The organism is Bradyrhizobium sp. Ken51 (genome assembly GCF_055807435.1).
Genome location: NZ_JBVVPB010000001.1, coordinates 1 through 57,469 on the forward strand (window position 1 = coordinate 1; position 57,469 = coordinate 57,469).

Consider the following 57,469-nt stretch of genomic DNA (forward strand, 5'->3'; position numbering starts at 1 on the left):
ACCGGTCGAATTCTCTCCCCAATCCGCCAGCTCCATCGATCTTGAACATTCTGGAGCTGCCATCGCGATAGAAACATGCGTTGGGTTGGAGGCACCCACGACAAGCGCGACAATAGCCAAACTGGACAACCGCATCACGCGGGCTCCTCGATATGCGATTTGTTGACTATGGCTGTGCCGTCGTGCATTTGGCAACTCGCCGCAACGCCTCGGGCTGCCTCCTGTACTAGTGGAGACGGTGATGACGCGGCGCACGAGCCATTGCCATTGACGACCCGAAAGTTCCCAACGGACGCATGACATCCTCGGTCGGTTGGAAGAATACTGGCATGGCTGCCGCAGCGACGGGACGTTGACGGTCTCGGCTCGCAACCAAGGTCCCACCGGATCCCATTTGCACAATGGTCGCCGTCACGTTGCGATGAGTGCAGCGACAGCCGAGCGCACTCGCGGCCGCAGGTGACAGATCAAGGAACGCCCCGGTGAATGGACCCCGATCGGTCACCGTGACCTGTACCGACCGGCCGCCGCTCTGAACCGTCAGGACGGTGCCGAAGGGCAGCGTCCGGTGGGCGGCGGTCATCGCAGCGCAGTTGAGTACGCCCCCGGAGGCAGTGCGGCGACCGCACAGGCGGTCACTCCCGCCGTAATAAGTGGCGCTCCCAGAGAGACGATGCGCCTCGGCCACAGAAGAGAGCGAGAGAAGGACGATGCCGGTCGCGACCATGCGTATCATGCTGGATCCCTCGTGTATGAAAGAGGCGCTGCGACAGTGTCGCCTCACCGCTAAGTCCAATCGGAGGTCCTACGGAGCAGGAGGTCAAACACCAAGCCCATAGGCAGCTTCTAACTCTGTTGATCGGCAAAGGTGCCGGAAATGGGGCAAAATGGTTTGCGAGGCGGACCAGCGGCTCGGAGAGAAGAGCCCGAGGCGGACGATCAACTGATGGCACCTGCGCCGCACGATCTGTTCAAATTCGAGCAATCGATTTTGGCGGAGGCTCTATTCACACAAGCATGCTTTCCGCAAACTTTTTCCCTCCCCCACCCCTTTGGTCAAAAACTTGGCCGGGCCCGATCTTGCAGCACCCACGCGCTTGCAAAAGCCATCGCGCTCGGCGGTGACCGTGACTCATTGCACGACGAATTGCATTTCCGAAGAAAGTGGATTCCGAATTGCGCATCGATCAGATAGATTCAGTGGCGTTTACACATGAACGTGCGATCACACGTAATTCTTTGGAGGATAAATCTTCTATGCGGCCGGCAGTTTCCTACATTCGCGTGTCCAAACCTAAGCAGGGCCGCAGCGGTCTCGGTCTCGAAGCGCAGCAAGCTGCAATCCGCTTGTTCTGCGCACAGCACGGCTACAGCATCGAAGCTGAGTACCGCGAGGTCGAGACCGGTAAAGGTGCTGATGCACTGGAGCGCAGGCCTGAGCTCGCAGCCGCCATGAAGCTCGCCCGTAAGCTCGGTCGAGGCGGCAAGTCAGGCGCGGCTCCGATCATCATTGCCAAGCTGGATCGATTGAGCCGTGACGTTCACTTCATCAGCGGCCTTATGGTGCAGCGAATCCCCTTCATCGTCACTGAGCTCGGGCCCGACGTGGACTCGTTCATGTTGCATGTTCATGCGGCGGTGGCTGAGAAGGAGCGCGAGCGCATCGCTCAACGCACGAGGGAAGCGCTCGCAGCCGCGAAGGCTCGCGGACAGGTGCTCGGCAATGCTGCAATCGGAGAAGCCCGCAAGGCTGAAGCGGACCTGCTCGCCGAGCATTTTCGCCCGGTATTCGCGCCGCTATGCAACCTTCCCGCCAAGCGCATCTCGGCCATCCTGAATGAGCGAGGTTTGACGACGGCCCGAGGCGGCAAATGGCAGGCTACCCAAGTCATCAGAATGCTCAGCCGCCTGCGGTTTGCAGATAAGGTCTCTCTCAACCCGGGTCGTCCGACCTGACTTTCGCGGGCGGGATCAGCAGCATAGTGTCGGCGCTCAGTCCCCCGCCCGCCGCGATGCGATACAGTTCAGCATCGCTGAGCTCATTGATCGGAACATCTTGCCGATCAAAAACCTGCACGGCCTTGCCATCCAGGCGGTCGATGAGCTCACGGATGTAAGCGAGATTACCCTGTTCCGCCTTGTCGAGCAGTTGATCGGCGACCCTGCGTAGCGCCAGCGGGCGGTTGCGCAGCGCAATCCTGAGCGCGTCGTTAAAAGGCTTTTCCTTATTTGGGCTTCCGATTGGCCGTCCCATGAGAACCTCCGCAGCTAGATATTCCTGCTGCTATGCTCTGAATCATATTTCAACATTTGCCACGGAACTAGTCGCTTCGCGCCAGACAGCGCACTCTGATAGCACTCTTAAGATTTTCACTGGCTGGTTACGTAACCATCCACGCGGCATGAAAACCCTCAAGTCTTCATTTTCGATCTTCGAGATTTTCATGAGCATGCTCTGCCTTGAACCTTGGGGGTCTTCATAGACGGCTAAGTCCGCCTGCAGGCCCGTCCATTGGCGCTTCTTCTTCGACCACTCGAGCCGCCAAAGAAATCTATCCCGCGCTGCTCGGTCCACGCCGATAGATGCTTCCGGTTGCGTCAACATTTGCGTCGACCTACAGGCACTAGCTCACCGCAATCGCCAATTCCGGCGATGTTCGGCGCTGATCCGCCGCAGCGCGAAGAGTGTTATGCGCAGGGCGTCGGCTTCCTCAAGGGTCAGAACGGCTAATTGGGTCTCAGGCTGCAGCAGGTCAATGCCGTCTCCCATATCACCGACAGAAGATGAAACCTCCAAGGCGGCAGTCAAGACAGCCTCGGGATCAACCCGCTCCGGCATGGCGAACTGGTAGCAATCGTCTTCGAGCACGAAGAAGCCCAACCGCACAAGAAGTGCGAACTCGCGACAAAGAAGACCACTCTCATCGGCGTAAAGATCAAGCACAAGCACATGAAGGTGGTGCTCAAGCTCCCCTAGGAGCTCGAGCGCAGCGGCGCCAAGATCGGGAATGCCGTCCGCAGTAAGCAGTTGCACATGACCCGCATTGTTCTGTCTGTCCAGTACTTGAGACCAAAAGGTTTGGGCCTCAGCTGCTTTGACCAGCCACGCCGCAACAAGGCGACAGTCGGGCTCATCTGGCATTTTGAGTAGGACATGCTGGCTACCGGCAGACATTTGGTGAGTCTTTGACATGCCACTCGTCTCCTTGCTGGGAGCCTATTGCCTATGCGCGCCAGAGCAGCCGGCCTCGGGTTACGCTGGTTACGCTTGGTCGTGAGGGTGGACCACCAAACCATCACACTAGGAGGCGGGCGTAGGCCCCGAGATACTGCTTGTATCCGCATTCGGGGTCCTCAGCGATTTGCAGAGGATCGGTGATCGGCAGCCACCGCATCATCACGGTTCTGGCATCCTGCCCAATGGCCTTCCCTGCGGTGTGGACCGAAATGTCGTTGATAAACCGCTCGAAAAAGAGACCAGCCGTGGCGACATCCTCGCGAGGAATGTCACGGGATGCTGCGGAGCCGAGCAAGTCGCGCAGCCGCTCGCGGACGAGCTTGAGCTCGTAGTGGGCGGCAATCCAACCCAGCTTTTCCAAGGTGGCCGGCTGGATCGCATCTACCGTCGGGAGCAGCAAGCCGAGGTACTCCAGGTGGCAGCGGCGCCAGATCCGCCACATGTTATCCGAGTAGTGCTCGTGAAGCGCCCGCTCCGGCAAGGCGTCGACCCGGATCTGATCCAGCTCGATGGCAGCCACGAAAACCGCCAACAGATCGCGGATGTTGTCCCTCGAGATGATTGTGTGCATCGGATGTCGCTCCGTCGAGCTACATAGTGCAGCTATCCTATCCTATTCGTTGGTTGGCCGCAGCCACAGCGGCAAATATTTACTAGCGGCAAAGGATCTCGCACGTCATTCGAGTGCGTAACTAGCGGCCCAACTCCTTAGTGTGATGCAACGGGCGACGCGAAGGGCCAGTGGCGCGCAGCGCGCTCTAACGCTAAGATCGCCTGCGCGCGGATAGGGTAGGCCACCCGAAAAGCCGGCTCCGCACCGGCCTGCCGCGTTTTACTCTGCGGCATGCTCTGGCGGACGAGCGATGAAAGATGCGGACGATCCGATTCCGATCGGGATGATTTCTATTAGCGAGGCATTTGAGCGGGTGTTTCGCGCGATTACCGATGACTGGGAGCTTCTCGTAGAGCACCTGAACCCTTCCTCTACATTTTATGCGCAGGTGCCGGAGCAGGACGTCAAGCGCGAGCACAATGCAGCGTGGCGTCACTACGACGATGCTCAGCGTCGGGCCAATCAATGGTTGCGGGACAGGATCAACGATGGGGCGTTGGCTGCGTTAGTCCGAGATCCGAAGACGGGCGAAGTTCTCCAGCTGGACCGCAGCAAGTGGACCCCTCTTGGTGAGTTCGAAACCGGAATTGCCGACGACCATGTGGGGCCTGACGACGTTCTTGCGTCTGGGCCAAACACAGTGATCGCAGGCGCAAGGCGACCCGTGTTTTTCTCTCTCGGGAACTTCGATGCTGTCATGAAAGGCTTGGCAGAGCCTGGGACGGAGGATCTCGAAGATAGCGAAGTCGCTCGGGGCCGAGCGAGCTCGCCGCCTCCATCTGATGCAAGGCGCACGCAGAAGCAGCACATATTGGACATTTATCAGCGGCTTTGGCCAGACGGTTGCGATGAGCGGCCGACACAGCGCAACAAGAAAATTGTGAGCGAATTTCGGCGGCTGCATAGACCACCGCCAACTGACCGATCCATCCAGCGTGCGCTGAAATCCGACTAGACCATTTTGCGACAATTGCGACAGATGCGACAAGTCGCGACTGTCGCCACTTGTCGCTATGAATCGCGCGCCCTTCTCCACATCTTCGCGGCTACGCAAAGCAACACCGGCCAGTTCGCGTCGATGTTGACCGAAGCGTTTACCGGTCGCTGCGCTCTGAGCGCGGTACGGCGATCAGTTCATCGCAATGGCGCTTTATGGAGGCCGTCATGGCCAAGAATGACGATGATGACGAGGATTTCACGGCGGAGGACTTGGAAAAGTCACTCGCAAGCAAGCATCTGACTTCCACTGCAGTCGGCAACCGCAAGCTCCGGTTGACGATTTCCTTGGTCAAGAAGCGGAAGTTCCAGAATGAGGATGGAAGCATCGAGATCAAGCCGGTGCTGCACTTCTTCGATAGCGCCAGCTCGCTGCCGCTGAACAAGACCAACCAGCGCACGATGGTTGCGGAACTGGGCGACAACCCGCAGGCGTGGGTGGGTGCGGTCATCGGCATCTTCACCGATCCGACCCTCATCTACAACGGGAAGCCCGCCCTCCGCGTGAAGGTGCTCAAGCCGCCGGAGTCGGGACCGAGCGGTCCCGACTGCGACGATATCCCGCTCTATTCGTAATCACCAGGGAAGTCTCGAGGGCAGTCGAGGCTTCCCCCTTTTTTGCGTTGCAAAGATGAAGCCGACCGAAATCCGCCTCAAGCTTCTCGCGCAAGGTTACCAGCCGATCCCGACGGCTGGCAAGGTGCCGCTGCTGGCCCATTGGACAAAGCGCGAGCAGACCTCGACTGGCGACGTCGAGATGTGGTCCGAGCTCTATCCGAACACCAACACCGGTATCCTGTGCGCCTCCGTCCCCTGCCTCGACATCGACATCGAAGACCCGAATGCCGCCGATGCCATTGAGGCGATCGTGCGCGAGCGTTTTGAGGAACGCGGCGCGATCTGCGTTCGGTTCGGTCGTTCGCCCCGCCGGGCGATCTTCTTCAAGGCGGAAACGCCCTTCAAGCATGCTGAGCGCAAGTTTGTTGCTCCGAACGGCGACACGAAGCAGAAGGTCGAGATGCTGGCCGACGGCAGGCAGGTCATCGTCCACGGCATCCATGAAGGCACCGGCAATCCCTACTCCTGGTTCGGCCCCGCACTGTACGACTGCCCGCGCCATGCCCTGCCTGAAATCGATCAGGCAGAGACGGAAGCCCTGTTGGATGAAATCGCGCGCGTGCTCGTCGAGGCGCACGGCTACGAGCTGGCAAGGTCTCGCAAGCCCCGCGACGGCCACGACCTCGAGCCGGCAAGCACCGATTGGGAAGTGCTGCAGCGCGACATTCTCGCCGGGCATTCGCTCCACGACAATTTGCGCGATCTCTCCTGCAAGATGATCTATGCCGGCATGAAGCCTGGTGCCGTCGTGAATTTTCTGCGCGGGCTGATGGAGCAGTCCAACACTCCGCGTGATGACCGCCGGCAGGAGCGCCTCGCCGACATCCCGCGTCTCGTCGACGGCGCCGTGAAGCTCAAAGCCGAGGCTGGCAGGCTTGTGAGCCGCGATGCGCGGGCCCCTGGTGAAGCCGGTGCCGCGCTCCTCGAGGACGTGCGTGGCTTCCTGTGCCGGTTCGTCAGTTACCCCTCCATGCACGCGGCCATCGCGCATACCCTCTGGGTCGTACACACGCACCTGATGAGCGCGTGGGAGAGCACCGCGCGGCTTGCATTCCTTTCGCCGGAACCGGGGTCGGGCAAGACCCGCGCCCTGGAGGTGACTGAGATGCTGGTGCCGAGGCCCGTGCATGCCACGAACGTTTCACCCGCCTACCTCTATCGGAAGTGCGGGGGCGAAGGTGGACCGCCGACCATCCTGTTCGACGAGATCGACGCAATCTTCGGACCGAAAGCGCGCGAGCATGAGGACGTTCGGTCGTTCCTCAACAGCGGTCACCGCCGCGGCGCCACCTTCGGTCGTTGCGTCATCTACGGTAAGCGCGTCGAGACCGAGGACGTGCAGAGCTTCGCCGCCGTCGCGCTGGCAGGGCTGGGCTGGCTGCCGGATTCGATCATGACCCGCAGCGTGGTTATCCGCATGCGGCGGCGCACGCCCAACGAGCACGTCGAGGCTTTCCGGCACCGCACCCATGCCCCCTTTGGCAGGAATCTGTTCCTCCGGCTCGAAGACTGGGCGGCAACCAGCGCAGACCACGCCGAGGCAGCGCGGCCGGAAATGCCCTCAGGCATCGAGGACCGGACCGCAGACGTGTGGGAGCCGCTGCTGGCAGTTGCAGACCTTGCGGGTGGCGAGTGGCCTGAACTGGCGCGCAAAGCAGCCGTCGCGCTGGTTGCCGCCGCGACTACCGATACACCACCGAGCCTGAACATCCGCCTGCTGTCTGATTTGCGGACGATTTTCGCCGCAGCCGACGCGGCGATCCAGATGACCGTCCCGAAAGGGCTTCCAACCAAGGCAATTCTGGAGGCGCTGCACGCGCTTGAGGCAGCCCCGTGGAGCCACCTCAAGGAGCCCTTCAACGACCATTCCCTGGCGAGCCGGCTGCATGGCTACGGGATCAAGTCCGACAAGCTCCGGCCGCATGGGGCGAACCAGTGCAAGGGCTACCTCCTCGCCGATCTGGAAGATGCGTGGCGGCGCTATTTGCCCCCTCCCGTCTCTCTCAGCCCCCGAGAAGGCGTCACAACCGTCACAAGCGTCACAAGCGAGGCTGTTCAGGGGGGAGCCGGTGACGCTTGTGACGGTTGCAGCGTCACCGGCAAGGATCATCCGTCACATCACAATGCTCAGGCTCCAGACGCTGTGACGGATGTGACGGATGTGACGCCTTTTCCCGGCGGCACAGAGAGGCCGACGAGGCTTGCGGCGGAAGGTTCCGAGAAGGGCCTGAGCGTCCATTTCATCCGCGAGCTCGCGGAGTGGTATCTGGGCAAAGTCGAGGAAGAGCGGCTGGCGACCGGCACGGTTGGGCAGGCGGCGCTGGATGCCGAACTGCGCGCGATTCTCTCGGACCACGGTGTTTTCCCCGAGTTCATCGAGATCGAGTCCGAGCGCGTGATGCAGGTCGTTTGCGCCCCCCTGGAGTACACGGCCAAGTAATGAAGACGCGGACCAGTTCTACCGGCCCGTCGAGATGATGGAAGTACATGATGACAGCAAAAAAGGCAGCACTCGCCGAAGCCGAGACCGAAGTGGTGCACATCACCGCTGCGCGCCGCATGCTCACCGAGACACAGGTGCTCGAGATCATCCCCGTGAGCCGCACCACGCTGTATCGCATGGAGAAGGCAGGTCGCTTTCCGAAATGCACCTACATCAGCCCGAACCGGCGCGTCTGGTATGAAGACGAGATCGTGGCCTGGCAGAATGCGGTTGATGAGTTTGATCCGCATCGGGCGCGGGGCAAGGGCCGGCGCGGGCGTGGAATTGTTGCCGGTGGGAGGTGATTCGAATACGCGCTGAGGATGGGGTTGACCGACCTATGGCTGCCTTTTGGCGATGACGTCTGCACATCTCACCGGAAATGCCTCAAGGATTTGGTGATCGCCGCGCTCGACCGCAAGATTTCCAGCGAGGCTGATGAGGAGGCGGCACTGTCGCATGAAGCCCGCCAGAAGGCCGAAGCTGAGCTGATGGGCGACCTGGTGGTGGTCGAAAGCGACGAAAGTGCGCTGGTGTGGCAGGCGCAGGCGCAAGGTCTGCCGTGCGATCATCGCGCCGACATCTCGCCGGTCGCGCTGCTTGGTCTGAGGCTGGTCACAGCCCGGCGATCAGACGCATTGCCGGGCACCAGCCGCGAACATGGTTTCGAGGTTCGCGGTGCTGGGCGACAGCGATGAGCGAGACGCGCATCCGCTTCTCCGACCTGCGTGCCAACTCAGCAGGGGATGGATGCGCAGCGGGGACAGTCGGTGGCTGCTCCCGCGCGACCTTTAGCACGAACCGCGCGCCTAGGTCTCGCTACTGGCTTAGTGGCGTCGGGTTCGGTCGATCAAGAAATCATCCAACTGTCTGCCAGCTTGAATTTCCGGCCCAAGCCATCGGGGTTGCTTCCCACGGCCGGACCAAATCTGCATTGGGTTATCTGGATTTCGATACTTCGGTCGAACGGGAGGGTAGCTGCGTCGCGACCGACGAACGTCCGATATGTTGTCGGCCCCTTGAAGACGACGTAGCTGTTGCTCGAGCAAGGTTTTTTTTCCCTCTAGTTTTTGTGTGAGCTGAAAAGCCACCTTTTCATGGAGCTTCCACAGTTTATCTGTGGTCATCGATTTTAAGTCTTTACCTCTCACGATACGCCTCCGATGTTGTTTTTGGCGGGCGTCGGCGTTGGGCGGCACCCAGGCGTTGGACAATCATCAGTTCAATCGGCTGGTTTCTCCGAGTGTTGAGCACCAAATTTTACAGCCAAAGCGTGTGTGGTGGTCATTGTCCTCTGGGACAATGACCGGTGTGATCGCGGGGCCCATGGAGCCGCCCGCCGGCAACTGTTTGGCTCGCATCACCCCGTAGCTCGATCCTCTTTGTTGCATGACGATTTGAGCGCATCGTCGGGAACGGCGCTGCAACGCCTTGCCTCATCCCACGGCGCGCATCCACAGGTGCTCGCTCCGGCCCCCTTGGGATCAGCGACCGATAACGCGGCTTGATAAGATCAACGCTGCCGACCGCCACCAACGATGGCGCACGGAACTTGATCCGAAACAGGCGTCCATCGTTGCGGCCATCGCGAACGGCATTTGCGTAGGTCTGGCCGCCTACCTCGCCTTCGTCGTGCTTTCCTACTTGGCGAATATGACGGCTACCGCCACTCCGTCTCGCGCTCGCGCCGCACCGCATCGCTCTCCGGGTTCTTCGACTTGACCCACGTCTCGACGGTTGGATCGGTCGCTCGAAGACTTGCGATAGATCAATGTCACAGAACGACTGAGCCGGAAGGTCGCCAGTCTCACGGAATCGTGAGGATTAGAATTTCGGCGTCCACCCGAATTCGTGCGGATTGACAGCCGACTGGCGCGGACGGCGGCGGCATCCGCGTCACGGTGCAATAGCCGTCGCGTTTTGGAGGCTAGCGATGTCTATGTATCGCCTGCTAAGAAATGCCCCGTTAGGAGAGACCGGCCACCTGATCGCGGCCTACGAATTGACCCTGCGCACCCTTGATGTGGTTGATCGCAACGATCCACGGACCTTGATTATCGCAAAGAAGGTCTTAGAGATAGAAGAAACCGGCCTCAAAGATCCAGCCGAAATATCGAAGCGCGCAGTGGAGGCGCTCAGGTTCAATTAGGTTTCGCGCGCCATCCCGGCGCACCATCAGCCGGTAGCCGTCATGCTTGATTTCGTGGACCCACACCGGGCCGGACGGTGGCCGGACCACCTTCGACGGCTGGCAAGGTTCGATGAAGCCGGAGGGACGCCGCCGCTGCAAGGGCATCAGGCTGTCATTCGAGCCCGTTGAGGAAGGGGTTGGTGAGTTGGGCTCGCGCCGCGTGATCTTCTTTGTCGGCCCCGCGCATGACGATCTTGAGCATGTCGTCGGGCAGCGGCCTTTGCATTGCCTTAGCTTCATCCCACGGCGCGCGCATCCAAACATCCCGCTCTTCATTGGTTGTCAGGATCACCGGCATGGCCTTGGGATGGATCGGCTCGACCACCGCGTTGGGCGATGTCGTTAGGAAGCCGTACACTTGATGTGGCCCCGGCACCGGCTTCGACTTCGTGCCGCGATCCCCGTTGAACGTGGTCCAGATGCCCGCGAACGCGGTAAGCGGTCGATCATCGTTGAGTGAGAACCAGACGACATCCTTCTTCTTGGTCTCTGGGTTCGGCTCCGGCGCGTATTCGGCGAAGCTGTTGAACGGCACCAGACATCGGTTCTCCGGCTTCAGCCGACCGCGCCAATGCGGTGACGACGTGTTCCGGATGTTCGTGACCGGAGGTCCGCCTGTGCGGAGCGGCGGCGGCATGCCCCATCGCATCATCGCCAGCTCGCGCCCAGTGTCGGTGTTGCGCACCACCGGAGCCGGATAATCCGGAAACACGCCCGGCATCGGAGCGAGGTTGCCGACGTAGCGGTAGACGACACGGAACAGCGCCGCGATGGCCGCTTGGTTCGTGGTGATGCTGTAGAGGTTGCACATAGTCAAAGCGTCGATAGGGTCGTTGTTTTCGACGGGTCGAACTTCAAACTCACGAGCGGTGCGCATATGCGCTCGATGTCGCTCTGAAATTCCAGCACCAGCTTCTTGTTCCTCTCGGGCTCATCGGCCCCCGGGCCCTTCGTATTCCAAATGTCGGATCGCAGCTGCGCAACTGTGCCTTTCTCATCGGGCCGGATCGGATGATCCATAAACATCAAGACCTCGATTGCCGCCTGTATACCGCGCTGCGCCCGGAAGAGCTTCATGAAGCTGCTCTTGGTTTCGCTGCCAAACACTGCCATGAACTTCGGCTGAAGAGAAAGCACGCGCTCAAAATAGCTGACGTGGCGGTCCAACCTGTTGATCACCGCATAAAGCGATTTCCGCCGATCCTTCTCCTCCTGGTTCAATTCCTCATCTGGCATGTTTTGCCATTCGTGCTGCCCGATGAATGGACGCTGAATGTCCTCAAACACCATTTGCGCTTCATATGCGATTGACAGTGCCTCCAGTGCTATGTCGAGCTTCCGTTCTTCGATCTGCTCACGTTTCCAACGGCCAAATGTCCGAAAGCTACCAAATGCGATGCATAGAGTGATCGAGAAACCAATAATGGTCAGCAACTGGGTCCAGCCAAAGGCCCAAGGGTCATTCACGTCGTGTCCTCCGATCCGAACAGAACTTTCACTCTACCGCTCGCCCGGCCACCACGTCGATGGCGGATCGCTGGCTGAAATCTTGTTCGGACGCAGCGCGACCAGATGGCTGCGCTTGTAAGGATAGCCCCGGACTTGCGAGCAGTCCTTACACCGCATGTACCGTTCCAGTTCGTGGATCGGCGTTGCCTTCGGTCGCCGCACGATGTCGAGGGCGACGGCCTGGTTGGTGTCGCAGCCAAGACAGCGGACTTCCAGGTAGCGGTACCCGGCATTGAGTGCGTTACCGAGCGTCGGCGATGGCTGGGCAGGTCCCTTAAAGCCCAGCATGCGCGCATTCCATGCCTGACAGGCGAGCCGGTCGGCTGCCTTCCGGGCCTCTGCTGCCTGCTCCGCCGCCGCTCGAACGACGCGCCATAGATCGTCTCTCGCGATTTCGTACCCATGTGCGACAGGATCGCCGGGCCGCGCGGGACAGGCAAGCCGCTACCTGTTGAGGTGGACAACGCGCCGGGCACAACGGGGCGGTCAACCTGCGTTATTGGCGGCGGCGACAGTCAGGCCCGAAAACAATGTTTGACAATGATTTTTCCGTGAAAATCAGTGTTTTACTGCGGGCGAATTCGGTGGCTGAAACTGGAGGCTCGGGCTTCGTCCGGGCGTTAACCGGAGCAAGCCATGCGAAACCCGCACCCGAAGCCCTACATCGTCACCCAGAACGGCAAGCCGCTTTTCACCGTCCACGCCTACAGCGTCGAGCAGGCGCGCGCGCTCGCTGCCGCGAAGGTTGCAGGCGAAACCATCGTTGTCGGTCCCATCGGAAACTGCCCAAATAAACTTGGAGGCTTTGCGATGATCCCCGACACCAAGAACGGCCTTCCAGCGATGGCCTGCGTCTCAGCGATGCAGAAGGCCATCAGGCGCGGGCTTGAACGCGAGGCGATGGAGTTCGCCGTCGAACTCATGCACACGTCGAAAGCCTTTCACACCATGGTCTGCAATCGCCTCGAAACCATTTGCCATGAAGACCTCGACACACTGGCGGCACCGTGGGTTGTGCCGTTCGTCGCCGCCGCTGTCGCGCAGTCCAAAGAGCGCTACAGCAAGAGCGTGGGCGAAGCCCGGCTGATGATTGGCAGCGCGATCCGCATGATGGCGCGCGCGCCGAAGTCCCGCGCGGCCTGTCACTTCGGCGCGGCCATCGGCCTGCGGTCGATGCTGGAGAGCTTCGCGCCGACGATCCCCGACTGGGCAAACGATCAGCACACGCTGGCCGGTCGCAAGCTGGGCCGGGGCCTCGACCACTTTCGCAGCGAGGGTGCGAAACTGGTACCGCCGCCGGCAGAGCCGGACCTTTCGAGGACGAGGCTTATCGGTTGTGGGCGATCAAGCAGCGGGGGAATTGACGGCGCGGGCTGGTCTCGCAACCGGCGCTTCTATCAAGCCCGCTTTATACCGGGTGGCCGCCATGTCCCTTCGCCCGCCGGTAGGATCGAAGGTGGAGTAGGCTTCGGCCAGTAAAGCCGCATCACGAGATAGATCTTGTCATCTGGCGCGGGAAGCCAATTTGCTTGCTTGTCCGCACCGGGGCTGTCTTTTTGGAGGTAGAGCGTCACCGAGCCGTCCGCGTCTTTCTTCATGCCTGATAGCATCGGAGAGTTGATCAAGTAGCGGTTGATCGGGTTCTTGATCAAGAACTGGCTCTTCCCGTCGTACATAGTCACCGACCAGAAAGCGTTGACTGGCGGTAGCTCGCCGGGTGCGAAGGTGAGCGTGTACTTGTACTTGCTGCCGTCAAGTTCCTCACCTGAAGCGTCTGTTCGAGTGTAGGGGTACATGGCTTCCACAGCATCGTTGCCGTAGAGACCGCCCTTTGCAGCTCCAGCTCGCATCACCCAGTCGCCTTTGAAGAACGCTTCGTCACCAAAGAACGAGCCGACCTTCCAGCCGTTTATGGTCTTGTTTCCGCTGGACAGCCACTTGTCCACCTTGTCATCAGCCTGCTTCATTCCGATGAGCATCTCGGCTTTGTGTTCGAGTGGTAGCTCCTTGAAGTCGAACGTCTTGCCGGGGCCAATGCCGATTTTGGCCAGCCTTGCACGGACGGCCTTGTCTCTGGCCGTCTCAGGAACGAACGCGAGAGCGGCATCGAGGTATTCAAAGAAATGATCCTTGATCCCGGCAGTGGTGGCGGGAAGGAAGGTGATGGTCGGCGCGGCGGGCGGAGCGGGCTGTTTGAGGAAAGCGGAGAGCGGTTGCGCCTTGTACCCCGCCTGAACTTTCTCGACATTCGGCATGTCGGCTGGATCGAAAAGCTGAGTGCGCATAGCTGTGAACACGAAGGGCGTGGTTGATCGAAAGACGCGCTTGATCCCGGTCGGAGTTTGACCTTTCCAGTCGGGACCGACGACCAGATAATCGCCGGGTTCAGTACCAGTCGCCCGCGTTCCGATGTAGCCGAAGTTGTAGGTGTTGCCGTCGATAAGCTGGACCGAATAGTACCGGCTCCGCTCCACCATCGGCACGGAGACAACCATCGGCTCAACACGCAAATCGAGCCAAATGAACGAGTAAGGCGTATCGCTATTCGGGGTGATGATGGCCGTATCCGCTGGAGTGGCGACATGGTGCATACTGTAGAGTTCGTTGAACGGAGCCTTGAATTGCCCCGAGTTCCTATCAACTGCGAACTCTTGCATGACCGCATAGTTCATAACGAGCGGCAAGCCGAAGATGAAACCTTCTTCGGCAATGTCCTTGGCCTCAAAAAGGCTGGGCCATTCCGGCTTGCCTTGGGCATTTACGTCGCTGGACACAAACGCGGTGGATGCGAGGGCGGCGATTGCAGCAGAGCGGAGCAACTCCCGTTTGGTAAGCATCAACAACTTCCTTCCATCTCTCGCCTTGTGAACGACGTTCGAACAGGCGCACAAGTACACGCGCAGGGTGCATCGCCAAAAATCCTATCTCTGCCGGAGCAGCAGCACTATGCAAAAACGGCAAAAAAAGTTCTGTGTGCGCCGAAGTCGCATAGGCCATGTGACGCATGTGTGACAGCTTCTCAACGCGCGCACAAAAAAAGCATCCGGAGCGACCCGGCCTGAATTGGTCAACTCAATTCGCTCGGAGGGGACCCGATGTGCGAAGAACCATTGACCGCCGCTCAGTGCGACGAGGTTGAGAAGGCGATGCGCGAAGACGCTGCCGCTTTGCCGCCAAGTTCGCCTATGAGGGAGAAACTGTTGCAGATGGCGAATGACTACCGCCTTTTGGCAGACCTCAAAAAATCAGTACTGCGACAAGTGAACTGATCAGCGCTCGCCAGCAAGGCGAACATCCATCGCAAGCCGGAGCCAAGACTAAGGCCGCTCAGTTTTCGCTTGTGCTTCCCTCTGCCCCTTGAAGCGCCGCATTTGTGTACCGGATGGCACATAATTTAAGGCGATATGATGATTTGTAAATATATTCATACGGCGCGGTCGCGCGGTCCCGGCAGCGTTCGATCTTTCTTACAGTACCTTGGCGACCGATTGCGGAGGGATCGCCCATCCGCCAGCGCTCCCGTCGCGTCGCTCGACTTCTTCCGTGGCACAGAAGAAGTTGCCGGGCACGCACTGCCAGCGCTACCGCGCCACCACCGACAGCGCTCGCGCGCATGCTACCACACCCCGCCATTTCGGCGGCCGTTTCACCATTGCCCGCCAGCATCAAGGCGCGGACAGGCCCGGCATCATCCGCACCGTCACATCGAGCGCGTCCCTATCACCGCGACGGGATCGGGGTAGCAGCCCGCTACCCCGGTCAGCGGGGTCCCGGCGCACCGCCTCCCTATCGGGGAGCAGTTGCGGCAGACACCGGTCGCGGCATGCCCGGCTCCTTTGCAGGCTGTGGGCATGCTAACGTTAGTTGCTGTGAGGATTAACGTACCCGGCAAGGGATGGGGCGCATGAGATTATTGATCCGATGGATCGGGGACGGTTTCATCGTTGTTGGCGTTGCACTGTTCATCGCAAGTCACCTCCTAACTCATAACAGAGGAGGCATCTCCGCGATTGCTGAACGCTTCTACCACCCACTCGCGGACGCTTTACAATTGGCAATGTGTATCGGACCCGGATTATTGCTTATTGGCGTTGCCGATTGGCTCGAAAAAAGAAGGAGACGCACAGACCGCTCCGGACAATCGCCGAGCAACGAGGAGCAAGAAGCGCCGAGCATCACATTCATGAGTGCTTTGCCAAATCCAAAAACAAATACGCCCTTGAAGATGGTCGAGCTTAGGGCACTGCTGTTCATGTATTATGAAAACGCACAAACGATAGCTGAGGTAAGTGCGAACGTCCTGCCTTTTATAAATTTCCGCAGTCCGTCGTAGTAAGCAGAGAGCGCCAGCCGCTACTCATAGTTCGCATTGAAGAGAGTTCAGTTGGCTCCACGCTTTGTGCGATTGTGCCATCTGGCGAAATATACAACTTCGGTCGTTTTTCCCGCACTGACCAAAATACGTTTCTCACAAAGGCTGCGCAGATAGTCTCAGAAGTTATTTGATGATCGTCTGCAAGTCGGTTAGCTCCAGGATATCGCGGCGGCTGACAGGACTTGGGAAGACATCACGCCACCGTGTCATGGTCACCACGACAGGCGACGGACGGCAGGCACCGCACCGATAGAGGGCGGCAGGCGCGCGACCCTCGCGACACCGGCAGGCATCAGCACGACCCGGATGGATGATCCCCGTCGAGGCTGGCGTCCCGCTTGGCACAAACTGCACATCGCCGCGCGTTGATCTGCGTCAAGCCATGCCGAAATCGCATAGTCCCGGCCTCACTTCCGCTGATAACATCCGTGCATGGATGGGGGCAGGATTTACCGCGTGAACTATGAGGAATGTCGAGCTGAGGCCGCCAAGGCTATCAATCCGTCCAGCAAGGCGCAGTGGCTGTTGTTCGCCGAAGAATGGTTGAAGCAGGCGGAAGCAGCCGAAGCCCAACAGCGCCGCGATGCAGTAACCGCTAGAGCCGTTTCAGCAAATTAAGGCCCTTGATGTCGGGTCGAGCGCGCGACCGTCGCGACAGCGTCAAGGCCACAGGAAGGCCCCACAGCGTGCCGCCAGCGCCGAGCCCGGCCATCGCATCCAACAGGCCCGCGCCGCGTCCGTTGCGGCTCCCGCCATCGCTGCCTGCCCCAGAGGATCATCCTGCCGACCATCTTACAGAGGCACCATCGCCAAGCAGCAGATGCTGCTTTGCGGCTAAATGAGAGGCCGTCCGTTGAGGCGGCCTTTGATTTGCAAGGGGGGGGAATTGGCTCAACATGATTTCAAGCAGGAGCCTTTGCTGCGTTGCTGAGGCAATCTGATCCCGGGTGTTCTCGCGCAGGGAGATCGCGTCTTCTATGGCGCGCTGGGCGCGGTCCAAGAGTTCCTGAGTTTCGGGGCTAAACCGTTCTGACACAAGAAGCGCTCCTGCTTTGAGGCGGGAGCGCTGTGGCGTCTCTCAGTCGACCGACGCCCTGACATCGTGGCCGGTGATGGAGGGTAACTTACCACGCGCGAGGCAGGTCCTAAATTGGAGATCGCGATCCGCCGGGCCATCGAGGACCTTCGACTGGCCCTGCTGTGGGCGGCCCCAACTCCCGCCCAACGAACCAGCCATGTGAAACTAGGGCCTAATAGGGCCCGGCGCGTTTCCGCCGTCGCGGGTCGCCGTCGCGACCATCCACTAAGTCCTTAATTCGACTTGGTTTTTAGTGTTTTCGTCGACCGCCAGAAAGGACTGGACGACAGGACCACACGGTTTTGCCGTACGCACGGTTCGCCATTTCGCCACCGGTTTCGACGGCGTTGTGCACGTTGCCGCCGACCTGATGACGAGACGAACCTAGCAGCGCCGCTCGTCGGAACGAAGCCTCGGGCTCACGGAGAGCAATCCGCCCTGCCCTTAGCCTTTCGCACCCGAACGCTGCCGCGTCCACCGCAAGCCCGGCTCGCGAACGTGACGACCACAAGATCGCCCCTCAAGGATGAGCCGGGATGAGCGACACATACGCTAAAACCGAATTTCGGTAAAGTGGAATATATTTGAAAAGAGGGGTTGACGCGGTCGTGGCTGTTTCGGCCGACGCGTCTTAGCCTGAGACCTGTAACCGCAGACGCGGCTGCGCGCTCCCGGGTTCCCCGGAGTCCACCTCCGTCTGACCTTCCTTAAGCGCGGCCTATAATTTCTCTCATAGGTCGACCTCCATGCCGCGAGGCCGCTCGATCAGGAAATTAACGGTTTGGTAACCATACGAGCCTTGCTCGAAGGATTAATGCAAATCACACGCCGCCGGTGTCTCCCCCGCAACGACCCTGCTATAGAGCGTAGATCCGGCTCCATCGACCACCCCGAGCCATCTGTTTTCTTGGTTGCACATGAACAGACCTAGCAACAAATTCAACATCGCCATCGAGCAGGGATTCGACTTCCTGTCGCCCGACTACGCGGAGCTGTTTGACAACTCGGCCGCCACCGCGTTCCAGCATCCGCTCTGGCTGGACACCCTCTACACCAGGCTCGCGTCTCATGCGGGGGCAACTCCTCTGGTTGTTGTGGTCCGCCACCGCGCGACGGGCGCCCTTGCGATGGTGCTGCCCTTGCTACGGATCCGGCGCGGCCCGATACGGACCGTCGAATTCGCCGACCTCCGCGTCTCCGACTATCTGGCGCCGGTGTGCAGCCCGCAGCTATTTTCTGAGCTGCTCAAGGACGAGAGTGCGTGCGCAGAAATTCGGTGCCTCGTCCGCCCGTTCGATCTGCTCCGGATGACCAAGCTGCCGGATGGACGGCTTCCGATCGAGAACCTTCTGGCTGCGCCTCGCCGCATAGCGATGGACACCAATGCCTACGCCACCGTTCTCGTCACGCCATTCGAGCAATGGCGCGCCAGTGCGTTGGACCGTTCCTACCAGAAGGAGCTCGCAAAGAAAGCCCGGCAGCTCCAGAAGAAGGGGGACGTAATTTTTTCATGCTGCAGCGACAGCGCCTCCGTCCTGGAGGTGCTGGACGTGATGAAGAAATTTCGCGGGCCGCGCTTTCAGGCACATGGCGACGGAGATTTGCTCCAGCGCCCCGAATATTACGGCTTCTATTCCGAGATAGCGCACCGCGGTCTCGGCTCCTTTGTCCGGCTCTATGCCATGAAGATGAACGGCGAGGTGATTGCGGCCGTGCTCGGTCTCTGCCATCGCGGTAGATTCCTCGTGATCATGGGCGCCTTCGACATTGCCGGATACAAGAGCCAGTCCCTGGGCGCACTGATGTTCGAGCAGGTGGCGAAGGATTGCATCGAGCGTGGGGATCAGATGCTCGATTTCACCATCGGCGACGAGCCTTACAAGAAGCAGTTCGGCGCGGAGCCTTCGCCGATGTGGACCGTCACGCAGGCCGGCAGCACCACGGGCGCCTTCTCCCTATTCGCACTCAAACAGGCGCCTTGGCTCAAACTGGCCGCCAAGCGAATGTCGGAGTTCAGGCTTCTGCCAACCCGCACCTCAACGCCGACGCGCTGACCGGCGCGAGGCGCCGACGGGCGCGGCTCTCAGGCGCGTAGCGCGCTTCGAACATGCGCGAGCCAGCCCGGACGCATCTGATCGACCCGGTGGGTGATACTGCGTCGCAGGAAGTGCAGCCGCCGCCGCACGTCCCAGCCGATATCGTTGCGGGACGTCAGGGCCTGCCGGAAGCGCGCCATCTTCAGTGATTGCTGGTCCGCCGCGAGCTTGTCGAGATCGGAATAGAATTCCGAAATCTTCTCCTGGCCCATGCCTGCGGTCATGAGCCAACGCGGCGCATATTCGGTGCAGAGGCGCTCGACGTCGACCAGCAGGCGGGCAACGCCGGTGCCGGCGGCCGGACAATTGGTCTGGAAGGCGTCGCCGATGAGCACGACCCCGGGCTGGAGATGCCCCTCCACGACGGACAGGTCCATCACCCAATTCTGCACCCGGTCGATCACGCGGAAATCGCCGAGGTAGGCGCGCAATCCCGGCAGCAGGCGCAAAACCGTCGCTTCCGGTTCGCGGCGCAACTCGCGCATGATCGGATCGGTGGGGTCTCGGAACATGAAGAGATTTGCCCGCATGCCAGCACGGACGGGAAACAGGCTGAGATAATCGATGCCGTCCGCCGTGCGCTCGCCGTAACAGGTCAGCGCCTCGAAGTCGAACGGCGCATCATCCCGGCGGGCGATCGTGAAGCCGAACGAGACCGAATGACGCTCGGCCAGCACGCGCCGCTTGATGCCGAGCTTGTAGCCGAGAACGCCCGCCATGCCCGTGGCCAGCACGACGAGGCGCGCTGTCAAGCGCCTCCCGGACGCGAGCTCGATATCCTGGATATCGTCGCTGCATTTGATGGCCGTGACCTCGTCGACGATCAGGCTCGACGGATTAGGCAGTTGGCTGCGCGCCATGGCGACGAGATCCGCATATGGAAGTCCGTAAGCCCGGCCGACGCTGATATCGACCACCTTGCCTTCCCTGATATTGAGCACCTGGTCATACCGGCAGGCCACGTTGTCGAGCGCGTCGAGGAAGCCAAGCTTGCGCAACATCTCCAGCTGATGGCCGCCGATTTTCTCGACCCGGAACTCGTCCGGATGGACCGCGCGCTTGTCGACGAGAGCGACACGATGCCCCGACCGCGCGAGCACGGCCGCCGCGAGCGAGCCCGCAAGCCCGCCGCCAACGATCGCGATGTCGGCGGTGATCGTCGAAGTGCCGGCTGCGGCAATCGGCTCGGGCAGGCTATCCGCCGTCATGGTGCAGGCTCCCACGGTCAATGATGATTGCCTGAGCAATTCTCACGCCTGATGTCGCATCGCAGGAGCAAACGCGATCATTTCTCGATATCTCGGTTAATGCAGCGGAGACCTGCCCGGCCCGATGAGGTCCGGCACGCGCCTTGCTCGGGATGGCCATTCCCGGCGAGCTGGTCCGCATTCCAGCGGCTCATCTCGCCTCATCGGCCGTCGATGCGGCGCTATGCCGCCACGCGATTAGGCTGCACTTTGCTCTATCCGGGACAGTGGGGTCAGCGATGTTCCATAGTGAAGCACCAGGCATGACCGCGACGTCGCCGCGGTCGGCAGGATCACGGAGACCGTCCATTAACACTCGCGATTTTTCGGCATGCTAGGCTTTTGGAGGTAATCGGAAAATGTCTCTTCAGGGGAAGTTGCCTCTTAAATTTCCATGATCGAATCCATCGTCCAGTTCATGCGGCGCGACGTGACTCGCGGTGTTGCCGGAACCATCCTTCTCAAGGTTGGTAGCGGCGCGCTTGCGTTCGCGTTGTTCTCGCTTGCGGCACGAACGATGTCGCCCGATGGGTTCGGCATCTTTGCGACCTGGCTTTCGGTGGCCCAGATGGCTGCGGTCGTCGGTCTGGTGGGCCAGGAATCGCTGCTGGTGCGATTTCTGAACGAGTATCGGGCTGGAAATCAGCCCGATCTCACCAAAGGCGTGCTGCTATCGAGCTTCAAGATTTCCTCCGTCGCGATGCTGATTGCGATCGGCGCAATCGCGATCGGCGCCAACATCAAAGGCGCCTCGTGGCTGCTGGTTGTCGCGGTGTCGGCCTACACGGCCGTGAATGCGGGACTGATGCTTGGCAGCCAGATCGCACGCTCGCTGGTCAGCATTCTCATGGGAGAAGGAAACAGGGAGTTCTTCTGGCGAGTCAGCGTCGTGCTGTTTCTGCTCGCAATCATGTCCGGCCATCGGCTGCTCGATCCCGCCGAATTGATCGCCGTGATGACGCTTGCCATGTCCGTCGGGCTGGTTGCACAGATCATCGCGATTGCGCGAGTTCTGCCGGATTTCCGCGGCACGGCGGTGCGTTCCGAGCCGTCGCGCTGGAGATCGAGCGCGCTTCATTTCTGGGCCGCATCCATCCTCGAAGCCGCGAACCAATATTTCGACGTCATTCTGGTCTACTGGATGCTGGACCCGGCAACTGCCGGAATTTACTTTGCCGCTTCGCGCCTCGCCAACATCTTCGCCATGCTGTCGGCCGCATTGTACAGTTTTGGTGCACGTCGGCTCCCCTCGCTGTACTTCAGCAAGAACCATCAGGAATTCGAGCGAACGTTGAGGCTCATGGCGGAAGTGACCGCGGTGTGCGTGGTCAGCGGACTTCTCCTGATCTGGGTTGGCGGTCCCCATCTGCTCAACCTGTTTGGGCCGCATTTCGCTGCGCAGCACTGGGTTCTGATCGTGCTCGCCATCGGAACGGCGTTCCAGGCAGCGGGCGGTCCGTCTGCGGCGATATTGCAGCTGACCGGCTATGAGCGCGAGTATGTTCCCGTGATTGCCGGGAACGTAGCGCTGCGGCTAGTCGGATTTCTCGTCCTCATTCCCTGGCTCGGCGTTCTTGGCGCAGCAATCTCGGCCACTGTATCGCTGGCGCTCGCGACCATCGCCCTCAACATCATCTGTCGCCGGCGAACCGGCGTCGACCCCTCGATCTTGGGGCTTCTGCGTTTCTCGGCGTCGAAGCCTAGCGCCTACGCGGTCCGTGCCGCGGATGGTGAATAGAGCGTCAGAATACGTCGGGCGTGTCCCGCATGAAGAAGCGCACCGGCGACCGTCAGCGCACCGGCAGAGTCGTTTTCGCACGCTCTCAGTGGCCCGCTCCAACCTGAATATCGATGGCTGGTCGGCAGTTACCCACGTCCTATTCGCTTCGTCGGGAACCGCCGGAATACCCTGGTGAACGACGCCCTTGCGGCAGGGCGCATTAACTCCGTTTCTTGCTAGTCGGTGTCCGCGTGATGCCCGCATGGTAGATAGGCGGTTAAGAAGGTGAAAAATTCGTTTCTTCAGTGGGTCGGGATCCGTGCTGCATTATCAGCCAAACAGGGTGTTGGGCGAGACGACTGCGACAGCACTTCCGCCGTCCAACGGTGGCGGACGAAAGCTGCACGTGCTCCTCGTACAGACCCAGGCCGAGAACGCCGGTGCGCAGGAGATCTCGCGCCTGCTTGGCGCCGGGCTGACCGCCCGCGGCTATCGGGTCACCAATCTGTTCTTCTTCCGCAAGTCGGATTCGTTCGATGAGCCGCCGGACACGATTTATTGCGCGTCGAGCCGGCCGGGAAACCCGCTGGCGCTGCTGCAAATGCTGTGGACGCTCGGCGGCCATCTCAGGGCCACGAGGCCCGACGCCGTTCTGACCTTTCAGCACTTCGGCAATGTCATCGGCGCCGGCGTGGCGCGCCTCATTTGCCGCGCGCCTGTCATCGCCAATCAGGTTTCCTCCGCGCTGTCGATGAGCTGGCCGATCCGTATCGCCGACATCGCCATGGGCAGCCTCGGCTTCTTCGACCGCATCACGCTCAATTCGCTGGACATGCAGCGCGAGTATTCGCGCTACCCCAGGGCTTATCGCGCGCGCATGGTGCATGTCCCGCACGGCTTCGACGACAAGGCCCTCACGCTGACGAAGCAAGCTGCGCGACAGAAATTTAATCTGCCGCCGGATCGCACCCTGCTCGGCTGCGCAGCAAGATTGCACCCGCACAAGCGGCTCGACGCGGCGATACGTCTGTTGCCGGATCAACCATCCTGGCACCTCGCATTGGCCGGCCAGGGAGCCGACGAGGCCCGGCTGCGGCAGTTGGCAGATGATTTGAAAGTATCGGACAGGCTGCATCTGCTTGGCGAAATCACCCCGCGCCAGATGGCGGAGTTTCTCGCCGCTCTCGACGTGTTCGTATTTCCGACACAGGCGGAGACCTTCGGCCTCGCCGCTGTGGAGGCCGCAAACGCCGGCGTTCCCTCCGTCGTCACCGATCTTCCGGTCTTGCGCGAGGTGTTGTCCGTCGAAGGAAAACCGACAGCGCTGTTCGTCGATGCCTCCGATCATACCAAGCTGTCCGCGGCCGTCTCCAGGCTCCTGACGGACCAAAAACTGAGCGACGAACTGCGGCAAAACGCCAAAGGCCTGAAGCTGCGCTATTCAGTGGATGCCATGGTGGAAGAATACGTTCGAATTCTCGGCCAGGTCATTTGATCGGGACGCATTGAAACGGATCGGCTCGACATGACCATCGAGTTTCGCTGTGAAATTGAGCATGCGCGGCGATGGATGGGCCGCGAGACGCTGTCGGTCGACGGCCGGGATGTCCCGGTCCAGATCGTATGGACGGCAACGACGGAGCCGCGCCCCACAGGTCTCGACGCGCTGTTCGAGCTCGAACGTTTGGTGTTGCACAAGGGCAAGCACAGCGGCACCGATCGGCTGAAGATCAGTCCCGACCGGATGCAGGCTCGCGCCGGCACGGCAGACGTCATCGTCGATTTCACCGGTGCCGCGCGGGATCCGAACTGCTCCGCCCGGCAGTATCTCCGCCCGCTGTTCAATGGAGCCGCAGGCGAAAACGCCGCCCTTGCCGCCATTCTCGCCGGCGATCTGCCCGTGATCGAAATCATCGACGAGATCGACGGTGCAGTCCTCGATCGCGGCCACCCCTCCGGAGAAATCGCAGCCGGTCTGAGCGGCGGCCTAGAAACGGTCATGGCGCGAACCCTGACCATGGTGGCGGCCATCCTGTCGGGACGGCCGCGCATCGTGCCGCAGCTGGCACGCCCCGCTCGAGCCACCAACGGCCGCCCGCCGGCGGCGTACGTCGCGCGCGGGCTCGCCATATCGATCGCCAAGGAGATCTATCGGCTCTGCTGCTATGCCCCGCATTGGCATGTCGGATGGCGCATCAACAAGGGCGCAGGCGTCTGGCAGACCGGAGATCTGTCAGGGCCTTCGTGGAACGTCCTTGCCGATCCGGGAAACCACTTCTACGCCGATCCTTTCCCCATCACCGGGCAGGGAAGAACATTCGTCTTCTTTGAAGACCTCGATCACCGGGTTGGAAAAGGCATCATTTCCGCGATCGAGTTCAACGACGCCGGCCCGATCGGAGCGGTCGTCCCCGTTCTGGAGGAGCCTTGGCACCTCTCTTATCCGTTCCTCATCGAGGACGATGGCGCGTTGTGGATGATCCCGGAGAGCTCGATCAATGGGGACGTCGCCCTCTATAAATGCGTTCGGTTTCCGGACAAATGGGAGCGGCACGCAACGCTGCTTTCGGGCGTCGAGCTGGCCGATGCCACGATCACCCGGCACAACGGCCTGAATTATCTGTTCGGAGCCTGGCGCGACGGCACCGGCGGCTATTCGGATTCGCTGGCGATCTATTATGCCGAGCACCTCATGGGCCCCTGGTTGCCGCACGCCAGCAACCCGGTCCTGATCGATCGCGCGAGCACGCGGCCGGCGGGGAATTTCGTCACCATCAATGAACGATTGTGGCGACCGGTCCAGGATTGTGCCGACGGATACGGGGCAGCGCTCGCGCTGGCGGAAATCGCCGAACTATCGCCGACGACGTTCAAGCAGATCGTCCGTCACTCTGTGAGGCCCGGACCGGTATGGCCCGGCAGGAAGTTGCACACCTTGAACCGCTGCGGACAGCTCGAGGTGATCGACGGATCGCGTGTTCAACCCAAGACCCGCGCCTTTGGGGGCAAATTTCCATCGGCCGTTCTGTCGCCGCGAACCAGTCCCTCTACCGCCAGCTAACGCGGATGGCTGAACAGGTCCGTCGTGGCGTCATCGACGGCGATATCGACCAGCGCCGGGCCGCTCGATGCCAACGCTTCGGTCAAGGCGTAGTCGACATCCCCGGCATCGGTCACGCGCCGCCCCGGACAACCCATTCCCCTTGCGAGCGCCACGAAGTCGAGCCCGGGCAAGTCAATTCCGGGCGGGCGATGCGCCTGCATCAGCTGGCTGAAGGCGCGCATCGCGCCATAGCCTGAATTGTTCATGACCACGAAGGCGATCGGCAGGCGGCGTTGCACCGCGGTCCAGATCGCCTGGATGCAATACATCGCCGATCCGTCGCCGATCAGGGCGACGATGCGGCGGCCCGGCCGCGCCAGCGCCACGCCGACGGAGGCTGGCAGGCTGTAACCAAGTCCGCCGCTCGTCATCGTGTAGAAGCTGTCCGCGCCCGGCCGCGGCAGGAATTGTTGAATGGCAGGACGATGCGACGGCGCCTCCTCGACCACGATCGCATCGCTCGGCATCAACGCCGAGAGCCGGGCGAGCGCATGGCTCGGCGGAATCGGATTTTGCGCGGCAGGAGCGGAAGGCCGCATGCGCGGGGCCGGCACCTCGCGCTCAGCGATATCTGGCATCGCCGACAGCAGCCCAGCCAGTGCTTTCGGGAGCGTGCTGATGATGGTGTCACCGACAGAAGCGGATGCGGCTTCCGTCGGATCATCCGTGATCTGCCAGACCGGCGTTCCGTCGTCGAGCAATTCGCATTGTCCTTCGACATGGAAAGTAAACACCGGCGCGCCGACCACGATGATCAGATCGGCGCCGCGCAGGGCGCGGGCGAGACCTCCTGGTGCTGCCGGAAGGAAGCCGGCGAACAGCGGATGCAATTCCGGAAAGCTCGAACGGCTCGACATCGGGCTTGCCCAAACGGCCGCGCTCGCCTGCTCGGCCACAGCGACCATCGCGTCGACGCAGCCGCTGCGGTCGATCTCGGGTCCGACAACGAAGATAGGTTTTTTGGCGGCTCGGATCGCCGCGCCGAGCCGAACGATCGCCGCCGGATCCGGCGCAAACTCCGTCGCGATGTGGCGGACCGGCGGAGCGACTGCGGGCCGCGCCCAGTCATCCGACGGCACCGACACGAATGTCGGACCGCGCGGATGCTGCATGGCGGTGAGGAAGGCCTGCGCGATCGCCGCTGGAACATCTTCGGCGCGCGCCGGTTCGGCGCTCCATTTCACATAGGGCTTTGGGAACTGTGCGGCGTCCTCGGAGAAGAGATAGGGTCGCATCCGCAACAGGCTGCGTGCCTGCTGTCCGGCTGTCACGACCATTGGCGTCTTGTTGCGGAACGCGGTGAAGAGATTGCCGAGCGCATGACCAAGCCCGGCCGCCGAGTGCAGATTGACGAAAGCCGGACGCCCCGTCGCCTGCGCATAGCCATCCGCCATGCCGACGACGCAGGCTTCCTGCAGACCGAGCACATAGTCGATGTCATCGGGCCAGTCGCCGAGGAAGGCAAGCTCGGTCGAGCCGGGATTGCCAAAAACGCGATCGACGCTAAATGACCGAAGCACACCGAGGGTCGCTTCTCGAACCGTGAGAATTTTCGAATTCATGAATGGACGTCCTGGTGGGCTTCGCTTGCGGCGCGCTTAGAAGGGATAGTGCTGCGGCTGGGTCTCGATGGTGATCCAACGCAGATTGGTGAACTCGGCGATGCCGGCCTGGCCGCCGAAGCGGCCGTAGCCCGATCCCTTCACGCCGCCGAACGGCATCTGCGCCTCGTCATGCACGGTCGGGCCGTTAACGTGGCAGATGCCGCTTTCGATACGCTGCGCCACCGTCAGCGCACGCGCGACGTCACGGCCGAACACGGCGGCCGAGAGGCCGTACTCGGTATCGTTGGCGAGCCGCACGGCATCGTCCACGCCACTTGCGCGGATCACCGAGACGACGGGACCAAAGCTCTCCTCGGTGTAGATGCGCATGCCGGGCACCACGCGGTCGAGCACGGTGGCCGGAACGACCGTGCCAACCCGGTCGCCGCCCGCGAGCTTGACGGCGCCTTTGGCGATCGCGTCATCGATCAGTGCAACGACATGCTTGCCCGGCGCTTCGTCGATCATCGAGCCGACGACAACCGGACCAGGACGCGGGTCGCCGGCCGGAAGCGTAGCCGTTTTCTTCGCAAGCTTCTCGACAAAGGACGCCGCCACCGCCTCGTCGACGATCACCCGCTCGGTGGACATGCAGACCTGGCCCTGATTGATGAAGGCGCCGAATGCCACGGCCGCGACGGCGGCATCGAGATCGGCATCGTCGAGTACGACCAGAGGCGCCTTGCCGCCAAGCTCGAGCAGCACCGGCTTGAGGTGGCGCCCGGCGAGTTCGGCGATGACGCGACCGACGCGGGTCGAACCGGTGAAATTGATCCGCCGCACGGCAGGATTGGCGATCAGGCGTTCCACCAGAGCGGGCGCATCGGCCGGTGCGTTGGTCAGAACATTCACGACACCGGGCGGAAAGTCTGCGTCCTTGAAGACCTCGCCGATCAATCGGTGCGTTCCCGGGCAGATCTCGGACGCCTTGAGCACGACCGTATTGCCGCAGGCGAGCGCCGTCGCCATGGCGCGAACGCCGAGAATGATCGGCGCATTCCACGGCGCGATGCCGAGGCAGACGCCGGCCGGCTGGCGAACGGACATCGCGAGACATCCCGGCTTGTCCGACGGGATCACCTCGCCGGCGATCTGCGTGGTGAGCGACGCCGCTTCGCGCAGCATGCCGGTCGCGAGCTTGACGTTGAAGGCGGACCAGATCTCCGTCGTGCCGATCTCGGCCATCATGATCTTAATGAAGGCGTCGCGCTTGGCGTCGAGTGCGTCTGCGGCCTCCAGCAACAGCGCGCGCCTCGCATTCGGGCCAAGCGCCGACCATGCGGCAAGGGCGGCGGAGGCCGCCGCCACCGCGGCGTCGGCATCGGAAGCGGTCGCGGCGGCCGCGCGGCTTGCGACCTCCTGCGACAGCGGATTGCGCCGCTCGAACATCTTGCCGCTGGAAGCGGCCTGATCCTGCCCGTTGATGAGAAGACTGACGTCCATGAAGACCTCCCTGGTGTTGGTGATGGCGCTCGCCCTAGCCGAGTAGCCGCGACTTGCCGGTTTCACGCGCGAAGCCGAGCGCGATCATCGCCGCGAGCGCGAGCACGACGTAGTATCCTGTGATCGCGTAGGTGGAGCCCGTCTGCGCAAACAGGCTGGTGGCGACTAGCGGCGCGATGCCGCCGCCCAGCACCGTCCCAAGCTGCTTTCCGATCGATACGCCGGTGAAGCGAATGCGGGTCGGAAACAATTCGGGGAAATAGCTCCCTTCGCTGCCGAACATCAGCGGATGGATCATTCCCGCGGCGAGGATCACCGCGCCCGTCACCAGCACCGTGTCGCGGCTCGCGACCACACCGTAGAATGCAAACATCGAGATGGCTGCGAGCACCAAGCCGGCCAGAAACAGACGCTTTCGCCCGATGCGGTCGGACCAGGCGCCGATGAGGGGCATCGCAACGAGCCCGACGAGATTGGCGAACAGCACGGCCTGCGTGATGACGTCCTTCTGGACGCCGAGCTGACGGGTCGCGAAGGAGATGGTGAAGATGGCCGTCAGATAGAAATAGGATGTCTGCGCCATCTCGGCGAAGAACACGATGAGGATCGGCCGCCAGTGCTCCCGCACTGCTTCGACCACAGGCGCTGCTTCAGTCGTCTTCGCCTTTCGGAACGTCGCGCTCTCCTCGATGCGCAGGCGCATGTAGACGCCGAGCGCGACCAGCACCGCGCTGATCAGGAACGGAACGCGCCAGCCCCATGACAGCAGGTCCGCTTCCGGCAGCCGCGAGATCGTGAGCGCCGCAAACGAGGCGAGCACGACGCCGACAGGTCCTGCGGCCTGGATCACCGCGGCCGAGAACCCGCGCCGGTGGCCAGGCGCCGTCTCGATCGCCATCAGGATCGCTGCGGTCGACTCGCCGCCGAGCGCAAAACCCTGGAGGAAGCGCAGCATGACGAGCGCGACCGTCGCGGCCACACCCACACTGGCGTAGGTCGGCAACAGACCGATCGACATGGTCGCAAGTCCCATCATGAGGAGCGTACACAGCAAGACGGACTTTCGGCCGAGGCGGTCGCCGAAATGACCGAACACCAGTCCGCCGAGCGGACGCGCCAAGAAACCGACTGAGAACGTCGCGAACACCGCGATAGTCGCCGTGAGTTGATCGAACTTCGGAAAGAACAGCTGATCGAACACCAGCGGCGCGATCAGGCCGTAGATGAAGAAGTCGTACCATTCGATCGCGGTGCCGATGGTGCCGGCGATCAGGATACGCCGGCGGCTGCTCGCCGTCTGCTCGGCGGTGGCGGTGGCGGCATGATCGTCGTAGTCCTCCAATGCTCTTGTCGTCACGGTTTCCTCCTCCGGTGTAATTTTTCGATTTGTTGTCTTGTTGTTGTTGGCCGCGCAGCCGCTGATCGGATGCGGCGGCAGGATCGATCAGCTGGCCAGGCGCGCGACGTCGCTCGCGCTGTGTCCAAGTGCGCAGGCGAGGACGCCTCCGATCATCCCGGCCTGTGACGCGCTGCCGCGCCAGGCCACGATCTGGTCGGGGCGTATCAAAGCGAGATCGGCGTCGTAGAGATCGCGCAGGGATTTCGGCAGCGTGACGAGTTTCACATCGACCCCGATCGCGCGGATGGTCTCGGCAACTGACGCATGCGCGGACATGACCTCGCCGAACTGGAGCAGCGTCCACTCGAACCCGAACAGGTCGTACAGGGAGACGCCGTCGTCCAACCACGCATGCGGGGCGCGGCCGCCGGGGCAGGCGCTCGGAACGTAGACGTTCGCGGCGTCCGGCGGCGGCTGGCTGCCATCGGAAACGATGATCGGCGAGCCGTCGTAACGCCCCCCGAAGGTGACGCCGGGGATGTTGAATTCGGCGCGGGCGTGCTGTTCGAGATAGACGCCCGCCGTCCGCCGCGCCTCGTCGCCGGCGTCGGTGGCATCCTCGATGTCAGGCGCGGGCGCGAACAGACCGAGCGAGTCGGCAAAGCGACGCGCATAATCGGTGTTGCGCAGCGCCACCGGACGCCGCTCGACCTCATAGCTGTCGAGCAGCCCCGCCGGGCTCACCCCCTTGACGACGCTTGCGAGCTTCCAGCCGAGATTGACCGCATCCTCGATCGCGGTGTTGTAGCCAAGCCCGCCGGTCGGCGTGAACAGATGCGCCGCGTCGCCGCCAAGGAACACCCTGCCCCGCTGCATTCCATTCGCGACCAGCGCGTGACCGGCGGTCCAGGTCAGGAACGAGAGCACCTCGCAATCGATCGGTGCGCCGCAGGCGCGCTGGAACGCGGCTTTGGCTTCGTCGATCGTGATCGCAGTTTCGTCCTCATCGGAGCGAAGCTGCGTATGAAACGCAAACTCGTCGCGACCGTTCACGGATGCCATGAAGGCGCGGCGGTCGCCGTTGAAGCAATTATACATCCACGCCTTGGCGTGCGGGACGCTCGCGTAGAATCCGGGCGAACGGAGATAGACCGCCAGCATGCGGCCGCCCATGAAATCACGCTGCATTCCGGTTTCGCCGCCGTAGGCAATCCCGAGCGACTGCCGGACCATCGAGCGCGGCCCGTCCGCTCCGACCAGGAAGTTGGCCCGGATCTGAAATCGGCTGCCATCATCGAGACATTCGACGTCGGCGACGATGCCGTCGCCGCTCTCTACGTAGCCGATCAGCCTGTGGCTGTAGTTGAGCTTCACTCCGGGGATTCGTTCGGCATGGCGGCGCAGCACCGCCTCGACATATTTTTGCGAGACCCGATGCGGCAGTTCGGCCGCGCTCCAGGAGCCCGACATGCCCTTGACGAGCTCGCCCGCGCGTGACGATGACGGCAACTGAAATCGGGCCAGCTCGTAACCGGTGTAGCGCGTGAAGTACGCAACGTCGGTCGGATAATCCGCTGGCAGACCTTCGCGTCGGATTTCGTCGGCAAAACCCAGCCGCCGATAGTGCTCCATCGAGCGCGCCTGCGTCGCATTGGCTTGCGGATTGAATGCCGTGCCCGGCTTTTCATCGACCAGGATCGCGGACACGCCGCGCCGGCCGAGCTCGTTGGCGAGCATCAGGCCGCAGGGCCCCCCGCCCACGATGAGCACCGAGGCCGTCAGACATGTTTCCAAGACGCTTCTCCTTACCAGCATTATTCTGCATGGTAAGGTCGCCTGACGATATCGTCAAGGAGCCTGACTAATCGACGTCATCGAGGGTGTCGAACGTCGCGCCATAGATCGCCAAACCCTTCAGGATCGCATCCATCGTGGCCTTGCCGAGCTCGGCGCGCATCTCCTGCTCGGCGACATCGACCGCATCGCGGAACGCGTCGAGCCATTTGCGCCCGGCTGGCGTAAACATGACGATGCGCGCGCGCCGATCGGTCGGATCGGCGATGCGATCGACCAGGCCGAGCTCGGCGCATTGATCGACCAGCTCGCCCATCGCCTGCTTGCTCATGGAAGCGCGGCGGGCGAGCTCCGTCAGTCTGGTCCCCTCCACGTCGAGATTGCGTGTGAGGCCGACATGCGCGATCCGCGTTTCGCCATGCCCCTTCTCGCTCATCAGCTCGAGCACACGACTTTCGAAGCGCCGCACCGCGTTGTTGAGCAGCCGACCGATGTTGGCATGCCGCCATGCGGTACCGGATGTCCTGGCTTTCAATGGATGTGCCTTCTACAAAGCCGCCTGAAGTCGAAAATGTCGCTCACTTCGCCGCGTCGATCCAGATCCCCGGCTGCGAATGCTCGCGGATGTGGCTGACCAGGAAGTCTGAAAAGACTCTGATCTTGGCCGGCAGTCCGGCACGGTTCTGGTAGGCGATGTTCATCGTCAGCAGCGGCAGCTCCCACTCCAACAGGACCGGGACGAGACGGCCCGCTGCGATATCGCTTTGCACGATGTACAGCGGCTGGATGAGAATGCCGAGCCCCGCCAGTGCGGCGCCACGGATGACCTGACCGTCATTGCTATCGAGCGTCGGCGTGATGCGAACAGTCTGCGCGCCATTGCCTTTGCGCAGGCGCAGCGAATAGGGATCGTTGGCGAGATTGTAGACCAGCATGTTATGGCGCGCGAGATCGACCGGCTGTTCCGGCTCGCCGCAGCTTGCGAGATATGACGGCGCGGCAGCGAGCACACGCCGCATCTGGCCAATGCGGCGGACGATGATGTTCGAATCCGGCTCCTGCTCGCGCGTCCTGATCGCCACGTCAATGCCGGCCTCGATGAAATCGGAGTACCGGTTGGCGGTGGTGATCTGCATGTTGAGCTTCGGATAGCGCGCGCGGAAGGCCGGCAGCATCGGCGCCAAATAGATCACCGCAAAGGAGAGCGAACTCGTGACCCGCAGCGTGCCCTGCGGCGACAGCGCGCGATCGCTGACGATGTCCTCTGCTTCCGCCAGTTCGCTCAAAACCCGGCTCGAGCGCTCCAGCAGTTCCTGCCCCGCCTCCGTCAACCACAGCCGACGGGTGTTGCGCTCGATCAGCCGGACCGCAAGGCGCTCCTCGAGCGCGCTGAGATGGCGGCTCGCGGCAGCATTCGACATGCGCAGGGCCTCGGCAGCTTTGGACAGGCTGCCGAGCTCGGCCGTCTTGGCGAACACTTCCAACTGGAGCAGGCGGTCCATTTTTTCGCAAATAGGAAAAGAGACTTACGATTATTGATCTTTATTTCCGTATCCCGCAAGTCAAAATGGCCCAAACACAAGCAAGATAGCAGGCGAGGAAACAGGGAAATGTCGGGCCCGATCAGGCACATCGTGATGTGGCGGCTGCGCGGGGAGACGCCGGCGGAGCGTTCCGCCGCCCGGGTCAAGGTCAAGACCCTGTTCGAGGGGCTGCGCGGCCGGATCGACGGCCTCACCCATATCGAAGTCGGTCTCGATGTCAGCGATGTCGACTACGCCTGCGACGTCGTTCTGTTCTCCGAATTCACCGACCACGCTGCGCTCGCGGCCTATGCCACCCACCCGGAACATTTGCGCGTGCGCGAGGCGCTGGGCGACTTGCGGATCGGACGCTTCCAGGTCGATTATCCCATCAAAGAGACCGGCGCATGATCGGTACGTTCACCTTTGAAAACCTGCCCTGCCGCGTCGTGTTCGGCAGCGGAACGCTTGCCTCGGCCAAGGCCGAGGTCGAGCGTCTCGGCGGCAAGCGCGCGCTGGTGCTGACGACGCCGCAGCAGGAGGCGCAGGGCAAAAGCTTGGGCGCGGCGCTCGGCCCGCTTTACGCCGGCATCTTTCCGGGCGCGACCATGCACACGCCGGTCGAGGTCACCGAGCGGGCGCTCGCGGCGATGAAGGCGTGCGGGGCCGACTGCGTCATTTCCCTCGGTGGCGGATCCACGACCGGACTTGGCAAGGCGCTGGCCCTGCGCACCGGAATCAACCAGCTCTGCATTCCCACCACTTATGCCGGCTCGGAGATGACGCCGATCGTCGGCCAGACCGAGAACGGCCTGAAGACCACGGTACGCGACGCCGCCATCCTGCCGGAGACCGTGATCTACGATGTCGATCTCACTTTGACTTTGCCGGCGAGCCTGGCCGCGACATCAGGCATCAACGCAATCGCGCATGCGGCCGAAGCGCTCTACGCGCGCGACACCAATCCGGTCACGTCGCTGATGGCGGAAGAAGGCATTCGCGCGTTGGCACGTGCCCTCCCCGCCATCGCCGCCAAGGGCGACGATCGCGAGGCTCGCACCGAAGCACTGTATGGGGCCTGGCTGTGCGGCGTCTGCCTCGGCACAGTCGGCATGGCGCTGCATCACAAGCTCTGCCATACGCTCGGCGGCACCTTCGACCTGCCGCATGCCGAGACCCACACCGTCGTGCTACCGCATGCGCTGGCCTACAACGCGCCCGCCGTGCCCGACGCGATGGCGCGCATCTCACGCGCAATCGGCGCCGCCGATGCATCGCAAGGACTCTTCGAACTCGCGAAGCGGCTGGGTGCGAAGGTCGCATTGCGCGACATCGGCATGCCCGAAAGCGGCATCGACAAGGCCGCGGATCTCGCGGTCACCAACGCCTACTGGAACCCGCGCCCGCTCGAACGCAACGCCATCCGCGACCTGATCGCGCGCGCCTGGGCCGGCGAGCCGCCCGACGCTATCAAAGCCGCGGTTTAATTCCATGCGGCGCACGCTGATCAAATCCGCGATCATTATCAGCATGGATGATGCGATCGGCGATCTACCTGACGGCGACGTGCTGATCGAGGGGAGCCGCATCGTTGACGTGCGCTCATCGATCGACCTCGGCGGCGCGGCCGAGACGGAGATCGTCGACGGCACCGGGCGCATCGTCATCCCCGGCCTGATCAACGCGCATATGCACACCTGGCAAACGGGCTTGCGCGGCTATGCTGCCAACTGGACGTTGCTGGAATATTTTCGCCGCATGCATGCCGGGCTCGCGACGGTCTTCAGGCCCGAGGACATTTATATCGCGACCTTGGTGGGCGCGCTGAATCAGATCAACCACGGCACCACCACGCTGGTCGACTGGTGCCACAACAATCCGACGCCCGATCATACCGACGCCGCCGTGCGCGGCCTGATCGAGAGCGGTATCCGCGCGGCCTTCTTCCACGGCTCGCCCAAGCCCGAGCCGAAACCGGGCGAACCGCACTTCTCGGAGATCCCGCATCCACGCCATGAAGTCGAGCGGCTGCTGGCGGGCCCCCTCGCCGACCGCGACGGCCTCGTCACGCTTGGGCTCGCCATCCTCGGCCCGCATTATTCGACGCTCGACGTCGCCATGCACGATTTCCGTCTGGCACGCGAGTTCAAGCTGATCGCATCGATGCATCAGGGCGGTGGGCCCGCCAAGACGCCTGTTGGCTGGGAGAAGCTGATCGAGGCGGGTCTCGTCGGCGCGAGCACCAACATCGTCCATGGCAACGACCTCCCGGATGATCTCCTGGATCGGATGGTCGATCTCGGCGTCTCCTTCTCGGTGACGCCGGAGAACGAGATGATCCAGGGCCACGGCTTTCCGATCACCGGACGGCTGCTCAAGCGCGCCGTACGGCCGACCATCGGCATCGATCTGGAATCCGTGCTGGGCGGCGACCTCTTCTCAGCCGCACGCGTTGCGCTCTCGATGCAGCGGGCACTGGACAACACGGATTCGCGCAAGAACAGCGGCGCCATTCCGGCGACGACCACGGTCCCCGTCCGCGAGGCGCTGCGCTGGATCACGACGGAAGGCGCCCGCATGCTCGGCCGCGAAGACCAGATCGGCTCGCTGACGCCGGGCAAGCTCGCCGACCTCGTCATCATCGATTGCTCCGATCTCAACCTCGTCCCGGTGCACGATCCCGTTTCCACCGTGGTGATGCAGACGAGCCTTGCCAATATCGAGGCCGTCATGATCGGCGGCGTCTGGAAGAAGCGGAATGGGCGGCTGCTGGCCGACGGTCTGGAGGCGAAAAAGCAACTGCTCGTGCAATCCGGCCGGCGGCTGGTGCAGGACATCGAACGACAGGGACACGCCGCCTGAGGGCGTCAAGGACAACAACAATGACAGCTTTTTCGAAGAACATCGCTTTCATCGGGATCGGCAAGATGGGTCTGCCGATGTCGGTGCTCGTCGCCAAGGCCGGCTATGCCGTGACCGCGTTCGACCGGAGCGCCGCACGGCTCGACGAGGCGCGCGCGCAGGGCATTTCGATTGCCGCTTCACCGGCCGAGGCCGTGGGCGGCAAGGCCACGATCGTCACGTCCTTGCCCGATGACGCGGCCTTGCGCGGCGCATTGCTCGGCCCCACCGGCCTCATCGCCGCGATGGCTGCTGGATCTGTCCTGATCGAGACCAGCACCGTGAGCGTCGAGGCTTCCGCAGAGGTCGACGCCGCCGCACAGGCGCGCGGTGTCCTCTACCTGCGTGCGCCGGTCTCGGGCAATGCCAGCATCGTCCACACCGGCGCCCTGAGCTGCTTCGTCTCGGGCCCGAAGGACGCCTACGAAAACGCAAAGCCGCTGTTCGCCGCCTTCACCCGCGCCCAGACTTATCTCGGGTCTGGCGAGGAAGCGCGCTATGCCAAGCTCGCGGTCAATCTGATGATCGCGGTGTCGGCCACCATGATGGCGGAGAGCCTGGCGCTGGCGCGCAAGGGCGGCATCGGCTGGCAGGATATTCTGAAAGTTCTCGACGACAGCGCTGTCGCCTCACCGATGGTGAAGTACAAGACCGCGCCGCTGCGTAACCGCGATTTCGACTCGACCTTCTCCTGCAGGCAGATGGCCAAGGATCTCGATCTGATCCTCGGCGCCGGCCACGCCGTCGGCGTGCCGCTTCAGCTCGCAGCCCAAGTGCGGGAGACCTATGGCTCGCTGGTCGCGCAGGGCGACGGCGACGCCGACTTCATCGCGACCGTCAAGCACATCGAGCGGCTGTCCGGCCTCGGCGAGCCCAAACTCTGATTCACGGAGGCATCCATGCGCAATTTCAACGAGAACACCATCACCGACGCCGTGCTGGAGCGGATCGCGGGCGCGACCGATCCGCGGATCAAGCAGGTCAGCGAAGCGCTGGTGCGCCACCTTCATGCCTTCGTCCGCGAGGTGCGGCCGACCCAGAAGGAATGGGAATACGGCATCGACTTCCTGACTCGCACCGGTCACATGTGCGACGACAAGCGCCAGGAGTTCATCCTGCTGTCGGACGCGCTCGGCGTCTCCATGCTGGTCGACGCCATCAACCATCCGGTGCCGGAAGGCGCGACCGAGACCACAGTGCTCGGTCCGTTCTTCGTGCAGGCGTCACCTGAGAAAGACAACGGCGCTGACATCTCCGGCCCGATGGAAGGCGATCCGATGCTCGTCACCGGCTCGGTGTCGACCGTCGACGGACGGCCGCTTGCCGGCGCCGTCGTGGACGTCTGGCATTCCGACGATGACGGCTATTACGACGTGCAGCAGCTCGACAAGATCGGCGATCTCGCGATGCGGGCGCGCTTCCACACCGACCAGAATGGCCGCTTCAATTTCTGGTCGATCAAGCCGGCTGCCTATCCGATCCCGCATGACGGCACGGTCGGCGACATGCTGGCGGTCCAGGGCCGCCATCCCTGGCGCCCGGCGCACGTGCATTTCATGATCTCGGCGCCCGGCTTCGAGCAACTCGTGACCCATGTGTTCGTGGCCGGCGACCAGTATCTCGACAGCGACGTGGTATTCGGCGTCAAGGACAGCTTGATTCGAGAATTTGTGCGGTGCCCGCCAGGCCGTGCGCCCGATGGTCGCATGGTGGACAGCGAATATTATCATCTCAACTATGATTTCGGCCTGAAGCAGGTCGCTAGCAGCGCACGAGCCGCTTAAGCTGAACGACGGCGGACCCAACAAGAGTCCGACAACAAGGCAGACAGGGAGCAAGGATGGGACCGCGGGTCAGCACGAGCATATTGGCCGATCGCCTCACAGGCATGATCGGCCCGCGCGCGAGCGTCGCGCGTGGCGTGCTCGATCAGCATGGGCAGAGCGAGTCGCATTATCGCAACCTGCCGCCCGACATCGTCGTCTTCCCTGAAACCACGCAGGAGGTCGCCGAGATCGTCAAGCTGTGCGCGGGCGCGAATATGCCCATCGTGCCGTTCGGCGCCGGGACCTCGCTCGAAGGCAATGCGGCCGCGGTCGCGGGCGGCGTCTGCTTCGACTTCGCACGCATGAACAAGGTGCTGACGGTGCACGAGAGCGACATGGACGTCGTCGTGCAGCCCGGCATCACGCGAAAGCAGCTCAATGCGGAGCTGCGCGGCACCGGACTTTTCTTTCCGATCGATCCCGGTGCCGACGCCTCGATCGGCGGCATGACGTCCACGCGCGCCTCCGGCACCATGGCGGTGCGCTACGGCACCATGAAGGACAACGTCATGGCGTTGGAGGTGGTGCTCGCCGACGGCCGCGTGATCCGGACCGCCCGGCGCGCGCGCAAGTCAGCCGCCGGTTACGATCTGACCCGCATGTTCGTCGGCGCCGAGGGCACGCTCGGTGTCATCACCGAGATCACGCTGAAGGTGCATCCCGTCCCGCAGGCCATCTCGGCCGCGGTTTGCAGCTTCGACAGCCTGCACAACGCCGTGGACACCGCGATCTCCGTGATCCAGTCCGCGATCCCCGTGGCGCGAATCGAGTTGCTCGACGACGTCATGATGCGCGGCATCAACGCCTATGCGAAGCTCGGCTATCGCGAAGCCCCGACCCTGTTCTTCGAATTCCATGGCTCCGAGAGCTCCGTCGCCGAGCAGGCCGAGGCCGCAGAGGCAATCGCCGCCGACCATGGCGGTCACGGCTTTGCCTGGGCCAAGGCACCGGAGGATCGCAGCCGGCTCTGGCACGCCCGCGACAATACCCTCTATGCGGGCCTGGGCCTCCGCCCCGGCGCGCGTGCCGTGATCACCGATGTCTGCGTGCCCATCTCGCGGCTGGCGGAATGCCTCACGGAGACCCGGCGTGAGGCCGACGAGCACGGTTTTACGGCGCCTATCGTCGGCCATGTCGGAGACGGCAATTTCCACATGCTGATCCTGATCGATCCCGCCAGGCCGGAGGAAGTCGAAGGCGCCCAGGCGCTTCAGGCCCGGATGGTCGCCCGCGCCATTGCCATGGACGGCACCTGCACCGGCGAGCACGGCATCGGGCTCGGCAAGATCGACTATCTCACCGACGAGCTCGGCGAGGCCGTCGATGTGATGCGGTCGATCAAGACCGCGCTCGACCCTGACGGACTGATGAATCCCGGGAAGATCTTTGCAAGCGGAGCGCGCGCATGAGCACCGCCGCACTGGCCGTCGAGCCCGCAGTCTCCACGCCGCTGCTGGAGCTGCGCGGCATCAGCAAGGAGTTTCCCGGCGTAAAGGCGCTGGACGATGTGTCCTTTGCCGTCTTCCCCGGCGAAGTCCATATGCTGCTGGGCGAGAACGGCGCCGGCAAGTCGAGCCTGATGAAGGTGCTGTGCGGCGCCTATCGCGCCGATGCAGGCGAATTCTACTACAAAGGCGAGCAGGTCGCGATCAACTCGGCCGCGGACGCGCAGAAGCTCGGCATTGCCGTGATCTTCCAGGAATTCTCGCTCGTGCCCCATCTCGATATCGCCCAGAATATTTTCCTCGGCCGCGAGCCGAAGGGCCGCATCGCTGGCACGATCGACCGCAGCAAGATTCTCGCCGACGCCAGGCGTGTGCTTGGCATGATCGGGTTCGAGATCGATCCTTCCACCGTCGTCGACAAGCTGGGAGTGGCGCAGCAGCAGATGGTCGAGATCGCCAAAGCGATCAGCCAGAACGCCCGCATCCTCGTGATGGACGAACCGACCGCGGCGCTGTCCGATCGCGAGACTGAGCTGCTGTTCGCGCTGATCGCGCGGCTGAAGGCCGACGGCGTTTCCATCGTTTACATCTCGCACCGCATGGCGGAGGTGTTCGCGCTCGGCGACCGCATCACCGTGCTGCGCGACGGTCGTCGCATCGACGGCGTTCGCCCGGCCGACGTCACGCCGGACCAGCTCGTCCGCATGATGGTCGGTCGCAACGTCGACATGACCTATCCGCGCAATTTTGCCGACAAGCCCGGCGAGGTGCTGCTCGAGGTCAAGGGCCTGAGCGCCTCCACCGGAATCTCGGACATCAACATCGAGGTGCGCCGCGGCGAGATCGTCGGCCTATGTGGCCTTGTTGGCTCGGGTCGCAGCGAGGTCGCGCGTGCGATCTTCGGCGCCGATCCCGTGACCTCAGGCGAGATTGTCTTCGACGGCAAGACTATCTCCGGCGAGCCTGATCTTGCCGCCCGCCGTGGCATCGCGCTGATCCCGGAGAGCCGCAAGAGCGAGGGTCTCGCGCTGTTGCGGTCGGTGGGTGACAATCTGGTGGTATCGGCGCTGCGAAAGCTGTTCCCGAGCGGTCTGTTCGACCAGCGCCGGGCACAGCGCACTGCCGACGGCCTGATCCGGCAGTTGCGCATTGCGACGCCGGGCGCACGCCAGACCGTCGGCCTGCTTTCGGGCGGCAATCAGCAGAAGGTCGTGATCGGCAAGTGGCTCGCCGCCGGCTCAAAACTCTTTATCTTCGATGAACCGACCCGGGGCATCGACATCGGCGCCAAGGCAGAAATCTTTGCCCTCATCGATCGCCTTGTCGCGGAGGGCGCGGCGGCGCTGATGATCTCGTCCGAACAGGTCGAGATCTGCCATGTCTGCGACCGCGCCTATGTGATGCGCGAGGGGCGCATCGCCGGGCACCTCGCGCGCAACGAGCTGACAGAGGAGAACATCGTGCGACTGGGGATGCATCATGCGTGAGGCCACGGTCGTTTCACAACCGAATCCGCTGCAACGCATTCCCGGCGTTGCCATCGTGCTGGTGCTGCTGATCGCGCTGTTCAGCACGATCGCGCCCGGCTTCCTGTCGGTCGCCAACCTCTCCAACGTGCTGGTGCAGTCGACGATCCTGACCATGCTCGCGCTGCCGATGACCTTGATCATCATGACCGAGGGGCTGGACCTGTCGATGGGCGCGGTGCTGACGCTGACCTCGCTCTGCGTCGCGATTGTCTCGCTCGCCACCCACTCGATGTTGCTCGGCCTCGGCGCCGGGCTACTCGTCGGCACGGCCTTCGGCTTCGCCAACGGCTGGCTGGTTGCCATCGTGGGCATCCCGCCCTTTGTCGCCACGCTCGGCACGCTCGGTATGGCGCAGGGCCTTTCGCTGATCGTCAGCGACGGCCAGAGCGTGGTCGGCATCCCCCACAGTGTGCGCGACATCTATTCGGCGACGCTTCTTGGTGTCCCAGTGCCGATCGTGATGGCGCTGGTGACCTATGCAGCGTTTCACGGCCTCCTCTATCACACCCGATTCGGCACCTACATCTTCGCGCTCGGCGGCAACCGGGAGGCGCTGCGCTATGCCGGCCTGTCACCCAACCGGCTGCTGATCGCGGTCTATGCGATCGGTGGCGCCATGGCCGGCATCGCGGGCCTGCTGATGACGGCGCGGATGAATTCCGGGCATCCAACCGCGGGCCTCGGTCTCGAATTCGATGCGATCGCGGCCGTTGCCGTCGGCGGCACGTCGTTCGAGCGCGGCAATGGCTGGTTGCTCGGCACGGTGCTCGGCGTGCTATCCGTGGGCGTGCTGCGCAACGGGCTGAACCTGATCTCGCTGCCCTCCTCGGTGCAGGTCGCAAGCGTCGGTGTCCTCGTCATCGTCGCGCTGTTCCTCGATGGTCTCAGGAGCCGCGCATGACCGACATCAGCAAAGAGGCCGTCGCGCCGCCCCGCTCGTTCCTGTCGCAGGACGCGATCCAATTGTTCTATCGGCTGCTTGCGGCGCTGCTGATCTGTGCGGTGCTCGCCGTGCTCAGCGATTCCTTCCTGAGCCTCGGCAACATCCTCAATGTGCTGAGGCAGGCGAGCCTGACCTTCTTCATCGCTTCGGGCCTGACGCTGGTGGTGCTGACCGCGGGCCTCGATCTCTCCGTCGGCGCTAATGTCGCGCTGTCCGCCTGCATCGCCGGGACCGTGATCCACAAGACCGGCTCGCCGGCGCTCGGCATCCTCACCGGGCTTGCCTGCGGCGGCCTCGTCGGGTTGCTCAATGGCGTCATGGTCACCGCGCTCCGCATCCCCTCCTTCATCGCCACCTATGGCATGCTCTGGGTGCTGAACGGCCTCACCTATTGGTACATGGCGGGCGAAACCCTTCACGGCTTCCCGGCCGGCTTCCGCCAGATCGGCAGCGGCTATCTGTTCGGCCTGCCGATCCCGGTCTACCTGCTGCTGGTGTTCCTCGGGATCGGAACGCTGTTTGCGCAACGAACGATCTGGGGCCAGGAAATCTATGCGATCGGTGCCAATCCGGTCGCGGCACGGCTCTCCGGCATTCCAGTCGCGCGCCGCCTGCTGCTGGTCTACGCCGTCTCCGGCACCATGGCGGGGCTCGCCTCGATCATCTTCCTGTCGCGGCTCAATTCGGCCGAGGCCGACATCGGCGAAAGCCTGACGCTGCCCGCGATCGCCGCCGTGCTGATCGGCGGCACATCGCTGTTCGGCGGCGTCGGCACGGTGTTCGGCACCTTCATCGGCGCACTGATCCTGACGCTGGTGCTGAACGGCATGAACCTCTTGTCGGTCAGCGCCAACTGGCAGCCGCTGGTCACCGGCATCATCGTCATTCTCGCGGTCTGGCTCGACATGAAGACCCGGCGCCGCGCGCAATGAGTTCTTGAACGACCAACAAGCAAAACGAGGGATGGAGGCAACATGAAACAGAAACTGGGTTATTTGGCGCTACCGCTGCTGATGGCGGCCGCGCTCACCACGCAAGCGCGAGCGGACGGCGAGACCATCGCCGTCTTCACCAAGAACCAGACCAACCCGTTCTTCCAGACGGTGCGGGTCGGCGCCGACAACATGGCGAAGACGCTGAACGCGAAGACGCTGCAGTATATCCCGACCAAGCCCGACAGCATTCCCGAGCAGCTCAGCCAGATCGAGGACGTCGTGGTGAAGAAGCCGAGCGCCATCGTCTTCACGCCGGTCGACTACAAGGCGATGGTACCGGGTGTCGAGAAGATCAACGACGCCAAGATCCCCGTCGTCAACATCACTGATCGCTCCGCCGGCGGCAAGTTCCTGTCCTTCGTCGGCGCCGACGATTACAGCCTCGGGCTCGAGACCGCGCGCTTCCTGCTCAAGACGCTGGGCGGCAAGGGCAACATCGTCATCATCGAGGGCGTCAAGGGCTCGCTGACCAATGTCGATCGCGTCCGCGGCTTCAACGACGCGCTGAAGGAAAATGCCGGTGCGAAACTGCTGGCCTCGCAGCCCGGCAACTACCAGCGGCTCCAGGCGCTCCAGGTGATGGAGAATCTGATGCAGTCGAACGCTCAGATCGACGGGGTGCTCGCCGCTAACGACGCCATGGCCGTCGGCGCGATCGAGGCGCTCGACGGCGCCAACCGCAAGGCGCAGGTAATCGGCATCAATGGCACCAAGGAAGCGATCGACGCGATCAAGTCCGGCAAGCTGCTCGCGAGCGGTGACTACAACGGATTTTTCCAAGGCTGCCTTGGCACCATGATGGCGATCCGCTCCTTGCGTAACCAGCCCGTCATCGCAGAGATCGTGCTGAGGCCAACCGTCATCACCAAGGACAATTACCAGCCGTTCGACGTGCCGCTGGAGCAACGCAGCTGCCCGACTTTCGAGGAAGCCAGCAAGCTTGGCGGCAAGTAACCAAGCGCACCCATCACGACAAGCCCGGACGGCCGCAGCCGCGGCCGTCCCAAGAAAACGAGACATAAACGGAGACCATCATGCTGTTCGCCATTCACGCCCTCGACCGCGCCGGCGCGCTACCGACCCGGCTCGCCAATTACGACGCCCACAAGGCTTTCCTGAGCGACACCTCGCGCTTCGGCGTCAAGATCGTGATGTCGGGGCCGCTGGTCTCTGACGACGGCGAGAGGATGATCGGCAGCCTGTTCCTGATCGAAGCCCAAAGCCGCGCTGAAGTGGAAGCCTTCAACCGAGCCGATCCGTTTGCCGCGGCCGACATCTGGGACAAGGTCACGATCACCGGCTTCCTGCGCCGCCAAGGTTGAGGGCGGCTAAACAAAAAACGCGAAAACAACCCCATGCACAGTAGAATGAGGTTGTTTTTACACATGAATTTTCGTCGCAAACGCTTTTGACTCGTCGGGCAAAACAGGAGCAGAGTGGCATCCTCGCCCGATAGTCGCCCCTGCACCTCAATCCGGAGCTTTGCCGCCCGCCCAACGGCTAGCCGCTCGCCACCGCCGCCGCTTCTTCGAGATGACAGGCCACCCACTGCTCGGGTCCAGCCGCGCGCAATGTCGGCTCCTCGGTCCGGCAGCGATCGAACACGAGCGGGCAACGGGTGTGGAAGCGGCATCCGCTCGGCGGGTTGATCGGGCTCGGCACGTCGCCCTTGAGGATGATCGGATTGCGCTGGGCACCCGGCTCCGGCAGCGGGACCGCCGAAAGCAGCGCCTTGGTGTAGGGATGCTTTGGCGCGGCGAAGATCTCGTAGCGTGGCGCCACCTCGACGATCTTGCCGAGATACATCACCGCGACGCGGTGGGTCATGTGCTCGACGATCGCGAGGTCGTGGCTGATGAACAGCAGCGCCAGGCCGAACTCGCGCTGGAGATCCTGCAGCAGATTGACGATCTGTGCCTTGACCGAGACGTCGAGCGCCGAGACCGCCTCGTCGCAGACGATCAGCTCGGGCTCGGCGGCGAGCGCCCGCGCGATGCCGATGCGCTGACGCTGGCCGCCGGAGAATTCGTGTGGCCTGCGGTTCAGCGCCTCGCGCGGCAGGCGCACGGTGTCCATCAGCGCCGTCACGCGGGTTTCGAGGTCGATCGCGGATTTGGCGAGGCCGAAATTGCGGATCGGCTCGGCCAGGATGTCGCGCACGCGCATGCGCGGATTGAGGCTCGAGAACGGGTCCTGGAACACCACCTGCACGCGGCGGCGCATCTGGCGCATCGTGCTCGGATGGGCGTCGTCGATGCGCTGGCCGTCGAGGATGACCTGCCCTGACGTGATGTCGAACAGTCGCAGGATCGCACGGCCGACCGTCGATTTACCGCAGCCGGACTCGCCGACCAGCGACAGCGTCTCGCCGCGCGCGATTTCGAACGACACGCCGTCCACCGCATAGACCCATTCGGACTTGCGGCTGAACATGCCCTTTTTGACCGGAAAGTGTTTCTTGAGGTCGTTGACCTGGAGCAGCGGGGGACTCATGCCGCGACCGCTCCCTTGGCCGCATAGTGGCAGGCCGCGACGTGACGTGGCCCCTTCTCTTCGAGCCCCGGCGCGTACTGCCGGCAAAGATCGGTCGCGAGCGCGCAACGTCCGGCGAACACGCAACCGACGATGGGCTTGCGCAGATCAGGCACCTGTCCCGGGATCTCTGCAAGCCGTCTCGCGGTGCCGGTCAGCGACGAGCCGAGCCGCGGCACTGCGCCGAGCAGGCCTTGGGTATAGGGATGACGCGGCGAACGGAACAGGTCCGCCACCGGCCCCTCCTCGACCTTGCGGCCGGCATACATGACCATGACGCGTTCGGCGATCTCGGCGACCACGCCGAGATCGTGGGTGATCAGGATGATGGCTGCGCCAACCCGGTGCTTGAGATCCAGCATCAATTTCAGAATCTGCGCCTGGATCGTCACGTCGAGCGCGGTGGTCGGCTCGTCGGCAATCAGAAGCTTTGGATTGCAGGCGAGTGCAATGGCAATCATGACGCGCTGGCGCATGCCGCCGGAAAGCTGATGCGGATATTCGCGCACGCGGCGCTTCGGCTCGGGAATGCCGACCAGCACCAACATCTCGATGGCGTGCGCCTCTGCGGCTTCCTTATCCAGGCCCTGGTGGATCATCAGCGTTTCGCGGATTTGACGCCCGACGGTCAGGACCGGGTTGAGGCTGGTCATCGGCTCCTGAAAAATCATCGAGATGTCGTTGCCGCGAATGGCGCGCATTTCGCGATCCGACATTTGCAGCAGGTCCTTGCCCGCGAAGCGGATGCTGCCGGCTATTCTGCCCGGTGGTTCCGGGATCAGCCGCATCAGCGACATTGAGGTCACCGACTTGCCGCAGCCGGACTCGCCAACGATGGCGAGCGTCTCGCCCTCGTTGACATGGAACGACACACCGTCCACCGCGCGGTTGATGCCGCTGGGCGTGCGGAAGTGTGTTTGCAAATTCTCGACTTCGAGCAGTGCCATCGCGATCAGCCCCTCGCCATCAGAGGCTCTTGGCCATGCGCGGATCGAGCGCATCGCGAAGGCCGTCGCCGAGCAGGTTGACGGCGAGCACGGTGACGGACAGGAAGGCCGCCGGAAAGAACACGATGTAGGGCTTGACCTGCCACAGCGCCCGCCCCTCGGCCATGATGTTGCCCCAGGACGGAATGGTCGGCGGCGTTCCCGCGCCGATGAAGGACAGGATCGCCTCCGTGATCATCGCGCTGGCGCAAATGTAGGTCGCCTGGACCAGCATCGGCGCCACTGTGTTGGGCAGGATGTGGCGCAGGATGATCATCGGCGTGCGCGTGCCGCAGGCCACCGCCGCATCCACGTAAGGCTGCTCGCGCAGCGACAGCACGACACTACGGACAAGACGGGAAACACGCGGAATCTCGGCGACGGTGATCGCGAGAATGACGTTGCCGACGCTGCCGCGTGTCAACGCCATCAGCGCGATCGCCAGCAGAATCGGCGGGATCGACATCAGGCCGTCCATGAAGCGCATCAAGATGCCGTCGGCCCAGCGGATGAAACCGGAGACGATGCCGATGGCAAGACCGACCGCGGAGGCGAATATCGCAACCGAGAGCCCGACGGTGAGCGAGACGCGCGCGCCGAACAGCACGCGTGAATAGATGTCGCGGCCGAGGACGTCGGTGCCAAACCAGTAAAGCGCCGACGGTGCGCGGGTGCGCTTGGCCGGCGCAAGTGCGGTCGGATCCACCGTTCCAAGATAAGGCGCAAAGATCGCGATCAGGACGAGGATCAGCAGCAACGTGCCGCCGATGGCAACGGTGGGATGGCCGCGCAGCAGCCCGATGAAGCCGCGCCGGATCGTGACCGGCCGGAGGATCTCAGGCAGTTGCGGCGCGAGGACGAAGCCCGCCGGCAGCGCTTGCGGATTGACGGTCGTGTCGGTCAATAGCGGATCCTCGGGTCAACGAGCGTATAGGTGACGTCGATCATCAGATTGACGAGGACGTAGACGAAGCTGAACAGCAGCACGATGCCCTGGATGACGGGATAATCGCGGCGCAGGATCGCGTCGATCGTGAGCCGGCCGAGGCCGGGAATCGCAAACACGCTTTCCGTGACGACCGCGCCACCGATCAGGAGCGCGATGCCGATCCCGATCACCGTGACGATCGGCACCGCCGCGTTCTTCAGCGCGTGGACGAACAGGATGCCACCCTGCCCGAGGCCCTTGGCGCGCGCGGTGCGGATATAATCCTGCTGCAGCACTTCGAGCATGGTGGCGCGCGTGATACGCGCGATCAGCGCGATGTAGACACAGCCGAGCGCGATCGCCGGCAGGATCAGGTTTTGCAGCCAGGGCCAGAAGCCTTGGGCGAGTGGCGTATAGCCCTGCACGGGAAGCCATTCGAGCTCCAGCGCGAAGACGTAGGCGAGGACATAGCCGACAACGAAGACCGGGAGCGAGAAGCCGAACACGGCAAAGGCCATGATGGCCCGGTCGATCAGGCTTCCCGCCTTCCACGCCGCCAGCACGCCGAGCGGCACCGCGACCACGATCGTGAGCAGGAGCGTGACCATCATCAGCGACAGCGTCGGCCCGAGACGCTGCCCGATCATGGTCGAGACCGGCAGATTGGTGAAGATCGAGGTGCCGAGATCGCCGTGCAGAATGCGCCAGACCCAGCTGCCGAACTGGATCAGGAAGGGTCGATCGAGGCCGAGGCTCTGACGGATGCGCTCCACATCCTCCGGACTTGCCTGATCGCCCGCGATCACCACGGCGGGATCCCCCGGCGCGATGTAGAGCAGGCTGAACACGAACAGCGCGACGATCGCCATCACTGGCAAGGTCGAGGCGATACGCCGGAGGATGTAGGAGAGCATCTGGCTTCAGCGCAAGGTCATGCGGATTTCGACACGCCCCAGAAGAACGGCAGCGGCCCTTTCGTGATGCCGGAGACGTTCTTGCGCCAGGCCGTGTAGCTGAGGAAGAAGCCGGTCGGCGCGTAGACGACGTCCTCGAGCGCGACCTTGTTGAGGCGAGCGACCGCGGCCTTCTCCTCGTCGAGGTTCTTGGCCTCGAACCAGGACGTGACCTCCTTCTCGGTGCCGGGGCTGTTCGGCCAGCCGAACCAGGCCTTGTCGCCGTTGGCGCGAATGGCGGTATAGGGCGCCGGATTGATGCAGTCCGAACCCGCATGCCAGGTGTGGAACATGTTCCAGCCCCCCTGTCCAGGCGGCGTCTTCTGCGCGCGGCGGGAGCCGACCGTACCCCAATCGGTCGCGACGAAGTCGACATTCATACCGAGCTTCTTCAAGAGATCGGCGGTCACATCGCCGAACGCCTTGGTGATCGGCTGATCCTGCGCCACCAGACACGTCACCGGCTGGCCGGAATAACCGCTCTCGGCGAGCAGCTTCTTGGCAGCGTCGAGATCGCGCTTGCCCTTGAGGACCTCGCCGCCCGCCTCGGTGTAGAGCGGCGTATCCGGCGTGAAGAAGCCGGGGAGCGGCTTCCACAGCGAATTATCGTCGCCGACGAGCGCACGCATATAGTCTTCCTGGCTCATCGCCATCAGCACTGCGCGCCGCGCCCGCACGTCGTTGAAGGGCGGATACAGGAAGTTCATGCGGAACGAGCCGACATTGCCGAGGGGGTCGCCGATGTCGACGCTGATGTTCTTGTTCTTCTTCAGGACCGGGACGAGGTCCGCGATCGGGTTCTCCCACCAGTCGATCTCGCCGTTCTGCAACGCGGCCGCAGCGGTCGCCGGATCCGGCATCACGATCCATTCGACGCGGTCGATCAGCATCTGCTTGCCGCCAGCGAGCCACGACGACTTTTCCTGCCGCGGCAAATAGTCGGCGAACTTCTCGAACACGGCTTTCGCGCCGGGGACCCATTCGCCCTTGGCGAACTTCATCGGCCCCGAGCCGACATAATCGCCGATCTGCTTGAACGGGTCGGTCTGCGCAATGCGCTCCGGCATGATGAAGGCGCAAGGCGAGTTGTTCTTGCCAAGCGCATAGAGCATTTTCGGGAACGGCTGCTTCAGCACCCATTTGAAAGTGCGATCGTCGACAGCGGTGAGCTCCTGCTGCAGCGCCTTGAGCATCAGCCCCATCGGATCGCGCGCTGCCCAGCGGGTGAGACTCGCAACGACGTCCTTGCTCCGCACCGGCTCGCCATCATGGAATTTGAGTCCCGGCCGCAATTTGAACGTCCAGGTGGTGCCATCGTCGGTCACTTCCTCGGATTCGACCATCTGCCGCTGGGGCTGGAGCGCGGAATCGACGCCGTAGAGCGTATCCCAGACCAGCGCCGCGGCATTGCGCACGACATATTGCGTGCCCCAGATCGGGTCGAAATTGGCGAGATTTGCTTGCGGCACGAAGCGCAGGGTGCGCGCGGAGGCACCTTGTGCGATCGCCGGGGCCGAAAGGCCGCTCAATGCCAGACCGCCCGCGCCGGCCAGTCCCTTCAATACGGTCCTGCGATCCATGAAATCCTCCCAATAGTGCCGTGATGCCGGCCATCGTTGGCCAAGAACAGGTGAAACCAGAGCTCATTGGCGTGCAAATGGTATGCCACTAACCGGGCCTTCGCCAGCGGGAGATCCGCACCATTTGGACCGGTCGAGACCTCAAAGCGCGGCCGCCAGTACCGGGCCGGTCTCGATATGCGGGATCGCCTCGACCAGCTTGCGCGTGTAATCGGTCTTGGGATTGTCGAACAGCGCCCGGCTCTCGCCCTGCTCCACGATGCCGCCATTGCGCAGCACGATGGTGCGGTCGCAAAGCATGCGCACCACGTTGAGGTCGTGGCTGACGAACAGCAGCGCGATGTCGTTCTCGCGCCGCAGGCGGTCGAGCAGTTGCAGCACCACGGCCTGCACGGAGACGTCGAGCGCGGCGGTCGGCTCGTCCAGCACCAGGAGCCGCGGCCGGCAGGCGATGGCGCGGGCGATGCCGACGCGCGCCTTCTGGCCGCCGGAGAGCTGATGCGGAAAGCGCGGCAACAGATCCAGCGGCAGCCCCACACGATCGGCGCAGTCTTCCACCCGCTTGCGCAGCGCATCGCCCCCACGCATGCCGTCGAGCCGCATCAGGGGATGGGCGATGCAATCGAAGGCCGTGAAGCGCGGGTTGAGGCTCTCGTTCGGATCCTGGAACACCATCTGGATGTCTTTGCGGAAGCGCGAGCGATGGAAGTCACGCGACGCCACGTGGCCGATCGACTGCCCGTCGAACACGATCTCGCCCTCGCTCGGATCGATCAGGCGGCAGATCATCCGCGACGTCGTGCTCTTGCCGGAGCCGGATTCGCCGACGAGGCCGACGCTCTCGCCGCCAACCATCGTCATCGAGAAATCCGCCACCGCCGCAGCACCCTCGTCGAAGCGTTTTGCGAGCTTGCGCACTTCCAGCAGCGGTGGAGTCCCGTGGGCGAGCTCCTGCCTAGGCCTGCTGACGACAGCTGCATGGCGCTCCCGCTCCTCTTCCGTCACGAGGTCCTCGATTTGGGAGGTCGCAGTCGGCGACGCCGCCACCAGACGCCTAGTATAGGCGTGCTGCGGCGCGCCGAACAGCGTCCTCGGGCTTGCCTCTTCGACGATGCGACCGCGCTCCATCACCGCGATACGGCGACAATATCGCGCCGCTAACCCGAGATCGTGCGTGATCAGGATCGTCGCCATGCCGCGCGCGGCGGCAATCTCCGCCAGGAGATCCATCACCACTTTCTGCGTGGTGACGTCGAGGCCGGTCGTCGGCTCATCGGCGATCAACAGCGCGGGATTGCAGGAAACCGCAATCGCGATCATGACGCGCTGGCACATGCCGCCGGAGAGTTCGTGCGGATAGGCGTTCATCCGCGTTTCCGGCTCGCGGATCTGGACGGCACGCAATAGCTCCAGCGCCTCGGCGCGGGCGGCATCCTTCGATATCCGCTTGTGAGTGAGGATCGCGTCCGCAATCTGCAGACCGATCGCGCGGATCGGGTTGAGCGCGGCCCGCGGGTTCTGGAAGATCATGGACATGGCGGCGCCCTGGAGCTGACGGAGATCGTCGCCCCTGAGCTTTGTGACGTCCTGGCCGCGAAACAGGATTTTTCCGCGAGTGACGCGCCCGGCTGAATCCAGGAGTCGCGTTGTGGCAAACCCGGTGACCGACTTGCCCGATCCGCTCTCGCCGACGAGGCCGAGCATCTCGCCGGCCTCGACCGCGAGCGTGACGCCGCGCACGGCCTCGACCAGTCCACGCCGTGTCGAGAACGTGACGTGGAGATCGTCAATCTCGAGGAGCATCTCGCTCATGTGCGCATGCGCGGATCGAGAATGTCCCGCATCCCGTCGCCGAGAAGGTTGAAGCACAGCACGGCCATCATCAACGCGAGGCCCGGAAAGGCCACCAGCCACCACCGCCCCGTCGAGATGAAGCGGGCGCCCTCCGCGACCATGATGCCCCATTCCGGCGTCGGCGGCTTGACGCCGAGGCCGATGAACGACAGGCCGGCCGCATTGAGAATGGCCCAGCCGAGGTTGAGCGAGATCTGCACCGCCATCGCCGGCAGGATGTTCGGCAGCAGGAAGCGCAGCACCACTGAGAAATGGCTCTCGCCGCAGGATCGCGCCGCCTCCACCCAGCCGACATTGCGCCGGACGTTGACCTCGGCGCGCGCGAAGCGGATGTAGAAGGGAAGATTGATGATCGCGGTCGCGATCACGATGTTCTCGATCCGGTTGCCGAGCGCCGCAACCATCGCCATCGCCAGCACGAACAGCGGAAAGGCCATCATGACGTCGACGAAGCGGCCGACCGAACGGTCGAGCCTGCCGCCGGCATAGCCGCAGAAAGAGCCGACGACGGCGCCGATCACGAAAGAGATTCCGACCGCCGAGACCGCGATGGCAAGGTCGAGCCGGGCCGCAACGACGAGGCGGCTGAACACGTCGCGCCCGAGTTGATCGGTGCCGGCCAGATGCGCCGCGCTCGGCGGCTGCAAGGCCTCCGAAACATTGGAGACGACGGGATCATAGGGCACCAGCCACGGTCCGAAGATCGCGACCAGGACAAACAGCAGGACACCCGCCGCGGCGACACCGGTCAGCGGGTTGCCGCGCAAAATCCAGACCGAATGGCGGAGGGTTGCGCTCGTCATCCGATCGACACCCTGGGATCGGCGATGCCGTAGCAGATGTCGACCACGAGATTGACCAGCACGAAGATGCCAGCCATCAGCAACACGAAACCCTGGACCGGCGCATAGTCGGACGACAGCAGCGCATCGAGCGCGTAGGAGGCGACGCCCGGCCAGGAGAACACCTTCTCCACCAGGACGTTCGCGCCAAGCATGGTCGAGAACACGATGCCGGCAATGGTGATGACGGGAAGGATCGCATTGCGCAGCGCATAGGTGACGACGACCTTCTGCCAGGACAACCCGACCGAGCGCGCGGTGCGCACGAAATCGCTGCCGAGCGAGACCAGCATCGAGGCTCGTGTGATCCGCGCCAACGGCGCGATCACGAACAGGGCCATGCTCACGGCCGGCAGGATCAACTGCTTGCAGGCCGCCCACCAGCCCTCGATGTCGCCCGCGAGCAGGAAATCGACCGACAGAAACCCGGTGCGCTGCGGCGGCAGCGAGGTGAAGACGTCGATCCGCCCGGTCGGATCAGGCGCAAGACCGAGCAGATAGTAGAACACATAGATCAGCAGCAGGCCCGAGACGAAGGTCGGCACGCAGACGCCGAGCGCGCAGAACAGTCGCACGCCGTGATCGACCAGCGATCCCGGCTTCAAGGCGGCGATCACGCCGAGCGGCACCGCCGCGATCAGCGCGATCAGGAGCGCCGTGAAAGTGAGTTCGAGCGAGGCCGGCAAACGCTCGCGCAAATCTTTGAGCACCGGCTGCCCCGTCATCATGGAGCGGCCCAGATTGCCGCGGCCGATGTCGGACAGATAGAACACGAGCTGCTCCGGCACCGACTTGTCGAGCCCCATCTGTTTGCGGATCTGCTCGATCTCCTCCTTGCCGGCATTGGGCCCCGAGGCGAAGAACACCGCGGGATCTCCGGGGAGGACCCGCATCAGCAGAAAGGTGAAGACCAGCACGCCGAACAACGCCGGCAGCGACGACAGAAGCCGCCTCCCCGCCCGCGCCACCGTCGCACCAAGTCCGGTCATCACCTTTCAGAGCCTCTGGCTTGCGGACATCACTTGCGGCTGACGTCGCGATAGTCGACCTGACGATGGAACTCGTAGGTATAGCCCTCGATCGACGATGCCATCACGGCGTCCTGGTTCGGCTGCCACAGCGGGATCTGCGGCATCTCGCTGAAGTGGATCGCGTTGAGCTTGCGGCCATCCTCCTCGTATTTGGCCTTGTCGGGCTCGAAGCGGGCCTCCTGCGCGATCGCGGCCAGCTCGGGATTGTTGATCGAGCTGTAATTCCAGCGCTGATTGCCGGTGTAGAAGTTGCGGTAGAAGTAATCGGTCGAGGGCAGCCAGGCGACGATGCCTTCCGTGAACAAGGGCAGCTTCTTTTCGTTGATCTGCGTCGACATCTGCGCATCCGGCAGCTTCTGGATGTCGACCTTGATTCCGATCTTGGCGAGCGATTCCTTCACAAGAGCCGCCATCGGCTCCGCGGTCGAGGCCTGGCCGACGTTGAAGCTGAAGGTAGTCGAAAAACCCTCCGGGAGGCCGGCGGCCTTCAGATATTCCCTCGCCTTGTCGAGATCGGTCTTCACCGGCGCCTGGAACGGATAGATGCCGTTCAGCGGCTTGCCATCCGGCCAATTCGCACCGAACAGCGGGGCCCCGCGGCCGAACAGGGCCGCCTTGAACATGTCCTCATAGGGCAGCGCGAAGGCGATGGCTCGGCGGACATTGACGTTGTCGAAAGGCGGGATCTGGTTGTTCATCGAGACGAAGGTGATCGAATTGTATTGCGGCGTCGAGACCACCTTGAGCTTGCCCTTGGCCTCCAGCGACTGCACGTCGCTGGCCTGGAGATCGACGACGAGATCGGCGTCGCCGCGCTCGACCAAATTGGCGCGGGTCGCGGGCTCCGGCACGGACTGCACGATCACGCGCTTGAAAAACGCCGGCTTGTCGGGCGAGCCGCGGTTCCAGGCCTCGTTGCGCTTGATGATCACCTGCTCGCCGGGCTTGAAGCTCTCGATCACGTAAGCACCGCTGCCGGCAGTGTGCTCCTTCAGCCAGGCGGTGGCCCAGGGATCTTCCGGGGTCGCATGCTCCTTGGCAACCTTGGAGTTGATGATCAGCGGGTAGACCGTAGCGAGATTCGGCAGCGCGAGCTTATCGGGTTTCGGCAGCGTCACCTCGATCGTGAGGGGATCGATCACCTTGAACTGGTCGGCCGACGTCAGCGATCCCGTCAGCAATTGCGCCTTGCCGAGGATCGGAGCGGTGACGCAGCGATCGAGCGACCATTTCACGTCCTCGGCGGTCACGGGCGAGCCGTCCTGGAACTTGGCGTCCTTGCGCAGACGGAATGTCAGCTTCAGTCCGTCCGGGCTGACGTCGTAGGATTCGGCGAGTTCGCCGGTGATCTTGTCGAGATCGAACACCCATTTGCCGTTGAGCTGCTTGCGGCCGAACGCCACAAGGCGGTCGTAAGTGCTCATGCTCAGCGCGAAGGATTCGCGCGTCGAGCCCGGAATGTTGGGATCGAGCGTGTTGACGGATGCGCCGGTGACATAGCGCAGCGTCTCGGCCCTGGTTTGCGCTTGCGAAGGCGCTGCGGCGATGAGCAACAACGCGGTGGTGGCGAGCACGGAGGATGCCGACCTGAAAGACACAAAACGCATTTGTTTTCCCCAAAAATCTCGACAAGAACGCCAGCAAGGCAGGTTAAGAAACAAGCAAGTTGCGCGCCAGTCTTATGATGCGCTCTTGTGGACGCTTTGTCGCGGCGGCGCATGGACGATCATCGCGATTCCTCCATGTTTCGCGCTGGCCGCGTGACCACGGCCTGCGGCACGTCATAGGCGCGGAGCGAGGCCCAGTGTCGTTCGACATCGGCACGAAACAGACCGCGCGTCAGTCCGTTCACCAGCTTCGGCACCGCGGTCGTCATCGCGTTGATCGACGATCCCGACGGACCAAAACTCATGGTGGAGGCGATGGCGAAGAGATGGATGTCTGAGATCCACGGCGTCTCGCCCGCGATACGTTCGGTGAAGGCGTAGTCGTCGGCGAGATAGGGAAAGCGGCCAAGCCGCGCGTTGCGCTCGCTTTCCGGGGGCTGGTAGCGGTCGGCCCAGGTTGCGATATTGCCTGCGAATGTGGCGAGCTCGGCGCGCTCGGCAAAGTTCATGTCAATGCCGGTGCCGCAGATGACGAAATCCGTTGCGATGACGCCGCGCGGCGTCTGCAATTCGATTCCCTTGCCGGTCTCGCGCGCGGCCTCGATCGGCGCGCCCTCGTGCAATGTGAAATTGGCGTGATTTGCGCAGCGATCGTAAGTTGGCTGCGGAAAGCCTTCGCGCATCTCGAGGATGGTGCGCATGAAGCGCCAGCGCCAGGCATCGTCGAGATCGCTGAGATGGCGCAGAAAGCCGCGGAAGGTCAGCCAGCGATAGGGCTGGATCAGCTGGATCTGTGCCCTCCGACACAGCAGATGCACTTCCGCCGCGCCCGCTTCCAGCGCAGTTGCCGCATTATCGAAGGCAGATGCGCCGGCGCCGATCACGGCGACGCGCTTGCCGCGAAGAGTTTCGAAATCAATGTCGTCGGCGACGGTTGCGACCGAGCTCACCGGCAGAAGGCTCAGCGGTTCGGGGATCATCCAGTTCCCCATCCCCTCCTGCCCCGTCGACAGCACGATCTTGCGCGCATGGAGCGTCTCGACGCCATCGCCATGCTTCACGCGTGCGGCCAGCAAACCATCCGCCGCCGGCCGGATTTCCAGAAGCTCGCTCCCGTTGCGCACGGGCAAGCCGATCGTGCGCCGCAACCAGAGCAGATACTCAGCCCAATGCTCCCTCAGGATTAGGTTCAGTGTCTGCCAGGCGTCCCTGCCGAAGCGGGCCTCGTGCCATGACTGGTAGGTCAGGCTCGGGATGTCGAGGTCAGGTCCTGTATAGTCTTTCGGGCTGCGCAGCGTCGGCATGCGGGCATAGGTGAGCCACGGGCCTTCCATCCCCTCCTCTGCCTTGTCCAGCACCAGGATGTTGCTGACGCGGGAGCGCATCAGGCCGAAGCCGATGGCGATGCCGGATTGGCCGGCGCCGACCACGAGCACATCCAGCGCAGGCTTGCCGTCCGGTCCTGTCTTCGGTTCGAGCCAGGCGGCACCGGGATGCGCGATCCGCGCGAGATCGGCGCGAACCTTCGTTTCGAGCTCTGTCAGCGCATCACTCATGCCGCGAGCCAGCCTCCGTCGACCACCATCACGGTGCCGGTCGTGAACGAGGACGCATCGCTTGCGAGGTGAAGTGCGGTCTGCGCGATCTCCTCGGCCTGGCCGAACCGCTTCATGGCGTGGCGATTGCGGGAGCCTTCGCACACCTCGTCCGCATTGGCATGACGGGCAAAGCTGCGGCGAAGCATCGGCGTGTCGATCGCACCGGGCGCAATCGCGTTGACGCGAATGCCGTCGGTCGCAAAGTCCACCGCCATCGTTCGGGTCAGGCTGACGATCGCGCCCTTGGCGGCGATATAGGCGCTGTTGCCCTTGCCGCCGGCAATCGCAAGCTGCGATGCCAGCGTAATGATCGAGCCGCTGTTCTGCCGCTGCATCTGCGGTACCGCCGCTCGCGCCCACAGCCAGGTGCCACCGACATTGGTGCGGAACACAGCATCCCAATCGGCGGGACTGGTGGTCAGCACCGTGCCGCCGCAGGAAAAGCCGGCGGCGGTCATGAGGATATCGAGCCGGCCGTGCCGTGCCACCACATCGTTTGCAACGGTCTCGGCGAAATCGGCATCGCCGACGTCGCCAACATGCGTCATGGCCTCGCCAACCAGGATCAGCGTCTCCTCAAGCCCTGCGGCATCGCGATCGACCAGAGCGAGATGCGCGCCCTCCTCCGCGAACAGCTTCGCGCTGGCACGGCCGATGCCGGAGCCGGCTCCCGTAACGATGGCCGTGCGCCCCTGCAGCCGCATGTCAGATCCACTCCTTGTGCTGCGTCAGCCAGGCGCTCATCGCGGCCGCCGACTCGGCGCAGCCGAACCGCGCCCGCCAGCCGAATTCATCCGCCATCCGCGTCACCGACAGCGGCGCGCGATACGGTCCATGCAGCTTGATGACGGTTTTCTCCCCAGGCGCCGCGAGCCGGCATTGCAGGCCGGGATGCAACGCCGCAAAGGCCTCGCCCCATTGCAGCGCAGGCCATAGCCCACTGCTGGAGA

53 protein-coding genes and 1 pseudogene (1 of these 54 cut by a window edge) are annotated in these 57,469 nt (G+C 63.1%); 26 read left to right on the forward strand and 28 right to left on the reverse strand.

All coding sequences use genetic code 11. From position 1 onward, the window contains the following. Nucleotides 1–226: 226 nt before the first annotated feature. Nucleotides 227–736, reverse strand: a complete 510-nt coding sequence (locus tag AC0L27_RS00005) for a septal ring lytic transglycosylase RlpA family protein (protein ID WP_473317794.1) — start codon at nt 734–736, stop codon at nt 227–229. 440 nt (nt 737–1,176) lie between these two features. On the opposite strand from AC0L27_RS00005, the gene AC0L27_RS00010 reads away from it, so the two are divergent. Then, nucleotides 1,177–1,956 carry a recombinase family protein gene (locus AC0L27_RS00010; RefSeq protein ID WP_473317795.1) on the forward strand — a complete coding sequence of 260 codons (780 nt, stop codon included), beginning with the start codon at nt 1,177–1,179 and terminating at the stop codon, nt 1,954–1,956. Here the strand turns inward: AC0L27_RS00010 and AC0L27_RS00015 are convergent. The 3 genes from AC0L27_RS00015 to AC0L27_RS00025 all read right to left on the reverse strand — a co-directional run bounded on the left by AC0L27_RS00015 (nt 1,934) and on the right by AC0L27_RS00025 (nt 3,809). Next, on the reverse strand, nt 1,934–2,254 hold the full coding sequence (locus AC0L27_RS00015; protein WP_473317796.1) for a hypothetical protein: 321 nt from the start codon (nt 2,252–2,254) through the stop codon (nt 1,934–1,936). The genes AC0L27_RS00010 and AC0L27_RS00015 overlap by 23 nt on opposite strands. 375 nt (nt 2,255–2,629) lie before the next feature. Further along, nucleotides 2,630–3,193, reverse strand: coding sequence for a hypothetical protein (locus AC0L27_RS00020; RefSeq protein WP_473317797.1), 564 nt, complete (start codon nt 3,191–3,193; stop codon nt 2,630–2,632). Nucleotides 3,194–3,296: 103 nt separating this feature from the next. After that, complete coding sequence (locus AC0L27_RS00025) at nt 3,297–3,809, reverse strand: hypothetical protein (protein ID WP_473317798.1); 513 nt, start codon at nt 3,807–3,809, stop codon at nt 3,297–3,299. 292 nt (nt 3,810–4,101) lie between these two features. Between AC0L27_RS00025 and AC0L27_RS00030 the strand changes: the two genes are divergently transcribed. The 5 genes from AC0L27_RS00030 (at nt 4,102) to AC0L27_RS00050 (ending at nt 8,645) form a co-directional block, all read left to right on the forward strand. Then, nucleotides 4,102–4,806 (forward strand): hypothetical protein, encoded by a 705-nt coding sequence (locus tag AC0L27_RS00030; protein WP_473317799.1) that lies wholly within the window; start codon nt 4,102–4,104, stop codon nt 4,804–4,806. Nucleotides 4,807–5,015: 209 nt separating this feature from the next. After that, entirely contained in the window at nt 5,016–5,423 is a 408-nt protein-coding gene (locus tag AC0L27_RS00035; RefSeq protein WP_473317800.1) for a hypothetical protein, read from the forward strand. 55 nt (nt 5,424–5,478) lie between these two features. Beyond that, on the forward strand, nt 5,479–7,905 hold the full coding sequence (locus AC0L27_RS00040) for a DUF3631 domain-containing protein (protein WP_473317801.1): 2,427 nt from the start codon (nt 5,479–5,481) through the stop codon (nt 7,903–7,905). Between the two features lie 47 nt (nt 7,906–7,952). Continuing rightward, nucleotides 7,953–8,252: a helix-turn-helix transcriptional regulator gene (locus AC0L27_RS00045; RefSeq protein ID WP_473317802.1), complete on the forward strand. Its 300-nt coding sequence runs from the start codon at nt 7,953–7,955 to the stop codon at nt 8,250–8,252. Nucleotides 8,253–8,270: 18 nt separating this feature from the next. Then, entirely contained in the window at nt 8,271–8,645 is a 375-nt protein-coding gene (locus AC0L27_RS00050; protein WP_473317803.1) for a hypothetical protein, read from the forward strand. A gap of 129 nt (nt 8,646–8,774) precedes the next feature. Here the strand turns inward: AC0L27_RS00050 and AC0L27_RS00055 are convergent, their stop codons facing one another. Then, nucleotides 8,775–9,074 carry an H-NS histone family protein gene (locus tag AC0L27_RS00055; protein WP_473317947.1) on the reverse strand — a complete coding sequence of 100 codons (300 nt, stop codon included), beginning with the start codon at nt 9,072–9,074 and terminating at the stop codon, nt 8,775–8,777. An 806-nt stretch (nt 9,075–9,880) separates the two neighbouring features. On the opposite strand from AC0L27_RS00055, the gene AC0L27_RS00060 reads away from it, so the two are divergent. Further along, entirely contained in the window at nt 9,881–10,096 is a 216-nt protein-coding gene (locus tag AC0L27_RS00060; RefSeq protein ID WP_473317804.1) for a hypothetical protein, read from the forward strand. Nucleotides 10,097–10,250: 154 nt separating this feature from the next. On the opposite strand, the gene AC0L27_RS00065 is transcribed toward AC0L27_RS00060, so the two are convergent. The 3 genes and pseudogenes from AC0L27_RS00065 to AC0L27_RS00075 form a co-directional block, all read right to left on the reverse strand. Further along, complete coding sequence (locus AC0L27_RS00065) at nt 10,251–10,949, reverse strand: SOS response-associated peptidase (RefSeq protein WP_473317948.1); 699 nt, start codon at nt 10,947–10,949, stop codon at nt 10,251–10,253. Between the two features lie 2 nt (nt 10,950–10,951). Further along, complete coding sequence (locus AC0L27_RS00070) at nt 10,952–11,605, reverse strand: hypothetical protein (RefSeq protein WP_473303162.1); 654 nt, start codon at nt 11,603–11,605, stop codon at nt 10,952–10,954. A gap of 33 nt (nt 11,606–11,638) precedes the next feature. Further along, a pseudogene (locus AC0L27_RS00075) lies at nt 11,639–12,051 on the reverse strand (hypothetical protein). Between the two features lie 232 nt (nt 12,052–12,283). Here AC0L27_RS00075 and AC0L27_RS00080 point away from each other — a divergent pair. Next, nucleotides 12,284–13,126: a hypothetical protein gene (locus AC0L27_RS00080; RefSeq protein ID WP_473317805.1), complete on the forward strand. Its 843-nt coding sequence runs from the start codon at nt 12,284–12,286 to the stop codon at nt 13,124–13,126. Here AC0L27_RS00080 and AC0L27_RS00085 read toward each other — a convergent pair. Beyond that, nucleotides 13,045–14,484: a DUF1254 domain-containing protein gene (locus AC0L27_RS00085; RefSeq protein WP_473317806.1), complete on the reverse strand. Its 1,440-nt coding sequence runs from the start codon at nt 14,482–14,484 to the stop codon at nt 13,045–13,047. The two genes, AC0L27_RS00080 and AC0L27_RS00085, sit on opposite strands and share 82 nt — an antisense overlap. 258 nt (nt 14,485–14,742) lie before the next feature. Here AC0L27_RS00085 and AC0L27_RS00090 point away from each other — a divergent pair, with 258 nt between their 5' ends. From AC0L27_RS00090 to AC0L27_RS00105, 4 genes are all read left to right on the forward strand, one after another. Then, nucleotides 14,743–14,916, forward strand: coding sequence for a hypothetical protein (locus AC0L27_RS00090; RefSeq protein WP_473317807.1), 174 nt, complete (start codon nt 14,743–14,745; stop codon nt 14,914–14,916). Between the two features lie 635 nt (nt 14,917–15,551). Next, the gene (locus AC0L27_RS00095; RefSeq protein WP_473317808.1) at nt 15,552–15,980 is read left to right on the forward strand and encodes a hypothetical protein; all 429 of its coding nucleotides are present in this window, start codon (nt 15,552–15,554) and stop codon (nt 15,978–15,980) included. Nucleotides 15,981–16,478: 498 nt separating this feature from the next. Continuing rightward, nucleotides 16,479–16,640, forward strand: coding sequence for a hypothetical protein (locus AC0L27_RS00100; RefSeq protein ID WP_473303173.1), 162 nt, complete (start codon nt 16,479–16,481; stop codon nt 16,638–16,640). Between the two features lie 1,377 nt (nt 16,641–18,017). Continuing rightward, on the forward strand, nt 18,018–19,154 hold the full coding sequence (locus AC0L27_RS00105; protein WP_354206475.1) for a GNAT family N-acetyltransferase: 1,137 nt from the start codon (nt 18,018–18,020) through the stop codon (nt 19,152–19,154). A 29-nt stretch (nt 19,155–19,183) separates the two neighbouring features. Here the strand turns inward: AC0L27_RS00105 and AC0L27_RS00110 are convergent, their stop codons facing one another. Further along, entirely contained in the window at nt 19,184–20,404 is a 1,221-nt protein-coding gene (locus AC0L27_RS00110) for an FAD-dependent oxidoreductase (RefSeq protein WP_354206477.1), read from the reverse strand. Between the two features lie 433 nt (nt 20,405–20,837). Here AC0L27_RS00110 and AC0L27_RS00115 point away from each other — a divergent pair, with 433 nt between their 5' ends. The 3 genes from AC0L27_RS00115 (at nt 20,838) to AC0L27_RS00125 (ending at nt 25,224) form a co-directional block, all read left to right on the forward strand. Beyond that, complete coding sequence (locus AC0L27_RS00115; RefSeq protein ID WP_354055849.1) at nt 20,838–22,181, forward strand: lipopolysaccharide biosynthesis protein; 1,344 nt, start codon at nt 20,838–20,840, stop codon at nt 22,179–22,181. A gap of 301 nt (nt 22,182–22,482) precedes the next feature. Next, entirely contained in the window at nt 22,483–23,658 is a 1,176-nt protein-coding gene (locus tag AC0L27_RS00120; protein WP_354207327.1) for a glycosyltransferase family 4 protein, read from the forward strand. A 30-nt stretch (nt 23,659–23,688) separates the two neighbouring features. After that, nucleotides 23,689–25,224, forward strand: a complete 1,536-nt coding sequence (locus tag AC0L27_RS00125) for a glucosamine inositolphosphorylceramide transferase family protein (RefSeq protein WP_354206479.1) — start codon at nt 23,689–23,691, stop codon at nt 25,222–25,224. Here AC0L27_RS00125 and mdlC read toward each other — a convergent pair. The 6 genes from mdlC to AC0L27_RS00155 all read right to left on the reverse strand — a co-directional run bounded on the left by mdlC (nt 25,221) and on the right by AC0L27_RS00155 (nt 32,948). After that, entirely contained in the window at nt 25,221–26,828 is a 1,608-nt protein-coding gene (mdlC, locus tag AC0L27_RS00130) for a benzoylformate decarboxylase (RefSeq protein ID WP_354254140.1), read from the reverse strand. The two genes, AC0L27_RS00125 and mdlC, sit on opposite strands and share 4 nt — an antisense overlap. A 36-nt stretch (nt 26,829–26,864) precedes the next feature. After that, nucleotides 26,865–28,313 (reverse strand): aldehyde dehydrogenase, encoded by a 1,449-nt coding sequence (locus AC0L27_RS00135; protein WP_354206483.1) that lies wholly within the window; start codon nt 28,311–28,313, stop codon nt 26,865–26,867. 34 nt (nt 28,314–28,347) lie between these two features. Further along, nucleotides 28,348–29,670, reverse strand: coding sequence for an MFS transporter (locus AC0L27_RS00140; protein ID WP_354206485.1), 1,323 nt, complete (start codon nt 29,668–29,670; stop codon nt 28,348–28,350). Between the two features lie 87 nt (nt 29,671–29,757). After that, nucleotides 29,758–31,467, reverse strand: a complete 1,710-nt coding sequence (locus AC0L27_RS00145; protein ID WP_354206487.1) for an FAD-dependent oxidoreductase — start codon at nt 31,465–31,467, stop codon at nt 29,758–29,760. Nucleotides 31,468–31,513: 46 nt separating this feature from the next. Beyond that, on the reverse strand, nt 31,514–31,981 hold the full coding sequence (locus AC0L27_RS00150) for a MarR family winged helix-turn-helix transcriptional regulator (RefSeq protein WP_354206489.1): 468 nt from the start codon (nt 31,979–31,981) through the stop codon (nt 31,514–31,516). Between the two features lie 43 nt (nt 31,982–32,024). After that, nucleotides 32,025–32,948 (reverse strand): LysR family transcriptional regulator, encoded by a 924-nt coding sequence (locus AC0L27_RS00155; RefSeq protein WP_354206491.1) that lies wholly within the window; start codon nt 32,946–32,948, stop codon nt 32,025–32,027. Nucleotides 32,949–33,056: 108 nt separating this feature from the next. On the opposite strand from AC0L27_RS00155, the gene AC0L27_RS00160 reads away from it, so the two are divergent. The 11 genes from AC0L27_RS00160 (at nt 33,057) to AC0L27_RS00210 (ending at nt 43,930) form a co-directional block, all read left to right on the forward strand. Continuing rightward, nucleotides 33,057–33,380 (forward strand): Dabb family protein, encoded by a 324-nt coding sequence (locus AC0L27_RS00160; RefSeq protein ID WP_018458706.1) that lies wholly within the window; start codon nt 33,057–33,059, stop codon nt 33,378–33,380. Beyond that, nucleotides 33,377–34,456: a maleylacetate reductase gene (locus tag AC0L27_RS00165; protein WP_354206493.1), complete on the forward strand. Its 1,080-nt coding sequence runs from the start codon at nt 33,377–33,379 to the stop codon at nt 34,454–34,456. Before AC0L27_RS00160 ends, AC0L27_RS00165 begins: the two co-directional genes overlap by 4 nt. Nucleotides 34,457–34,460: 4 nt before the next feature. After that, nucleotides 34,461–35,831, forward strand: coding sequence for an amidohydrolase family protein (locus AC0L27_RS00170; protein WP_473317809.1), 1,371 nt, complete (start codon nt 34,461–34,463; stop codon nt 35,829–35,831). A gap of 20 nt (nt 35,832–35,851) precedes the next feature. After that, complete coding sequence (locus AC0L27_RS00175) at nt 35,852–36,754, forward strand: NAD(P)-dependent oxidoreductase (RefSeq protein ID WP_354206497.1); 903 nt, start codon at nt 35,852–35,854, stop codon at nt 36,752–36,754. A 15-nt stretch (nt 36,755–36,769) separates the two neighbouring features. Then, nucleotides 36,770–37,654, forward strand: coding sequence for an intradiol ring-cleavage dioxygenase (locus AC0L27_RS00180; RefSeq protein WP_354055870.1), 885 nt, complete (start codon nt 36,770–36,772; stop codon nt 37,652–37,654). Between the two features lie 56 nt (nt 37,655–37,710). After that, complete coding sequence (locus AC0L27_RS00185) at nt 37,711–39,105, forward strand: FAD-linked oxidase C-terminal domain-containing protein (protein WP_354206499.1); 1,395 nt, start codon at nt 37,711–37,713, stop codon at nt 39,103–39,105. Further along, on the forward strand, nt 39,102–40,628 hold the full coding sequence (locus AC0L27_RS00190; protein ID WP_354206501.1) for a sugar ABC transporter ATP-binding protein: 1,527 nt from the start codon (nt 39,102–39,104) through the stop codon (nt 40,626–40,628). Before AC0L27_RS00185 ends, AC0L27_RS00190 begins: the two co-directional genes overlap by 4 nt. Beyond that, a complete protein-coding gene (locus tag AC0L27_RS00195) occupies nt 40,621–41,571 on the forward strand; it encodes an ABC transporter permease (protein WP_354206503.1) in 951 nt (316 codons plus the stop codon). Before AC0L27_RS00190 ends, AC0L27_RS00195 begins: the two co-directional genes overlap by 8 nt. Further along, a complete protein-coding gene (locus tag AC0L27_RS00200) occupies nt 41,568–42,545 on the forward strand; it encodes an ABC transporter permease (RefSeq protein ID WP_354055878.1) in 978 nt (325 codons plus the stop codon). Before AC0L27_RS00195 ends, AC0L27_RS00200 begins: the two co-directional genes overlap by 4 nt. A gap of 42 nt (nt 42,546–42,587) precedes the next feature. Beyond that, nucleotides 42,588–43,562 carry a sugar ABC transporter substrate-binding protein gene (locus AC0L27_RS00205; protein ID WP_354206506.1) on the forward strand — a complete coding sequence of 325 codons (975 nt, stop codon included), beginning with the start codon at nt 42,588–42,590 and terminating at the stop codon, nt 43,560–43,562. A gap of 80 nt (nt 43,563–43,642) precedes the next feature. Further along, the gene (locus tag AC0L27_RS00210; RefSeq protein WP_275167576.1) at nt 43,643–43,930 is read left to right on the forward strand and encodes a YciI family protein; all 288 of its coding nucleotides are present in this window, start codon (nt 43,643–43,645) and stop codon (nt 43,928–43,930) included. A 178-nt stretch (nt 43,931–44,108) separates the two neighbouring features. On the opposite strand, the gene AC0L27_RS00215 is transcribed toward AC0L27_RS00210, so the two are convergent. From AC0L27_RS00215 to AC0L27_RS00270, 12 genes are all read right to left on the reverse strand, one after another. Then, nucleotides 44,109–45,101, reverse strand: a complete 993-nt coding sequence (locus AC0L27_RS00215) for an ABC transporter ATP-binding protein (RefSeq protein ID WP_275167577.1) — start codon at nt 45,099–45,101, stop codon at nt 44,109–44,111. Next, nucleotides 45,098–46,087 (reverse strand): ABC transporter ATP-binding protein, encoded by a 990-nt coding sequence (locus AC0L27_RS00220; protein ID WP_354100821.1) that lies wholly within the window; start codon nt 46,085–46,087, stop codon nt 45,098–45,100. Before AC0L27_RS00220 ends, AC0L27_RS00215 begins: the two co-directional genes overlap by 4 nt. A 19-nt stretch (nt 46,088–46,106) precedes the next feature. Beyond that, nucleotides 46,107–47,030 carry an ABC transporter permease gene (locus tag AC0L27_RS00225; protein ID WP_354055885.1) on the reverse strand — a complete coding sequence of 308 codons (924 nt, stop codon included), beginning with the start codon at nt 47,028–47,030 and terminating at the stop codon, nt 46,107–46,109. Then, the gene (locus AC0L27_RS00230) at nt 47,027–47,968 is read right to left on the reverse strand and encodes an ABC transporter permease (RefSeq protein ID WP_106942294.1); all 942 of its coding nucleotides are present in this window, start codon (nt 47,966–47,968) and stop codon (nt 47,027–47,029) included. The genes AC0L27_RS00225 and AC0L27_RS00230 overlap by 4 nt, the downstream gene beginning before the upstream one ends. Nucleotides 47,969–47,985: 17 nt before the next feature. Then, entirely contained in the window at nt 47,986–49,587 is a 1,602-nt protein-coding gene (locus AC0L27_RS00235) for an ABC transporter substrate-binding protein (RefSeq protein WP_354055887.1), read from the reverse strand. A 141-nt stretch (nt 49,588–49,728) separates the two neighbouring features. Then, on the reverse strand, nt 49,729–51,399 hold the full coding sequence (gene nikE / locus AC0L27_RS00240) for a nickel ABC transporter ATP-binding protein NikE (RefSeq protein ID WP_473317810.1): 1,671 nt from the start codon (nt 51,397–51,399) through the stop codon (nt 49,729–49,731). Further along, a complete protein-coding gene (locus AC0L27_RS00245; protein ID WP_007608569.1) occupies nt 51,396–52,244 on the reverse strand; it encodes an ABC transporter permease in 849 nt (282 codons plus the stop codon). Before AC0L27_RS00245 ends, nikE begins: the two co-directional genes overlap by 4 nt. Next, complete coding sequence (locus AC0L27_RS00250; protein WP_473317811.1) at nt 52,241–53,275, reverse strand: ABC transporter permease; 1,035 nt, start codon at nt 53,273–53,275, stop codon at nt 52,241–52,243. Before AC0L27_RS00250 ends, AC0L27_RS00245 begins: the two co-directional genes overlap by 4 nt. Nucleotides 53,276–53,301: 26 nt before the next feature. Then, nucleotides 53,302–54,921 (reverse strand): ABC transporter substrate-binding protein, encoded by a 1,620-nt coding sequence (locus tag AC0L27_RS00255; RefSeq protein ID WP_473317812.1) that lies wholly within the window; start codon nt 54,919–54,921, stop codon nt 53,302–53,304. A gap of 119 nt (nt 54,922–55,040) precedes the next feature. Further along, complete coding sequence (locus AC0L27_RS00260) at nt 55,041–56,477, reverse strand: NAD(P)/FAD-dependent oxidoreductase (protein ID WP_354254130.1); 1,437 nt, start codon at nt 56,475–56,477, stop codon at nt 55,041–55,043. Next, nucleotides 56,474–57,223, reverse strand: a complete 750-nt coding sequence (locus AC0L27_RS00265) for an SDR family oxidoreductase (RefSeq protein WP_354206518.1) — start codon at nt 57,221–57,223, stop codon at nt 56,474–56,476. Before AC0L27_RS00265 ends, AC0L27_RS00260 begins: the two co-directional genes overlap by 4 nt. Before the next feature lies 1 nt (nt 57,224). After that, nucleotides 57,225–57,469 carry the final stretch of an NAD-dependent epimerase/dehydratase family protein gene (locus tag AC0L27_RS00270; protein WP_354206520.1) on the reverse strand. Its footprint extends 730 nt past the window's final position, so the window shows 245 of its 975 coding nt (coding positions 731–975); its start codon lies off the right edge, out of view — the gene reads right to left on this strand; it ends in the stop codon at nt 57,225–57,227.

Bases quoted from the DNA above. Each gene is read 5' to 3' on its own strand.
- AC0L27_RS00005 (WP_473317794.1), bottom strand. From the start codon at position 736: ATGATACGCATGGTCGCGACCGGCATCGTCCTTCTCTCGCTCTCTTCT.
- AC0L27_RS00015 (WP_473317796.1), bottom strand. From the start codon at position 2,254: ATGGGACGGCCAATCGGAAGCCCAAATAAGGAAAAGCCTTTTAACGAC.
- AC0L27_RS00020 (WP_473317797.1), bottom strand. From the start codon at position 3,193: ATGTCAAAGACTCACCAAATGTCTGCCGGTAGCCAGCATGTCCTACTC.
- AC0L27_RS00025 (WP_473317798.1), bottom strand. From the start codon at position 3,809: ATGCACACAATCATCTCGAGGGACAACATCCGCGATCTGTTGGCGGTT.
- AC0L27_RS00030 (WP_473317799.1), top strand. From the start codon at position 4,102: ATGAAAGATGCGGACGATCCGATTCCGATCGGGATGATTTCTATTAGC.
- AC0L27_RS00035 (WP_473317800.1), top strand. From the start codon at position 5,016: ATGGCCAAGAATGACGATGATGACGAGGATTTCACGGCGGAGGACTTG.
- AC0L27_RS00040 (WP_473317801.1), top strand. From the start codon at position 5,479: ATGAAGCCGACCGAAATCCGCCTCAAGCTTCTCGCGCAAGGTTACCAG.
- AC0L27_RS00045 (WP_473317802.1), top strand. From the start codon at position 7,953: ATGATGACAGCAAAAAAGGCAGCACTCGCCGAAGCCGAGACCGAAGTG.
- AC0L27_RS00050 (WP_473317803.1), top strand. From the start codon at position 8,271: ATGGGGTTGACCGACCTATGGCTGCCTTTTGGCGATGACGTCTGCACA.
- AC0L27_RS00055 (WP_473317947.1), bottom strand. From the start codon at position 9,074: ATGACCACAGATAAACTGTGGAAGCTCCATGAAAAGGTGGCTTTTCAG.
- AC0L27_RS00060 (WP_473317804.1), top strand. From the start codon at position 9,881: ATGTCTATGTATCGCCTGCTAAGAAATGCCCCGTTAGGAGAGACCGGC.
- AC0L27_RS00065 (WP_473317948.1), bottom strand. From the start codon at position 10,949: ATGTGCAACCTCTACAGCATCACCACGAACCAAGCGGCCATCGCGGCG.
- AC0L27_RS00080 (WP_473317805.1), top strand. From the start codon at position 12,284: ATGCGAAACCCGCACCCGAAGCCCTACATCGTCACCCAGAACGGCAAG.
- AC0L27_RS00085 (WP_473317806.1), bottom strand. From the start codon at position 14,484: ATGCTTACCAAACGGGAGTTGCTCCGCTCTGCTGCAATCGCCGCCCTC.
- AC0L27_RS00090 (WP_473317807.1), top strand. From the start codon at position 14,743: ATGTGCGAAGAACCATTGACCGCCGCTCAGTGCGACGAGGTTGAGAAG.
- AC0L27_RS00095 (WP_473317808.1), top strand. From the start codon at position 15,552: ATGAGATTATTGATCCGATGGATCGGGGACGGTTTCATCGTTGTTGGC.
- AC0L27_RS00105 (WP_354206475.1), top strand. From the start codon at position 18,018: ATGAACAGACCTAGCAACAAATTCAACATCGCCATCGAGCAGGGATTC.
- AC0L27_RS00110 (WP_354206477.1), bottom strand. From the start codon at position 20,404: ATGACGGCGGATAGCCTGCCCGAGCCGATTGCCGCAGCCGGCACTTCG.
- AC0L27_RS00115 (WP_354055849.1), top strand. From the start codon at position 20,838: ATGATCGAATCCATCGTCCAGTTCATGCGGCGCGACGTGACTCGCGGT.
- AC0L27_RS00125 (WP_354206479.1), top strand. From the start codon at position 23,689: ATGACCATCGAGTTTCGCTGTGAAATTGAGCATGCGCGGCGATGGATG.
- mdlC (WP_354254140.1), bottom strand. From the start codon at position 26,828: ATGAATTCGAAAATTCTCACGGTTCGAGAAGCGACCCTCGGTGTGCTT.
- AC0L27_RS00135 (WP_354206483.1), bottom strand. From the start codon at position 28,313: ATGGACGTCAGTCTTCTCATCAACGGGCAGGATCAGGCCGCTTCCAGC.
- AC0L27_RS00145 (WP_354206487.1), bottom strand. From the start codon at position 31,467: ATGCTGGTAAGGAGAAGCGTCTTGGAAACATGTCTGACGGCCTCGGTG.
- AC0L27_RS00155 (WP_354206491.1), bottom strand. From the start codon at position 32,948: ATGGACCGCCTGCTCCAGTTGGAAGTGTTCGCCAAGACGGCCGAGCTC.
- AC0L27_RS00160 (WP_018458706.1), top strand. From the start codon at position 33,057: ATGTCGGGCCCGATCAGGCACATCGTGATGTGGCGGCTGCGCGGGGAG.
- AC0L27_RS00165 (WP_354206493.1), top strand. From the start codon at position 33,377: ATGATCGGTACGTTCACCTTTGAAAACCTGCCCTGCCGCGTCGTGTTC.
- AC0L27_RS00170 (WP_473317809.1), top strand. From the start codon at position 34,461: ATGCGGCGCACGCTGATCAAATCCGCGATCATTATCAGCATGGATGAT.
- AC0L27_RS00175 (WP_354206497.1), top strand. From the start codon at position 35,852: ATGACAGCTTTTTCGAAGAACATCGCTTTCATCGGGATCGGCAAGATG.
- AC0L27_RS00180 (WP_354055870.1), top strand. From the start codon at position 36,770: ATGCGCAATTTCAACGAGAACACCATCACCGACGCCGTGCTGGAGCGG.
- AC0L27_RS00185 (WP_354206499.1), top strand. From the start codon at position 37,711: ATGGGACCGCGGGTCAGCACGAGCATATTGGCCGATCGCCTCACAGGC.
- AC0L27_RS00190 (WP_354206501.1), top strand. From the start codon at position 39,102: ATGAGCACCGCCGCACTGGCCGTCGAGCCCGCAGTCTCCACGCCGCTG.
- AC0L27_RS00195 (WP_354206503.1), top strand. From the start codon at position 40,621: ATGCGTGAGGCCACGGTCGTTTCACAACCGAATCCGCTGCAACGCATT.
- AC0L27_RS00200 (WP_354055878.1), top strand. From the start codon at position 41,568: ATGACCGACATCAGCAAAGAGGCCGTCGCGCCGCCCCGCTCGTTCCTG.
- AC0L27_RS00205 (WP_354206506.1), top strand. From the start codon at position 42,588: ATGAAACAGAAACTGGGTTATTTGGCGCTACCGCTGCTGATGGCGGCC.
- AC0L27_RS00210 (WP_275167576.1), top strand. From the start codon at position 43,643: ATGCTGTTCGCCATTCACGCCCTCGACCGCGCCGGCGCGCTACCGACC.
- AC0L27_RS00215 (WP_275167577.1), bottom strand. From the start codon at position 45,101: ATGAGTCCCCCGCTGCTCCAGGTCAACGACCTCAAGAAACACTTTCCG.
- AC0L27_RS00220 (WP_354100821.1), bottom strand. From the start codon at position 46,087: ATGGCACTGCTCGAAGTCGAGAATTTGCAAACACACTTCCGCACGCCC.
- AC0L27_RS00230 (WP_106942294.1), bottom strand. From the start codon at position 47,968: ATGCTCTCCTACATCCTCCGGCGTATCGCCTCGACCTTGCCAGTGATG.
- AC0L27_RS00235 (WP_354055887.1), bottom strand. From the start codon at position 49,587: ATGGATCGCAGGACCGTATTGAAGGGACTGGCCGGCGCGGGCGGTCTG.
- nikE (WP_473317810.1), bottom strand. From the start codon at position 51,399: ATGAGCGAGATGCTCCTCGAGATTGACGATCTCCACGTCACGTTCTCG.
- AC0L27_RS00245 (WP_007608569.1), bottom strand. From the start codon at position 52,244: ATGACGAGCGCAACCCTCCGCCATTCGGTCTGGATTTTGCGCGGCAAC.
- AC0L27_RS00255 (WP_473317812.1), bottom strand. From the start codon at position 54,921: ATGCGTTTTGTGTCTTTCAGGTCGGCATCCTCCGTGCTCGCCACCACC.
- AC0L27_RS00260 (WP_354254130.1), bottom strand. From the start codon at position 56,477: ATGAGTGATGCGCTGACAGAGCTCGAAACGAAGGTTCGCGCCGATCTC.
- AC0L27_RS00265 (WP_354206518.1), bottom strand. From the start codon at position 57,223: ATGCGGCTGCAGGGGCGCACGGCCATCGTTACGGGAGCCGGCTCCGGC.